Here is a 55,458-nt window from a genome sequence, read left to right on the forward strand (position 1 = left end):
GGCCAGAACCGCTACCAGCGCACCGATCCCGCCCAGCACGACCCAGACCAGATCGGCCAGTTTCCACGCCCGGTGACCCGCCGGTTTGCGAAACAGAAATGCAGTGCCAAACGCCCCGATCAGAAAGAACAGGATCAGCAGCGGTAGTTGGTTTTCGGTCACAAACGTCATGACACCAAAGTGACCCTACGCCTGGGCGCTGGCAACACTCCTCACGGGCAGTTGTAGGTTTTGAAAGGAAAAAGCCGTTAAGAGCCCGAGCTTTGGCCGAATTTCCGAAACAGTTTGGTGCGATCGAAGGCCTGTTCCAGTTCATCGGTGCGCTCTTTGACCGAATCCCAAAGCCGTTCCTGAACTTCGGCGATGATGCATTCCATCAGTGTCAAAAGGGCCGCCATCGAATCCCAGGCGGATGGAACCGCGATGCGCGCGGCAAAGGTGTGTTTGGCCAGCCGGTGGATGGGCGAGCGCCACTGATCGGTGAACAACACGATCTCGGCCTCGCGTTCATGGCAGAGCTGGCCGATCAGCAGGGTCGAGTTTTCATAGCGCCGCACATCCAGTGCGATCAGCACGTCATCCTTGCGCACATCCAGCAGGTCATGGGTCCAGGACGCCGCAAAGGGCAGCAGCCGAACATCCGGGCGGATCATTTGCAGGTGCAGGTAAAGATATTGGGCCAGTGTGCCGGTGATCCGGCCTCCGGTAATGAAAATACGCCGGTTGGGGTCACATAACAGGTTGCAAAGGCTGTCAAATTCCGTCGGATCAACCTCATCAATTGTGCGTTTCTGATTGGCCAGTGTCTGCTGGGAATACCGGTTCAGGATGTGTTCTTCGGGAAGGTCGTTCTGCCACAGGTCACGCTTGGCCTCGGGACCCGAGATCATCTCTTTGACCTCGCCCCGCAGGGCAGCCTGAAACTGCGGATAGCCGTCGAAGCCGGTTTTTTGCAACATCCGGGCCACAGTTGTTGTCGAAACTGATGCTGTACCGGCAAGCTCGGTAATGCTGCCAAGGCCCGCCATGGGGTAATCATCCAGCAGAACACCCAGCAGTTGCCGTTCAGATGGGGTCATTTTGTCGCGATGAGCCGTCAGCCTGTCCGTTACCCGCACCGAAGAGTCCTCCTGCACTTGTTTTTGGCGCTTTGTGAATAACTTTCCAGCGCGATTGGGTCTGTTAAAAATTATACAGGAAAATTATTGACAGGTGAATGCAGTGTGTGGAATTTTTTCCACAAACCTCTTTCTAGGAATTGCAGGGCATCACTTTGGACTTTGGAACGGTTGTTCATACGGATACGGCGAGTGGCGCGCCTTTGGCGTTGCTGGTCTGCGAACATGCGTCCAAACGCGTGCCCGCGTCTCTCGGGGACATGGGATTGTCGGCCGAGGCATTGGACAGCCACATCGCCTGGGACCCGGGCGCGTTGGCGGTAGCACAGCAAATGACTGCACAGATGTCGGCGTCCCTGGTTTATGGTGGTGTGTCGCGTCTGGTTTATGACTGCAATCGCCCGCCCGAGGCCGCAGGCGCGATGCCGATCAAAAGCGAAGATTTCGACATCCCGGCCAACGTGGCGATGTCGCCGGAAGAGCGCCAGAGTCGGATCGACAATATCTACACAGTCTTCAGCCGCGAATTGTCCGATCAGATCAAGCAGAGCCGCAGCTCGCTTGATCTGATGGTGACGATCCACAGTTTTACGCCGGTCTATCATGGCAAACCGCGATCGGTTGAGTTGGGCCTTTTACATGGCCGCGATGACCGGTTTGCGCAGGCAATGATGACCACTTTGCCGTCTGATCCACCGTTTGTGACCCGGCTGAACCAGCCGTATTCAGCCGCCGACGGCGTGGCCCATACGCTGGACGCACAGGCGCTGCCGAATGGGTTGTTGAACGTCATGATCGAAATTCGCAACGATCTGATCCAAACATCGGATCAACAAGCCGCGATGGCCGCCTATCTGGTGCCCTGGATCACCGAAACGCTGGCCGGGTTTCAGGAAAGGAAAACACTGTGATCAGGGCGATGGCATCATATGTGCGGATCGTCGACGCGATCAATTACCGGATCGGGCGCGTGATGATGTGGGGGCTGTTCGTGATGATGGCAATCCTACTGTGGTCCTCGATCTCGAAGACGTTTTTCCTGCCGTCACTCTGGACGCTGGAAATGGCGCAGTTTGCGATGGTCACCTATTACATTATCGGCGGGCCGTACTCGATCCAGCTGGGCTCGAACGTGCGGATGGACTTGTTCTATCACAACTGGAGTCCGCAGAGGAAAGCCTGGTTCGATGCGTTCACCGTTCTTCTGCTGATCCTCTATCTGGGTGTGCTGTTCTATGGCGGGTTGGGATCAACCGCTTATAGCTTGGGTTATTGGGGCGATGCGCCGGTGTCTTACTTTACCGGCCTGCTGACAGGCAGTGAGGAAATCGGACGCCTCGAACGCTCATCCACTGCGTGGCGTCCTTACATCTGGCCGGTAAAAGCCATCATGGTGTTCGGCTTTTTCCTGATGCTGTTGCAGGCCATATCAGAGTTTTTCAAAGACATAGCCCGGATCAACGGGCAGGAAATTGGGGCACAGCGGGCATGAGCCAGGAATATATTGCCATCTTCATGTTCGCGCTGATGATGCTGATGCTGTTCACCGGACAGCGTGTCTTTGGTGCGATTGGGGCTGTGGCAACCATCGCTGCGTTAGCACTGTGGGGTACCGGTGGGCAGGACATCACGTTTTCAGCCGCAATGAAACTGATGAAATGGTATCCGCTTCTGACGCTGCCGATGTTCATCTTCATGGGCTATGTCCTCAGCGAAAGCCGCCTGGCCGATGACCTTTACCGGATGTTCCATGTCTGGATGGGGCCGGTGAACGGAGGCCTGGCCATAGGCACCATCGGCCTGATGGTACTGGTGTCGGCCATGAACGGACTTAGCGTGGCTGGCATGGCGATCGGGGCCACCATTGCGCTGCCGGAACTGCTGCGACGGGGCTATGACAAAACGATGGTGACCGGGGTCATTCAGGCGGGGTCCAGTCTGGGGATTCTTGTGCCGCCTTCGGTGGTTCTGGTGCTGTATGCGATGATCGCACGGCAACCCGTCGGACAGCTGTGGTTGGCAGGGATCCTGCCGGGATTGCTGATGGCTGGCCTGTTCGTCCTGTACATCTGGATTCGCTGTCGCATTCAGCCCGAGCTTGGCCCGGCAATGGAAGACGCACATGAGGTGCCCTGGTCCGAGAAGCTCCGGCTGTTGGGTGCAGGGGCGCTGCCGCTGATTATCTTTGCGGCCATGATGGTGCCTTTTGTAAATGGCTGGACCTCGCTGGTGGAAAGCTCGGCCATCGGGGCGCTGACGGCGCTGCTGGTTTCTGTGATCAAGCGCCGAATGTCTTGGAAAATATTCGAAGACTGTACCAAACAGACGCTGGCAATTTCCTGCATGTTCATGTGGATCATTCTGGCCGCGCTGGGTTTTGGTGCCGTGTTCGACGGGTTGGGCGCCGTGAAGGCCATCGACAATCTGTTTACCGATCAGTTGGGCCTGTCGCCCTGGATGATCCTGATCCTGATGCAGCTCAGCTTTATCGTCATGGGGACTTTCCTGGACGACACGGCCATGCTGGTCATTGTAGCCCCGCTTTATGTGCCCTTGGTCGGAGCGTTGGGGTTCGACCTGATTTGGTACGGGGTGCTGTATACGATCACCACGCAGATCGCGTACATGACACCGCCCTTCGGCTATAACCTGTTCCTGATGCGCGCGATGGCCCCGCCAGAGATCACCTTGAAAGACATCTATGGCTCGATTGGTCCGTTTGTCTGTGTGATGGTTCTGGCCCTTATAATCATCATGGTTTTCCCAGAGATCGCCCTTTGGCTGCCCGGTTATGTTTATGGAAACTAAAGAGAATGTCCAAAGTGAGGGCACGCAAACTTCAACGGAGAGGAAATTGACATGACGACAAGACGTAAGTTTTTGAAAACAGCCGGGGTAGGCGTAGCCGCTGCACCTCTGGCCACGCCCGCATTGGCGCAAAGCACGATCACATGGCGGATGCAGACCTATGCCGGCTCGGCACTGGCGGCCCATGTGATCGATCCCGCGATTGAGATGTTCAACAAGATCGCCGGTGACCGAATGCAGATCGAGCTGTTCTATGCCGATCAGCTGGTCCCGACCGGAGAGCTGTTCCGCGCCATGCAGAAGGGCACAATCGACGCGGTCCAATCCGATGACGATTCGATGGCGTCACCCACCGAAGTGACCGTGTTTGGCGGCTATTTCCCGTTTGCGTCCCGCTATTCACTGGACGTGCCGGTGCTGTTCAACCAGTGGGGCCTGAACGAGATTTGGGATGAGGAATATTCCAAGGTCGGCGTCAAACATATCAGCGCCGGGGCCTGGGATCCGTGTCACTTTGCCACCAAGGACCCGATCAACTCGCTTGCGGATATGAAGGGCAAGCGCATCTTCACTTTCCCAACCGCGGGCCGGTTCCTCAGCCAGTTTGGCGTGGTTCCGGTGACCCTGCCATGGGAAGATATCGAGGTCGCAGTACAAACCGGCGAGCTGGACGGTATCGCATGGTCAGGCATCACCGAGGACTATACGGTGGGCTGGGCGGACGTGACCAACTATTTCCTGACCAACAATGTGTCAGGCGCATGGGCGGGTCACTTCTTTGCCAATATGGACCGCTGGAACGAGTTACCGGAAGATCTGCAAACCCTGTTCCGCGCCTGCTGTGACCAGTCACATTACTATCGTCAATGGTGGTACTGGGGCGGCGAAGCCAATCTGCGTGTGCAGGGCACCAAGATGGAGTTGACCACCATTCCCGACGAAGAATGGGCGCAGGTTGAAAACGCTGCGGTGAAGTTCTGGGATGAAATCGCGGCCGAGTCCGAGACCAAGGCGAAGGTTGTCGATATCTTCAAACGCTACAACGCTGAAATGCAAAAGGCCGGACGGCCGTATCGCTACGGTTAAGGTAAAACGGGGCAGGCGGTTGCGCCTGCCCTGATGAATTGGGAATGAGGCTGATATGACTCTCGACGATCTGAAGGCGCAGGTTTCTGCCGGCGATATCGATACCGTGCTGGTATGCATGGTCGACATGCAGGGGCGTTTGATGGGCAAGCGCTTTCACGCCGGTCATTTCGTGGCGGGCGCCTGGGAAGAAACCCATTGCTGTAACTACCTTCTGGCCACCGACCTAGAGATGGCCACGCCGGACGGCTACGCCTCGACCAGCTGGGAGAGGGGCTATGGCGATTATGTCATGAAGCCGGATTTGAGCACGCTGCGCCCGGTGCCCTGGTTGGACGGCACGGCGATGGTGATGTGCGATGTACTGGACCACCACACACATGAGGAAGTGCCGCATGCGCCGCGTTCGATCCTGAAGAAACAGGTCAACCGGTTGAAGGCCATGGGTTATGACGCCATGTGCGCGACGGAATTAGAGTTCTTTCTGTTCGAGAAGAGCTTTGACCAGATTCGCAAAGAAGGGTTTCGCAATCTGGAACCGATCTCGGGCTATAACGAGGACTACCACATCCTGCAGACCACCAAGGAAGAGCATGTGATGCGTCCGATCCGCAATCATCTGTGGAATGCGGGCCTGCCAGTCGAAAACTCCAAGGGTGAGGCCGAAGCCGGGCAGGAAGAGCTGAATATCAAATACGCGCCGGCGATGGACACGGCGGAGTACCACTCGATTGCCAAGAACGCAGTGAAAGAGATCGCCTGGCAGCATGGTCATGCGGCCACGTTCCTGCCGAAATGGCATCATGACAAGGTGGGAAGTTCGTCCCATGTGCATCAGTCGTTGTGGGCTGATGGGCGGCCTGCGTTCTTTGACGCGGCGGATGCGCTGGGCATGTCGGCGCTGATGAAAAGTTATATGGCGGGTTTGTTGAAATACGCTGCTGATTACACCTTTTTCATGGCGCCCTACATCAACAGCTACAAACGCTTTATGAAGGGCACCTTTGCGCCGACGCGGATCATCTGGTCGGTGGATAACCGGACAGCGGGATTCCGTTTATGTGGGGACGGGACCAAGTCGGTTCGCGCGGAATGCCGCATACCCGGGTCTGACATGAACCCCTATCTGGCGATGGCCGGCATGCTGGCCGCGGGGATTGCGGGTATCGAAGAAGGGTTAGAGCTGCAGCCGCCCACCACAGGCGATGTCTATCAGGGCGAGACCGGGATGATTCCGGGCAACCTGCGCGCGGCCCGCGATGCGCTGTATGGCTCGGCAATGCTGCGCGCGGCCATGGGCGATGAGGTGGTCGATCACTATGCCAGGGCAGCCGAGGTTGAGATCGAAGAGTTCGAGCGTGTGGTGACCGATTGGGAAATTGCTCGTGGGTTTGAACGGGCGTGAGTGGCGGAAGCGAGAGGCCAGCCCCTCGCGCTCCCCGGGATATTTTTAGCCAGATGAAGCAGGGATCCTGCTTTGAACAGATGGGGTGATTATGGGGCAGATGTTGCAATGTGTCTCGCCGATTGATGGATCGGTATTTGCAGAACGGGACGTGATGTCCAAGGACGCAGCGTTCGAAAGCGTTGGGCGGGCGCGAGCGGCGCAAGTGGAATGGGCCGCGCGACCTTTGCTGGAACGGATTGATCTGGTCATGGCGGGCGTAACCGCCGTGGGCGCGATGAACGATGAGATCGTGCCCGAACTGGCCCATATGATGGGACGCCCGGTGCGCTACGGCGGTGAGTTTGGCGGGTTCAATGAACGTGCGAGCCATATGGCCGAGATCGCAGAGGCATCTTTGGCGGAAATTGCAGTGGGCGAAGATGAGACGTTCAAGCGATACATTAAGCGTATTCCGCATGGGGTCGTGTTTGTGGTGGCACCCTGGAATTACCCCTATATGACGGCAATCAATACCGTTGCACCCGCACTGATTGCGGGCAATTCGGTCGTGTTGAAACATGCGACCCAGACGTTGTTGGTCGGCGAGCGGATAGCGCAGGCATTTCACGCGGCGGGTGTGCCCGAGGAGGTGTTCCAAAACATGTTCCTGAGCCATGAGGTGACCAACGATCTGATCGCAGGCAATGCGTTTGATTTTGTGAACTTTACCGGCTCGGTCAGCGGTGGTCAGGCGATGGAGCGGGCAGCAGCGGGCACCTTTACAGGCGTAGGAACCGAGCTGGGCGGCAAAGACCCTGGCTATGTCCTGGAAGACGCTGATCTGGATGCTGCTGTCGATACTTTGATTGACGGCGCGATGTTCAATTCTGGGCAGTGTTGTTGTGGAATCGAACGGATTTATGTGCATGAAAGCCTGTACGATGATTTCGTCGACAAGGCAGTTGAGATCGTGAACGGTTATAAGCTGGGTAATCCACTGGACAGCGAGACGACCATCGGACCGATGGCCAACGTACGCTTTGCCGATGAAGTGCGTGCACAGATTTCCGAAGCTGTCGCCGCTGGCGCGGTGACGCATATCGAGACCTTTGCCGAGGATGACGGCGGTGCCTATCTGACACCCCAAATTCTGACCAATGTGACCCACAACATGCGAGTGATGCGGGATGAGAGTTTCGGCCCCGTTGTCGGCATCATGAAAGTGTCCTCGGACGCAGAGGCAATCGCGCTTATGAATGACAGCGAGTTTGGCCTGACTGCCAGCCTCTGGACCCAAGACGTGGACCGTGCGGCACAAATAGGTGACGCGATCGAGACCGGCACTGTTTTCATGAACCGCGCCGATTATCTGGATCCGGGCCTGTGCTGGACCGGCTGCAAGAATACCGGACGCGGTGGTGGTTTGTCCGTCATCGGCTATCACAACCTGACCCGTCCTAAATCCTATCACCTGAAAAAGGTTACCGGCTAAGGGCGATCTGCCTGCCACGGACAGGCCCCCTCGCCGGGGCAGGCTTTAAAACAAAGGAAATCTGACATGGCACTTGTTGGAAACTGGTCCTATCCGACCACAATCAAATTCGGCCCCGGTCGCATCAGCGAATTGCCCGAGGCCTGCGCGGCGGCCGGGATGAAGAAACCTCTGTTGGTGACCGACAAGGGGCTGGCAGATCTGCCGATCACCACCGCGACGCTGGACATCATGGAGGCTGCTGGTCTGGGCCGCGGACTGTTCAGCGAAGTAGATCCGAACCCCAACGAAAAGAACCTTGAGGCTGGTGTTGCCGCGTATAACGCTGGCGGCCACGACGGGGTGATTGCGTTTGGTGGTGGCTCGGGGCTGGATCTGGGCAAGATGGTCGCCTTCATGGCTGGTCAGACGCGCCCGGTCTGGGATTTTGAGGATATCGGAGATTGGTGGACCCGCGCAGATGCTGATGTCATCGCACCGATCATTGCCGTGCCCACCACCGCCGGCACCGGGTCCGAGGTCGGTCGGGCCAGTGTAATCACTAATTCTCAGACGCATGCCAAGAAGATCATCTTTCATCCCAAAGTTCTGCCTGCCGTGGTAATCTGCGATCCGGAACTGACCGTTGGTATGCCGAAATTCATCACCGCAGGAACCGGACTGGATGCCTTTGCCCATTGTGTTGAGGCGTATTCCAGCCCGCATTACCATCCGATGAGCCAGGGTATCGCACTCGAGGGGATGCGGCTGGTCAAGGACTACCTGCCGCGCGCTTATGCCGATGGCACTGATATCGAAGCTCGTGCCCAGATGATGAGCGCGGCAGCGATGGGGGCCACGGCCTTTCAAAAGGGCCTCGGCGCGATTCATGCGATGAGCCACCCGATCGGCGCGGTGTTCAACACCCATCACGGCACCACCAACGCGGTCTGCATGCCCACTGTGCTGGAGTTCAACGCCCCTGTTATTGCCGACCGGTTTCAGCAAGCCTCGGCCTATCTGGGCATCGGCGGAGGGTTCGACGGCTTCCGCGCCTTTGTGCAGGAGCTCAATGACTCGTTGGGCATCTCCCGTAAGCTCTCGGATATGAACGTGACCGAGGCGGCAATCCCCGAACTGGTCAAGGGCGCGATCATCGACCCCTCTTGCGGCGGCAACCCGATTGAGTTGACCGCGGACAACCTGACGGAGCTGTTCAAAGCGGCGCTGTAAGTCTCTTGCCGATCCGCTCCCTGATCTCTCATAGTGATGAGAGGTGAGGGGGCGTTATCATGACCAAAGAGATTGTTCTGATCCATGGAGCTTTTGCCGGACCGTGGTGTATGGCCGATTACGCGGGGTTCTTCCGCGACCGGGGCTGGACCGTGCACACGCCTGCTCTGCGGTACCATGGCGGCGACCCCAAGGCCGAACCCGATCCGGGCCTGACCGACGTCAGCGTCACCGACTATGCCAACGACATTGCAGAGTTCGTGCAGGGGCTGGACAGCAAGCCGGTGCTTCTGGGTCACGCCATCGCAGGCGTTGTGGCGCAGCAGGTGGCGGCGCGTGGGTTGGCCAGCGCCATTGTTCTGATCAACCCGAACGCACCGTGGGGCACGCTGCCCGAAACCGACGACGAGCGCGCCGTGCCGCGCGCGCTGATGGAGGGCGGGGCGTTCTGGAAACAGCCCATGCGGGTTGAGTTCGATCTGATGGCCCCCTTTGCATTGAACAAGATGCCCGAGGCGCAGCAGCATGAGGTGTTCGACCAGTTGGGCGCGGAAAGCGGCAGGGTGATGTTCGAGATGTTCTTTTGGATGTTCGACGACCACCACGCGATGAAGGTCGAGATCGACAAGGTCGACTGCCCGGTTCTGATCGTCTCAGGGTCGGAAGATCGGGCCGTGAACCCCAACACCTGCCGCGCGCTGGCGAAGCTCTACGGAGGCCGCGCGACGTTTCTGGCGGTCGAAAACCACGCGCATTTTCTGTTCATGGAGCCGGGGTGGGAGGGGCCAGCTGGGCAGATTGAAGGCTGGATGGATCGGACGCTGGAATAGCCCGAGGGCTTAGCGGCTGATCTGAAAGCCGCATTGGGGTTTCCAGCTCATGGTGCCGTCGTCGCTTTTCACGCAGCGCAGCAGGTGCTCTTCGTGCGTGCTGGTCGTCGAAGTCACGGGGTTTTCGCCGAAGATCACCACAAATGCTTCCAGCGAATAAGCGATGCCTCTGTAATAGCAAAACAGCGTCTCGGCATCTTCCAGAATTGGCGACGTGGTGCTGAGCTTCTGCCGCGCGGGCGCTTGCGTGGCAAAATAGGTAAATGCCAATCCCAGGATTGGGGTTTTCATGTCGTCCTCACGTTCAGAAAATGTGTTCGTTCACAAGGGTCTTGGACGCTCGACGCCTCAAATATCGGTCTTGAATGTCGGATGAAGTAAGTTTGAATAGGATCAAAAACTGGGGAAGGGGGCATTTTGAGGAGTGTGAGAGACGGGAGGCCGGAAACCCCGGGACATCTTTATCACCACCCAGCGGTTCAGGTCTTCAGACTGTTTAACCTGAGCAGTTGTTGATGAAGGTAATTGAAGGCGCTGGGCCGATCTGCAGGTGAGGCGTTAAAAAGCATGACGATCGCCTCTCCGTCAGCAAAACGTACAACGACCGTAAAGATACCTTCCACCCCCCCCCAATGTGTCAAATGATAGCCTTCAGGATGGGTCCAGACGTGCCAGCCCAAAGCATAAAAATCCGTTTCGCCCGCAAGTGGTGCTTCAATCCCACGGTCAGGTTCATGGGCCGACACAAATGACCAAACTGCTTCGGCGTTGGCAATCGCACCACCAGCTATACCCAGACCCGAGAACCAGCCCTCAGCTTCAGCGTCATTTTGAACACGAATCCAACTGGTCCCGTTGTGTTTCCAGTTTGGCGTGACGGGACCTTCGATACGAACGTCAGCTACATCTTGAAGAATTGGGGTTAAGTCCGCGCGATGGTCGGTGATCAAAAAACCGCTCAGAAGGCAAAACCCAACATTCGAATAGGCCGTATTTGTGCCGGGCGCATGATCAAGCATCATTTTCTCCCAGGCCGTACGCGCAATTTCTGCGCAACTTGCCGACCGATCCAAACCCAGTCGGTCGGGCGCGAACAGGGGGTCATAACTGAGTTTGCTATCCATCCCCCCTCGATGTGCAAGCAAGTGTCGCGGGGTGATGGATAGGGATCGAGGGTCGCGTGGAGATGGTAAGTCTATTTGTTCTGCAATCGGCGTGTCGAGATCAATTTCGTTATGACCTTCGGCATTAAGAATGGCCTTTGCTGCAATCACCTTGGTCACCGAAGCTAACCGAAAAGGCTGATCGGGCGACATCGGTGTGTTTCTTAAGGGGTCTGAGACACCAAAAGCAGCAATCGTAGGCTCCGACCCCGAAACGCCATACGCAACGACCGCGCCTGGGATCATGTGGGCCTGGCGGAACACCTCAACAACGTCTTCAATTGTGCGCGGTTCGCGTTGCTGATCAGACAAAACTAAGAAAAGCGTCAAGGATACAAGAAGAAGTGCAGAAAACCTGAGTGTCGTTTTACGCATCATTCTCGCCATTTGAGCAGGGATGAAGCTGCAAAGCAAATAAAGTGCGCGCGCCAGTTGGTGTTAGACATCCAACTCTTCCACAAACCGCGCGTTCTCCTGAATGTACTGGAACCGCAGTTCGGGCTTTTTCCCCATCAGACGCTCGACCAAGTCGCCGGTTTCGCCGGGTTCATCCTCGTCGATGGTGACGCGGATCAGTTTGCGCGAGGCCGGGTCCATTGTGGTCTCTTTCAGGTCCTTGGCGTCCATCTCACCCAGACCCTTGAAGCGCGAGACATCGATCTTGCCTTTGCCGCCAAGACCTTTTTCCATCCATTCGTCGCGTTCAGTCTCGTCCAGACAATAGACACGTTTGGCGCCCTGCGTCAGGCGATAGAGCGGCGGGCAGGCCAGGTACAGGTGGCCCGCGTCGATCATCGGGCGCATCTGAGTGAAGAAGAACGTCATCAGGAGTGCCGCGATATGCGCCCCGTCCACATCCGCATCGGTCATGATGATGATCTTGTCATAACGCAGATCATCGACGTTGAATTTGGTGCCAAGGCCCACACCCAGCGCCTGTGTCAGGTCGCTGATCTCGGCGTTGGTGCCCAGTTTGGAACTGGCTGCACCCAGCACGTTGAGGATCTTTCCGCGCAGGGGCAGCAGCGCCTGTGTTTTGCGGTTGCGGCCCATTTTGGCGGAGCCACCGGCAGAATCGCCCTCGACGATGAATAATTCGGTGCCATCGCGTGTTGAACTACTACAGTCCACCAACTTGCCGGGGAGACGAAGTTTCTTAGTGGCGGACTTGCGTTGTGTCTCCTTCTCGGCCCGTCGGCGCAGACGTTCTTCGGACCTCAGTATGAGGAAATCGAGAATAGAGCCGGCGGATTTCGTGTCCGCGGCCAGCCAGTTGTCGAAATGGTCGCGGACCGAATTTTCCACAAGCCGTTGCGCCTCGACCGTGGCCAGACGGTCTTTGGTCTGGCCGACAAACTCGGGCTCGCTGATGAAGCAGGACACCAGCGCACAGCCGCCGGTGATCAGATCATCGCGGGTGATTTGCGCGGCCTTCTTGTTGTTGATCAGCTCGCCATAGGCCTTGATCCCCTTGAGGATCGCGGACCAGAAGCCTGCCACATGGGTGCCGCCTTCGGGTGTTGGGACAGTGTTACAGTAGGATTGGATGAACCCGTCGCGCGAGGGCGTCCAGTTGATCGCCCATTCGACCTTGCCGGGCGCGCCGAATTTCTCTTGAAAGTCCACGGTGCCGGCAAAGGGTTGATCGGCATAGGTGGAGGAGCCGTTCATCGTTTCCTTCAGATAGTCCGATAGTCCGCCGGGAAAGTGGAAGCTGGCCTCGGTTGGCGTTTCGCCGTCGTCGATATGGGATTTCCAGCGAATTTCGACGCCCGAGAACAGATAGGCCTTGGAGCGGATGGATTTGAACAACCGCGCCGGTTTGAATTTGTGATGGCCAAAGATGTCAGGGTCGGCATGGAAGGTCACAGTGGTGCCACGCCGGTTGGGGGCGGCACCGACCTTTTCCACTGGGCCCATAGGGATACCGCGAGAGAACCGCTGTTCGAACAGCGTCTTGTCGCGCGCCACCTGAACGACCATCGAATCCGACAGGGCGTTGACAACGGATGCGCCAACCCCATGCAAACCGCCCGACGTTTGATAGGCTTTACCCGAGAACTTGCCGCCCGCGTGCAGGGTGCACAAGATCACCTCAAGCGCTGATTTGTCGGGAAACTTTGGATGCGGATCAATCGGGATGCCGCGTCCGTTGTCGCGCACGGTCAGGGCATAATCCGCGTGCAACTCAACCTCGATCCGGTTGGCATGGCCCGCGACCGCCTCATCCATCGAGTTGTCGAGAATCTCGGCGACCATATGGTGCAGCGCGCGTTCATCGGTGCCGCCGATATACATGCCGGGGCGTTTTCGAACCGGTTCCAGCCCTTCTAACACCTCGATCGAGGAGGCGTCGTAGGTGGAGGTTGCGCTGGGCGTCAACAGATCGTCGGGCATCGGTGCTGCTCTTGTTTTTGGGTTTGATCCCATTATGGCAGGTGATGTGGTCCGGGGGAAGAGGGGCGCGAAGTGTTGTGGGCGATTGACGAGCCTGAGCGCCGGAAAGAAGCGGTCTCAGCCTGTTGGCTAGCAAGTGAAGCTGCCTGGATTTGGTCGTTTAGTCAGGTTTCTCAGCGGTCAAGCGAACACCGCCAACCCGCCGTTTCTGAACATCGCTGACAAACTTTGCATACATCTTGAGAAAGTCATCCCCTTTGGAGGGGTTACCTGCACGCTCTGCCTCGGCGTCCAGCGCCTGGTACATTTGCAGCCGCTTGGCCAGAATATCACCCCAGACATGTGTCACGTCCTGTGCGTTAATCATCGCAAAGCCGGTTTCCTTCAGGTGGGATTCGTATTCCGGAATGCTGAACAAAGACTGGCAAGCGATCTGGGATCGGTACTGCGCTAGCTCATCGTCGGACAGGGGGGTGTGCATGACCCAATCCGTAAAGGAAAACCGGGCACCGGGGCGCAGAACGCGAAATACCTCGGCCAGTGCTTTGGATTTGTCGGGGATGTGCAGAAATGACTCCTGACTGACGGCGCCGTCAAACTGAGCATTATCGAAAGGCAGGGCCATTGCGCTGGCCAGGATCGGATGGATACGGTCTTGCAACCCGACCAGAGCGTTCAGCTCTTTTGCCCCGTCAACCCGATTGGTGCTGATATCGACACCTGTCACATCAACGCCGCGTTCGACCGCATACCATCGGGCTGGGCCGCACAAGCCTGAGCACACGTCAAGTATACCGTCGCCTGGCTTCATCCGCACGTTGTTGGCCAGTCGGGCGTTCGCCTCTAGCCCGTCATAATGGTCCTGGTCGTAAGGATAGAGATCCACCGGGGCGACATCATCCAGCGACCCGCGATTGGCTTTCAGCTTGGTCAGAATATGGGGCGCCGAAATCGGGTGGTTGGCATACCATTCCGCGACAGTTTGTTCTGTCTTTTCCATCTGGTTTGTACCTCCCTTGGGTACACACAGCCTATCGTGATGCGCCGGGTTGATCTAGTTTCATCTCGTAGACTGACGGGATCGAAACTAGGGTACGAGCGACTCGAGAAGATCAATCAGGGGTATCACGTGAGCTGGATCAAAACCGTGCCGTTTCAAGAAGCCACCGGCAGGCTGAAAAAACTCTATGAACGGGTCACCGGCCCGGACAACAATGTGGACAACATCATGATGGCGCATTCTTTGCGCCCGCATTCGATGGAAGGCCACATGGCGCTGTATAAGAATGTGCTGCACCATTCGGCCAATTCTGTCCCGAAGTGGTTTCTTGAGGTGCTGGGCGTTTGGGTCAGTTCCCTGAACCGCTGCGACTATTGTGTTGAGCATCATTTCAGCGGGCTGCAAAGGCTGCTGGGGGATGCGGGACGGGGTAACGCGATCCGCTCAGCGATTAAAGCTGAAACGCCCGAAACCGCACCGCTGGACACCGCCCAGATTGCAGCGATGCATTATGCCCGCAAGCTGACAGAGGCCCCGGCTGATATGGCCGAGGCCGATATTCAGGCCCTACGCACGTCCGGCTGGGATGATGGTGAAATACTCGAGATCAATCAGGTCTGCGCCTATTTTGCCTATGCAAACCGGACCGTTCTAGGATTGGGATGTTCGACGGACGGAGATCTTCTGGGCCTGTCGCCGAACAATTCAGACGATCCGGCAGATTGGGGGCACAAGTAGGACTTCTAGGCCGCCAACCAATCCAGAATTGCCTGTGCAACTGCTTCGGGCTTTTGGTGGTGCAGCCAGTGATCGGTGCCCGGGATTTCAAAACGTGTCAGGTCTGGCGCAAACGTCTCTAGCCCGGCGGTGGATTCAGGCAGCAGTGCCTTGTCTTCCGAACCCCACAACAGCAGGTGCGGGCAACGAACCATTAATCGGTCCAACGGCAATTCGGGCAGGTCGGTGCGCGGCACGCCCGGCTCTGCCACCACCAGCGGTGAGGCGCAATACCAGTTCAGCATCGCTTGCAGCCGACCGGGCCGGGCCCATTCGGTACGATAGGCCTGCATGCGGTCTTCGGGTAACCAATCAACGCCCATGCCATGCCGAAAGAACTGCTCTAGAAGGGCGAAGTTGTCGGCTGAAAACCGAGCGACCGCATCCGAGGCGCGCAAGGCGTTGATGTATTGCGACGCTGCGGATTGCGCCCCTCCGGCGGCCATGGCCCGTTGAAAGGGCACCGGGTGAACACCGTTTGCAATGATCAACCGGCTGACCAGATCGGGACGGAACATGGCCAGCCCGTACGCAACCGACGCGCCCCAGTCGTGACCCAGAACGCAGAGCGGCGCGTCAAACTGCTCGGCCAGCGCGGCCATGTCGGACACCAGATGTGAAAGAGCATAGTTCCCGACGCCGTCAGGGGTCCAACTTTGCCCATACCCGCGCTGATCAGGTGCCAAGCAGTGGAACCGCGCCGCCAGGTGCGGTGCAAGATCGCCCCAGGCACCGCCGTATTCCGGAAACCCGTGCAACATCAGCAACGGCGGCAGGTCGGGCCGCCCCCAACTGCGCAGCATAAAGGGTTGGCCGTTCAGTTCGATTGTTTTCGTGTCCATGGCCTGGCCTTTGCGTTGCTTTGTTTCTCGCAGCATTTTCCGTGTTGGTTCGGATGTCAATTTGACCCCAATCAAAGCGCGAGTTCCACTGATCTGCTAGGCGGTCTTAAGGACAGTAGAATGAGGAGTATCTGAATGGAAGCTGTGGCGCAGAACGAACAAATTCAATCCGCAGTCGAGGTCGTCCCCGCACCAAAGCCCGAAACCCTTCAACCCAGCCCGGAAAAAATTCGTCAGGCTTTTGAAAGCGGCAAGTATCCCTATGCTCGCAAAATGGCGCGCAGCAAGTACGAGGCCGAAAAGGCTCAGCTGCAGGCTGAATTGCTCAAGGTTCAACTCTGGGCGCAGGAAACCGGGCAACGGTTTGTGTTGTTGTTCGAAGGGCGCGACGCAGCGGGCAAGGGTGGCACGATCAAACGGTTCATGGAGCACCTGAACCCCCGTCAGGCGCGGGTTGTGGCGCTGAACAAACCCACCTGGGAGGAGAAAGGACAATGGTATTACCAGCGCTATGTTCAGGAACTTCCTACGGTTGGAGAAATGGTGTTCTACGACCGGTCCTGGTACAATCGTGCGGGCGTTGAACGGGTGATGGGTTTTTGCTCTCCGAATGAGTATCTGGAGTTCATGCGCCAGACACCTGAACTGGAACGCATGCTGGTGCGATCGGGCATTCAGCTTTACAAATATTGGTTCTCGGTCACACAAACCGAACAGCAGCGCCGGTTCAAAAGCCGGGAAACCGATCCGCTGAAGCAGTGGAAACTGTCGCCCATCGACAAGGCCAGTCTGAACAAGTGGGAGGATTATACCGAGGCGAAGGAGGCGATGTTCTTTTACACGGACACTGCCGATGCGCCCTGGACCATCATCAAATCCAACGACAAAAAGCGCGCGCGCCTGAATACCATGCGTCACTTCCTGTCGACGCTGGATTATCCGGACAAGGATCATTCCATTGTCTCGGACCCCGATCCTTTGATCGTCGGGCAGGCCCATCATGTGATCCATCGATCTGAACATATTCTGGGGACCACACTCAGTCCTGAGGCGCGTTGATCGAGATATCCGCTGGATCGCGGCTTTATTGTAACCTCGATCCGGCAGTCTCACATTGAAATTTCACAGATCTGCTCTTGTCCCGGTCTTTGGCCGGGCATAAGGCTGATGTGATGAACAAGGTGATGACATATCGCGCCCACTATCGGGCGATTGCCGTACTGGGCTTGCCGCTGATCGGCGGGCATCTGGCGCAATTTGCAATCGGTCTTACCGACACGATTATGCTAGGCTGGTACGGGGTCGAGGCATTGGCCGCCGTGACTCTGGCCAGCAGCTATTATTTTGTGCTGTTCCTGTTTGGGGGTGGTTTTGGTCTGGCGGTTATGCCGATGGTGGCAACCGCCGCGGCCGAAAACGATGAAACCAGCATCCGACGCTCAACCCGCATGGGTCTGTGGCTGTCGCTGCTTTATGCAACGCTGATTATTCCATTGCTGTGGTGGTCATACCCGATTTTGATTGCGACTGATCAAGATCCGCAGATTGCTGAGACTGCCTCGGAATACCTGCGCGTTGCAGGGTGGGGGCTGTTTCCGGCGCTGATTGTCATGGTGCTGAAATCTTACCTTGCGGCGCTGGAGCGGACGCAGATCGTCCTGTGGATCACCGTCGCGGCAGCCGTGGTCAACGGGCTGACCAACTATGCGCTGATCTTTGGCAATTGGGGTGCACCAGAGATGGGTGTGATGGGGGCGGCCATAGCTTCGGTCGTGACGCAGACTGTCTCGTTGATTGCGGTGATCATTTATGCGGTGCGTGTCCTGCCCGAACACAACCTGTTCCAAAGGTTCTGGCGCCCGGATTGGGAGATGCTGTTCAGCGTCGTGCGATTGGGTGTTCCCATAGGGTTGACCTTGCTGGCCGAAGTATCGCTGTTCGCCATGTCGGCCTTTATGATGGGCTGGATCGGGAAGGTTCCGCTGGCCGCTCACGGTATTGCGCTGAACCTGGCTTCGGCGACCTTCATGGTTCACCTGGGTCTGTCGAACGCGGCCACGATCCGGGCGGGGAACGCCTTGGGGCGCAAGGATCGGGCACATCTTGAGAAAGGCGCCATTGCGGTGACAGGGATGTCTCTGATCGTGTCCGTGCTGACGATCATCTTGTTCCTGACCTGCGCCGAGCCGCTGATCTCGATATTCGTGGAACCTGATGACCCGCAGCGCCCACAGATTCTGGCCATCGGCACCGGGTTGCTGGCCATGGCCGCGCTGTTCCAGCTGGTGGACGGGGCGCAGGTGATTGCGCTTGGGCTGTTGCGCGGTCTGCAAGACGCGAAAGTGCCAATGGTAATGGCCGCGCTAAGCTATTGGGCGATCGGGATTCCCGCCTCGTATTACTTTGGGTTTGTCCAGGGCATGGGCGGGATCGGGATCTGGCTGGGCCTTGTGCTTGGCCTTGCCTGTGCGGCTGTTCTTTTGATGGCGCGGTTCTGGCTGCGCTCGGTGCGTGTTATCCAGGCACCGGCCGCTTAGCGGATCAGCCCTTGTTCAACCGATCCGCTTTTTTGCGCACCAGCACTGTGCGCAGGTCGTGCATCGCCAGCAAAAGGCGGTCGGTGACATCCTCAAGCTGCTCTTCGGACGCCTTGGACTGCGCCCAATGTGTCGTCAGGTTCAGATAGTCGACCGCGCGGTGAATGTCGTCGATATCGCGCTGCGCCAGCAGGGATTTGCGGTCAGCCATCCAACGGGTGATTTCGGCCTGATCCGCATCACTCAGCGTGCGCTGACCTTGCGGCTTGACCTCGCCATTGCGGATGTTGATGACCGCGATCTGATCCATTTCGATCCGACGTTGGCGGTTTTCGGTGTCGATTTTGAACACCGCCGCACCGTTCTCGCGCACACGGAAATAGTATTTGGGTAGCTCGGTCGTCATATTGGGGCTCCGGTCAGGTCAACTCTGCGCAGAACTTCTGGATGCGGCCACAGGCTTGGGTAAGCGCCTCGTCCGAAGTAGCATAGCTGACCCGGAAATTCGGTGACAGACCAAAGGCCGCGCCAAAAACAACGGCCACGTCTGCTTCTTCCAGCAGGGCTGTTGCAAAGGTTTCGTCGCTGTCGATCACGGTTCCCGCTGCGGTGGTTTTGCCGATCAGTCCGGCGATAGAAGGATAGACATAAAACGCGCCTTCAGGCGTCGGACAGGTGATCCCGTCAATGGCGTTCAGCATCCGCACAACCAGATCACGGCGGCGTTTGAAGGTTACGCAATTCGGGGCCAGGAAGTCCTGCGTGCCATTCAACGCCTCGACCGCGGCCCATTGGCTGATCGAACAGGGATTCGAGGTCGACTGCGACTGGATCTTGCGCATCGCGGCGATGACCTCGACCGGACCGGCGGCATAGCCGATGCGCCAGCCGGTCATGGCATAAGCCTTGGATACTCCGTTGCAGGTCAATGTGCGGTCATAAAGGGCGGGCTCGACCTCGGCAGGGGTGCAGAATTCGAACCCGTCATAGGCCAGATGCTCATACATGTCGTCGGACATGACCCAGACATGCGGGTGGCGCATCAATACGTCGGTCAATTCCTTCAATTCCTCGCGGCTGTAGCCCGCGCCGGTGGGGTTTGACGGCGAGTTGAAGATAAGCCATTTGGTTTTTGGGGTGATCGCGGCCTCAAGCTGATCGGCAGTCAGTTTGAAATTGGTTTGCAGAGAGGTCTCGGCGATCACCGGGGTCCCACCGGCCAGCAGAACCATGTCGGGGTAACTGACCCAATAGGGCGCAGGGATCACGACCTCATCCCCATCATTCATCGTGGCCATCAGCGCATTGTACAGCGTCTGTTTGCCTCCGGTCCCAACCGATATCTGGGCCGGAGTGTAATCCAGCCCATGGTCACGTTTCATCTTGGCGCAGGCGGCTTGCTTTAGCTCGGGGATGCCGTCCGGTGCAGTGTATTTGGTCTTGCCCGCGGCAATGGCCGCAACTGCTGCGTCCTTGATGTTTTGCGGTGTGTCAAAGTCCGGCTCACCTGCGCTGAGACCGATCACGTCGCGCCCGGCGGCCCTCAGTTCGGCCGCCTTGGCCGTCATTGCGATCGTAGGCGATGGTTTTACGCGTGACAGTGTCGCAGACAGGAAACTCATGGTCGGCCTCGGTTTGTATGTTCAACCTGTCTGTCATAGGGTGCGCTCGAATGACGATCAAGCGATATGAATAAAGAGAATTGGAGACCCGGATGAACGACGAAAACGACTGGTACGGACCGGACTCGGCGACATTCGGGGACAGGCTGGCGGGTGCGCGTGAGGCGGCGGGGATGACCCAGTCGCAGATGGCGCGGCGGCTTGGCGTTAAAAAGACCACAATCGTGTCCTGGGAAAACGACCTGTCCGAGCCGCGCGCGAACCGCTTGTCGATGATGGCGGGCATGATCAACGTGTCAATCATGTGGTTGCTGACCGGCGAAGGCGAGGGGATGGATGCCCCGCTTGAGGCAGACGAAGCCGTGCCTGAACTGGCAGATGTAGCGGCTGAACTGCGCGCGATCCGAGGTGAGATGCGCGCCAACGCGGAACGCGCCGCGCGCCTGGAAAAGAAGCTGCGCCTGATGCTGGAACAAGCGCCGTGAGTGAACTCCGCGAGGTCAGGATCAAGCGCCTAAAGATGCGCTCGATGCGGCGTGGGATCAAGGAAATGGACTTGATCCTGTCGGCATATGCGGACCGGAACCTGAACGATATGGATGCGCCGGCTCTGGATAGCTATGACGCGTTGTTGCAAGAAAACGATCAGGACCTGTATCAGTGGGTCACCGGGCAGGTTCAGCCCCCCGACAGCTTTACGGGACTGATCGCCGATATCGCGCAGACCTTTCAGAAATAAAAGAAAACCCTGCTTAACCGATTTTTCGGGATTTCGATTCATGCTGCGTGAAACGGCGCGAGTGAATTGGAGGTTCGGATGAGTTTGGAAATGCAGGTCTCCGCGACGGGACCCAGAGGGTTCATGAACAGCTACCTAGAGGCGCTTGCCTTGGTAGAGCGGCTGCACCGCCTGTTGCTGGACGTCATCAAGGATGAGTTCGAGCGGGTCGGCGTGCTGGAAATCAACGCGGTCCAGGCCCTGTTGTTGTTCAATATCGGTGATCACGAAGTCACCGCGGGTGAGTTGAAGAGCCGGGGGTACTATCAGGGCAGCAACGTCAGCTACAACCTCAAGAAACTGGTTGAAATGGGCTATATGCACCACCAGCGATGTGAGATCGACCGGCGCTCGGTCCGGGTGAGGTTGACGCCGCGCGGGCGGGAAATCCGCGATATCGTGACGGAACTGTTTTCTCGCCATGCCGACGGACTGCAGAGCCGCGGTGTATTGGGGCAGGAAGGGATTGAGGATATCACTACTTCGCTTCGCCGGGTCGAGCGTTATTGGACCGATCAGATACGTTACATTTACTGATCAGGGCCGCGCGGTTTTTCCTGCCTCTGACAGAATCAATCCGCCCAACTCTCGGATCAACTTGCGGATCATGGCATCCTCATAGGCTTCGAACCCAAGGGCCACTTCAACAAAGGCGTTTGGGCCAAGAATAACCCAAGCCTTATAATAAGCTGACAGCTCACCGGCCTGAACATAGCGTTTGTCGCCATGCTTGGGATCATCCGCCCCAACCACCAGCCCATTGATGGTGATACCAGCAAATTGAAGGGCGCGTTTGGCATCACGCGGATGGGGGCCCAGATTGTGTTTGCCATCCCCCGAAAGGTCCAGCGTGCGTTTCCAGCAATCGGGTTGCCGGGACAGCAGCTGTGCTCCGAACAACATCGCAGAGCCAACGGCGGTGCCTTGTGGTGCCGCGCTGCGCCTTGTGTTGTTCAACAATGCGCTGATCCGGTCCAGATCACGCGAGGAACGCACCTCAGCCCAGTCCAGGATCACACGCTGATGGCCGGTCTCGCTCCATTCGAACACCGCCAAACGGACCGAGGCTGCGGAGTTCGACAGGATCATCTGTGCCACTTCGGCTTGTTGCAAGGCAGCGGCCAGACCATCCAGTTGCAGCCGGTATTCCTGGCTGTCCACAGATCCCGAAACGTCCAACCCTAATGCCAAAGCTTGTCGGCACTCTGACGCGGCCGGGGCTGCGATCAAGCAAAGCAGGGCAGCCAGCAGGCGCTTCATGGTTTGGCCGTTTCCTGCAAGGCTCCGATTTCCAAACCTTGTAATTCGCGTTCCAGTTTGCGGCGCATGGCGCGTTCGAAATCCTCGAACCCTTGAGCGATTTCCAGAAACGCGCCGGGGCCGTAGAGGACGTTGTTTTCAAAAAACGGGATCAGAAACAGCTCGCCCTCGAAGTCGGCGGCGTTGATGACCAGGCCGTTTACCACGGTGTTTTCAAAGGGAAAGTGCCGATATGCCGAATCCGGACCATACCCATCGTTGTTGGAGCCATCACCTGACAGATCGATGGTCTGAAACAAACAGGGCGGTGCCTCTTGCATCAATGTGGCGCCAAAGGCCAGCGCATAGCCCATCGCCGTGGCAGACCCGCTGTCAGACCGGACCGAGGTTTGGATGGTCGATGCTGCGGCCAGCAAATCGGCCTGGGTTCGGATCATCGTCCAGTTCAGGATGACGCGCTGCGTGCTGCGACCGCTCCATTCATACACGGCCAGCGCAACGGGCATTGGAGAGGAAAAGAATGCCTGGGTCACTTCGGGCGCAACGAGGGCTGCGGCCACACCCTGTCGCTGCAGGGCGTCCTCGGTCGCGTCAACCGAAGTGGAAATATCCATCGCCAAAGCAAGCGCGAGGCGACAGGTTTCGGCCCTGAGCGGGTTGGCCAGGCAGGCCAACCCCAATGCTGTCCACCAACGGATCACCAGTGGCCGGTGCTTTCCATGCTGGCCCAGGGTTCAGCCGGGTCCAGTGCGTCTCCGTTTTGCAGCAGCTCGACCGAGATATTGTCGGGCGAGCGCACAAACGCCATCCGCCCATCGCGCGGCGGGCGGTTGATCACGACGCCATTGTCCTGGAGGTGCTGGCACATCTGGTAGATATCTTCGACACCGTAAGCGAGATGCCCGAAATGGCGGCTGTCGCTGGGCAGTTCGTTGTCACCATCCCAGTTGTATGTCAGTTCGATCGGCCGATCTTCTTGTCCGGGCGGGGCCATGAAAATCAGCGAAAACCGTCCGGCCTCGCTGTCGTAGCGACGGGTTTCCTTCAACCCCAGCAGCGCATAAAACGCCATGGATTTCTCCAGATCCTTCACGCGGACCATGGTGTGAAGATATGTCAGCCCCATTGCGGCGTCCTTTCTGTTCAGGTGATGGCCTGCAGCTTAGCGCGCAGATAAAGCGTGTCGAGGGGCAGGGCGGACACAATTTGGATTTTGCAACAATGGGTGCACATGTCGCGGTTCCGGTCTGGGAGTTGCCGATATATAGTGGTGGGCGACTCATTGCTGGAAAGGAAATTTTATGCCGCTGTCCACTGACCAACTGGCCGAGATCGAAGCGCAACGGGCGCAATCGCATCCAACACGCCGCGTTGTGGCCGCAGGTATGGAAGATCACCTTTACACTGCGCATCAGGTGCTGGATCACGGCTTTGTCCGAGTGATCGACTATATGGGCGATGATGCAGCGATCTGTCAGGCGGCACGGGTGTCTTACGGCAAAGGCACCAAGTCGGTTCAGAACGACGAAGGTTTGATCCGTTATCTGATGCGCCACTGGCATTCGACCCCGTTTGAGATGTGTGAAATCAAACTACACGTCAAACTGCCGGTATTTGTGGCGCGGCAATGGATCCGCCACCGCACGGCAAACGTGAACGAATATTCTGCGCGTTATTCGATTCTGGATCGTGAGTTCTATATCCCCGCGCCGGACCATGTCGCGGCCCAATCCGAGGTGAATAATCAAGGCCGGGGCGACGCTCTGCAGGGGGAAGAGGCCGCGCGTGTTCTGGACCTTCTGAAAGCCGACAGTGCGCGGTGCTATGACAATTACGAGGCGATGATCAACCAGGATGGTCAGCAGGGGCTGGCCCGGGAATTGGCGCGGATGAATCTGCCCGCAAACATCTATACGCAATGGTACTGGAAGGTTGATCTGCACAACCTGTTCCACTTTCTGCGTCTGCGCGCGGATCCGCATGCGCAATACGAGATCCGCGTATATGCCGACATGATGTGCAAGATCGTCGCCGACTGGGTACCCTTTGCCTACAAGGCGTTCGAGGATTACCGTCTGGGTGCCGTCAACCTCTCGGCCCAGATGGTCGATAGCCTGCGCAGGATGCTAGCCGGGGAAACAGTTACGCAGGAAAATTCGGGAATGACCGCGCGGGAATGGCGTGAGTTCGAAGACGTCATCCGCAAAAGCTGAACCAATCGACGCATAGCGTTTGTCTATACAAATCGTCATGAAGCTGTTACATTCACTTCATGACGATTTCTGTTTTGACCCGCACAACTTGCCTGTGCCTCGCGCTGTCTACAGCCGCCTACGCGAAATCACCGATCGCAGAGGTGATTTGCGAGCCGACATCCAGATTGCATGAAAAACTAGAACGGCAGTTCGGGTCGGAACGCGCCGCCACCGGCATGCGTGGGCCTGAGCAATTGATGGAGGTCTGGACCAGAAAATCGGGCGACTGGACGATGGTCGTCACCTATGCCTCTGGCACGTCCTGCATCGTTGCCATGGGTGAAGACTGGAACGTTCATGCCCGGACAAACCCGGCACGAGGATAAGGTTTCCAACCTTCAGGGTGCGGTCAACGGCCGGAAATTGGCCGTTGGCCTGTTTTGGAATCCCTGCGAAAAGCGAGGCGATTATAACGGCTTCAAATCAGATGCCATCTGACGGCCGTCACGTCCGTCTTCCAGCTCATACGAGACTTTCTGATTGTCAGCGAGCCCGGTCAAACCAGAGCGTTCTACGGCCGAGATATGAACAAATACGTCCTTGCCGCCCTCATCAGGCGCAATAAACCCATAGCCTTTAGTGGTGTTAAACCACTTCACGGTGCCAGTTGGCATTTCCCGTGTCTCCTTCTACTTACACGTTGTCCCACAAATTGGTGGGGGTAGCGATTGACGCAGCCGCAACACATCACAGTATCGCCCACACGATACGGCCCGAATTGCGTGTTTCGTCTTTTTCAACATTGCACGGTGAAGTAAAAAATCAAGAATTACCGAAACACACAGGCGAAATTGCCGAAAACTCACTCAAAAACAGGAGCCTACCGAAAATGCACCTATATGGTCTGAGAAATTGCGATACCTGTCGTAAGGCTTTGAAATCAATTGAAAATACCGAGTTTGTGGACGTTCGATCCCAAGGTGTGCCCGATTCCGTGCTTGAGCAAGCATTGGAAAATTTCGGCGAGGCTTTGCTCAACACCCGTTCAACGACTTGGCGGGGTTTGGCTGAGGACCAGCGTGCCAAGCCGCCGCTGGAATTGCTGAAAGAGCATCCGACCCTGATGAAGCGTCCTCTGATCGACAAGGATGGCACGCTGTTTCTGGGCTGGACGCCTGAAACACGATCAGGGCTTGGCGTGGCGTGACTGGGTGCTTATCTGATGTCACGCAAGTTAAGAGGTTTGTGAATGCGTAACGCAGCTATGATTCTGGGTGTCATTGCCGGTCTGATCGGAATGATCGTTGGCTTTTTCGGTTATGGCTATGTCGCCCTGGTCGACCATTATGGTGAGATTGAGGGCCTGGCCGAGCAGGTCGATAACGCACAGCTCATACAGATAATGTCGATCATAGCGCCCTTGCTGGCCATTGCCGGTGGTGCAATGGCGCAGGCGCGCGCTTTGGTCGGAGGGGCGTTGTTGCTGATCTCAGCAGCCGGTATGTATTATGCCTTTGGCTTCAACGCCTTCACCATGTTCCCGGTGGCGTTTGCCGTTGTGGCTGGGCTCCTTGGGCTGGCCGCGGGAAAACCGGACGAGCCCAAGGCGCATTTCTAGGTTACTTGACACGCAGTACCCGGTCGACAGACAGGGGGCCTGCGCCGTTGATTACGATGACCAGCAAAAGGAAGGTCCAAAGCGTCCGTGTGTCCAACACACTCGGCGCGGCGGTAAAATAGCTTCCCAGCGCGGCGCCATGTCCGGTAACATCCACGATTGTCTGAACCCAGACAAACCCGATCATGCCCAACGCGGCAAGCCGCGACAGAAGGCCGATCAGGATCATGGCCGGCAGCAGAAACTCGGCCCAGGTGCCCGCCACAGCGACCGCCCAATGCAAGATACCAAGCTGCGAGCTGTCATAGCTGACCGCTTCCATCGCTTTGGGAAATATCTGCACATAGGCCCCGTCTGACGGGAACAGAAAGCCGAAAAAACCGCTGCCAAGCTTGGTCATAGCCGAGTTCCAGTAATAGATCAGCAGGGTAGCGGCGAAAACCACCCGGGCCAGCGTCGGGGTCAACCAGCCAGAGGTCATTTCCAGCCTTCCCAAAGTGTTGTTGTGCAGAGAGATCAGGGCAGTCATGTTGCCAGCCTTTCGATAGTCACAGAAGTAATTGCGCCGCCTTGCAAAAGAAGCGCCAGAGTGGCCCCAAGGTCAAACTCGGGGAAATGGGTCGCGGTTTCTTCAAACGCACCACCAATGGTTTGTCCGGCTTGCAGGCCCGCAATCCAATGCGCGCCGCCCTTGGGCAGCACATGCGGGGCCGGGTCAAATTCCGGCCTGGTTATCAGAACGTCCTGGGCTTCGGCTTCGGGTTTGGGCGCGTTGTCTTCGGTATTGAAGCGCCAGATCGAAACCACCGGCCAATCCGATTGCTGTACTTGCATGGACGGGGCAAACCGCAATTGCGCTTGCATGATGTCCTCTGGCGGTACGGCCAGCGCATCGGCAGGGGCAGCCTGGCTGTCGGCCGCGTGGTAGGCGCGGCGCAGCGCCAGTTCCAGCCGCGCAACGTCTGGGAGGTATCCCAAGTGTGACAGCTGCTCCATTCCGGCCAGGAAATCCGGAAACGCGTCACCATAGAACATGATCAAAGGGGACGATGGCGGGTGCTTGCGTAGAAACAACCCTGACAAGCCATCCATGTTTGTGGGTCCCAGCAGTTTGGTAATCACCGGAAAAGCCTGATGCATCGCTTCGGTCAGCGACACCGCCACATTGTTGCGATAGACGCTGAACCGGCGTCCGGCGGGTTGCGCATCTGCGTCCTGCAGGCCAGCGGGTGTGGCCACAGCCGGATCAAGCAACGCGGTGTGAAAGGATTTTTGCGATACGCTCATGCCGGGACGCGGTCCAATGCCGCCTGGGCGCGATCTGCTTCGGCCCGCAGGATTGGCCAGTCGGGGACATCCGTATCCCATTCGACCAGCAGCGGTCTGGGGCCTGATCGCTCCAGAACATAGTCCAGCAGCGCCCAGACCGGGTCGACGACCTCGCGGCCGTGGCTGTCGATCAACAGGGGGTGGCCATGGTCATCCTCATCCTCGTCATGTCCGCCAAGGTGAATTTCGCCCACCGCGTCCAAGGGATATGCATCGATATAGCCCTGCGGTGAGAAATCCAGATTGGTGGCGGACACAAACACGTTGTTCACATCCAGCAACAGGCCACAGCCTGTGCGGCGGGCTATCTCGCGCAGAAAGTCGGGCTCGGACCAGGTGCTTTCTTCGAATGCCAGATAGCTGGAGGGGTTTTCAAGCAGCATCTGCCGCCCGACAACGTCCTGTACTTGGTCAATATGTTCACAGACGCGGGCAAGGGTGGCATCGGTGTAGGGCAAGGGCAAAAGGTCGTTCAGGAAATGGCTGTCATGGGTCGACCAGGCCAGATGCTCTGAAAAGCTGGCCGGGTTCAGCCAGCCGACAAGATGTTTCAGACGGGCAAGGTGATCGGGGTCCAACGGGCCTTCGCTGCCAATAGAAAGGCCAACGCCGTGAACCGAGATCGGGAATTTTTCGGACAAGTGCCGTAGTTGGGCAAGCGGGCGACCACCGTCACCCATATAGTTTTCGGCGTGGATCTCAAGCCATGCGACCGGTTGTGAATGGTCCAGAATCTGCGCGAAGTGCTGAGGTTTATAGCCGACACCCGGCGCGGCAGGCAGCTTGTTCGGTCTGGTTGTATTGTCCAACATGTGCTTGCTCCCCATTCACGACAAAGAGGCGGGCGATTGGGCCCGCCCCTCTGTGTTGTGCATTCTCAGGCTTATGCCGGCAGGTCGCGATCCAGCGGCTCGAGCGAGCCAGTGCGTGCGGCGCCATCGGCCGACCTGGGCAGATCGATATCGGCGCAGGTGCCTGCATCGACCAAGGTCCATGCGTTGCCTTGATAATCTACGGTAGAGGTGCCCGCGCAAGTGGTGCCGGGGCCGGCGGCACAGTCATTCTGACCGGCCAGCGAAACGCCATAGCATTTCTCTTTTGCTTGTGCGGTGGCAGTTGTGGCTGCACCGGAAACGGCTGCTGCGACTGCGCTTGCGATAACCAGGGTTTTTGCGGTGTTCGACATCTCGGTAATCCTTTTAGTGACTGCGTATGTCTGCTTGTGACAATGACAAAGGTAGTGGTTGCAGGGCCTCAGTTAAATTCACGAGCCCGTGTCTCACAACCCCGTCAGGACATGCTATGTCCCCTTGCAGGTTAACAAATTGTTTTTGAAAAGAAAAAGGGTATTTGTTTCAATCCGGCCCCAAATTTGAGGCCGGATATGGGGCAATTTTTTGCCGAATGTTACAGCAGGTCCGGGGGAGTTGCGGCCTGTGACAGTTCATTTGTTACAACCTCAAGCGGTTGAACCTGCGTTTGTTTTTCACCCAAACGGCGGACGCTGACAGTGCGCTCATCAACTTCGCGGTGACCGACGGCCAGAATGACTGGCACTTTGCCGACCGAATGCTCGCGGACTTTGTAGTTGATCTTTTCGTTGCGAATATCGGCCTCGACCCGGACACCTGCCGCCCTCAGCGTTTCAACAACTTCCATGACATAATCATCCGCCTCGGATGTGATCGAGGCGACAACAACCTGACGCGGAGCCAGCCAGAACGGCAGCTTGCCTGCATGTTCTTCGATCAGGATACCGATGAAGCGTTCGAACGAGCCAAGGGTGGCGCGATGCAGCATGACAGGGCGGTGCTTGTTGCCATCCGCGCCAATATAGGTGGCATCCAGCCGCTCGGGTAGGACGAAATCCACTTGGAACGTGCCGCACTGCCAGTCTCGGCCGATCGCATCGGTAAGCACAAATTCCAGCTTCGGCCCATAAAATGCGCCTTCACCGGGATTCATTTCCGGCTCGACACCCGCCGCGCGGGTCGCCTGCAGCAACGCGTCTTCTGCCTTGTCCCAAACCTCGTCCGATCCAGCGCGAGTTTCAGGGCGATCCGAGAACTTGACCGAGAAGCTGTCGAATCCAAGATCCGCATAGATGTCGGTCAGGAAGGTGATGAAACGGGCACATTCGCTGCCGATCTGGCTCTCTTCTGCAAAGATATGTCCGTCATCCTGGGCGAAGCCGCGTACGCGCATGATTCCGTGCAGTGCCCCCGAGGGTTCATAACGTGCGCATGAACCGAACTCGGCCATACGAAGCGGCAGGTCGCGATAAGACTTCAGACCGTGCTTGAAGATTTCCACGTGGCAGGGGCAGTTCATGGGTTTCAGCGCATTCACGGCTTTTTCGCGGGCATTGTCTTCGTCGACTTCGACGATGAACATGTTTTCCTGATACTTCTCCCAGTGGCCCGACTTTTCCCACAGATTTCGGTTCACGACCTGCGGAGTGTTTACCTCGACATAGCCGCCGACCTTCTGCTTGCGGCGCATGTAGTCCTGAAGCTCGGTGTAGATAGTCCAGCCGTTGGGGTGCCAGAAAATCTGACCAGGGGCCTCTTCCTGCATGTGGAACAGGTTCATCTCGCGACCCAGTTTGCGGTGGTCGCGCTTTGCGGCCTCTTCCAACATGTGCAGGTGCGCTTTGAGCTTTTCCTTGCCGGTGAAGGCCACGCCGTAGATGCGCTGCAGCATTGCGCGGTCGCTGTCGCCACGCCAATAGGCACCGGCGATGGACATCAGTTTGAACGCATCGCCCGGCACCTGGCCGGTATGTTGCAGGTGCGGGCCTCGGCATAGGTCCTGCCAGTCACCGTGCCAGTACATGCGCAGCGGCTCATCGCCCGGAATGGCGTCGATCAACTCTACCTTATAGGGCTCGTTGTTTTCGGTGTAGAAATCAATCGCGCGCTGACGGTCCCAAACCTCGGTGGTTACAGTGTCGCGCTTGTTGATGATTTCCTTCATCTTTTTTTCGATGGCGCCGAGGTCTTCGGGGGTGAAGGGCTCTGCCCGGTCAAAGTCATAATACCAGCCGTTTTCGATGACCGGGCCGATGGTCACCTTGGTGTCAGGCCAGATCTCTTGCACGGCACGGGCCATGATATGCGCCAGGTCGTGGCGGATCAGCTCATTGGCCTGAACCTCATCTTTCATGGTGTGGATCGCGATCTGGGCGTCAGCCTCAATCGGCCATTGCAGGTCCCAGTGTTGGCCGTTCACTGTGGCCGAGATAGCCTTTTTGGCCAGCGAGGTTGAGATATCGGCAGCAACCTGCGCGGGTGTTACGCCTGCGTCAAAGGACCGTGCATTGCCATCGGGAAAGGTGAGTGAGACGGATTTTGAATCCAAGGCCATATCGGCTCTCCTCGTCGGTTTGGCGCCCACTGAACGCCCGGTTGCGGGTTATGTTTGTCTGGCTCGTTTGGCAGGTGGTGCTGCCTGTGTCAAGTGCGGGGGCGAGGGGCTAGCCCCTCGCGCTCCCCGGGATATTTTTAGCCAGATGAAGGAGATCGAGGAATTGAAGTGCACGACCCGGCATGCAAGATGTTGAGAAACAAGACAGAGGGTTTCATGGCGGCGACGGAGTTTCTGGAAACGGCGCAAGGGCGGCGGTTGGCCTATCACAAAAACGAAGGCACGGGCCCGACCATTGTATTTCTGGGCGGTTTGAAATCGGATATGGAAGGCACCAAAGCCGTACATCTTGAGGCCTGGGCTCAGGCGCGTGGACAGGCATATCTGCGGTTTGACTATTCCGGGCACGGGGAGAGTTCTGGTGCTTTCACCGATGGCTGCATTGGTGACTGGCATGAGGACACGATGGCAGCTGTGACTGCCCTGACCGAGGGTTCGTTGATCATAGTCGGCTCATCCATGGGAGGGTGGCAGGCATTGTTGCTGGCCCGTGCGATGCCGGAGCGGATTGCCGGGATGGTCACCATCGCGGCGGCACCGGATTTCACCGAGGACGGCTATTGGGCGTCGTTCAGTGACGAGCAGAAAGCGGCGCTGAAGGCTGTTGGCCAGGTGGAGCTGCCCTCGGACTATATGGAACCCTATATTATCACCAACCGAATGATCGAGGATGGTCGGCGGCGGCTGGTATTGCGGAACGCTCTGGACCTGCCGTTTCCGGTGCGGTTCCTGCAAGGTGCGGCGGACACGGCGGTTTCCACGGAAACTGCCGTGCGATTGCTGGAGCATGCCACCGGGCCGGACATGCATCTTTTGCTGGTAAAGGACGCAGATCACCGATTTTCGGACGGACCTTGTCTGGGGTTGATCGAAGAGGCCATTCTGGACGTGGTAGGGGGCGAGAGATGCGACGCTTAGGCTGGGTGCTTGGACGACTTCTATTGGCGTTGATCGTTATCGGTGGCGCGATTTATTGGTTTGGACCGCGGGAAGAGGTGCCCCTGCATCCGCGCTTTGACTCACGTAAATTCGGTGAGGGCGTTCAGGTCTATTTCGAAAGTACTGAGTCCGCGTTTGCTGATATCGTGCCAGGTGTGGAAAAACGGGTGGTCTGGCAGGACGGTTTCAAGGAACAAAGGACACCGGTTTCTGTTCTGTATCTCCATGGCTTTTCCGCCTCGTCCGAGGAAATCCGCCCGGTTCCCGATCAGGTTGCTGACGCGCTGGGGGCCAATCTGGTTTACACCCGGCTACAGGGCCATGGCCGCGGCGGACCTGCGATGGCCGAAGGCACGGCAGCGGGCTGGATGCTGGATATGGCCGAAGGGCTGGCGGCGGCGCGGGCTGTGGGTGACAAGGTTGTGGTGATTTCGACCTCGACCGGGGGGACATTGGCCGCAGCGGCGGCGTTGGATGAAGAGCTTAGTCAGGATGTTGTTGGAATAGTCTTTGTCTCGCCTAACTTTGGTGTGAATACCGCCGGCGCGTGGATTCCGGGCCTGCCTTGGGCACGCTACTGGTTGCCTGTGTTGATGGGTGAAGAACGAGACGTATCCAGCCCGGACCCTGAAAAGAACAAATACTGGTCGTCGGTCTATCCTTGGGAGGCGGTGGTGCCGATGACTGTGCTGGTCGAGTCTGTGAATGCGCTGGATTTCTCGGGCGCGCAGGTACCCGCCCTGTACTGGTTTTCGGATGATGATCAGGTGGTGCGTCCGGACCTGACACATAAGGTGGCTGAAACCTGGGGTGGGCCAATAACGGTAGAGCTGGTTACCATGGGCCCCAGCGATGATCCGGCCTCGCATGTGATTGCCGGTCGTTTGATGTCGCCTGGTCAGACGGATGCGGCAGTGGCAGGTATTCTGGCCTGGCTGACCGAATTGGGGGTGCAATGATGGAACAGCGAGTCAGCCTGATTACAGTTGGTGTAGATGATCCGGCCGCCGCAGCGGCATTCTATGAGGCCATGGGTTGGAAACGGGTCGACAGCCCGGATGGTGTCATCGCCTTTGATCTGATTGGTCAAACTCTTGGTCTCTACCCCTTGTCGGCTCTGGCTGATGAGATCGGCGTTGATCCCGGGGCTCTGGGCCAAGGGGCTTTGACGCTCAGCTACAATTGCCGGTCAAAGGATGAGGTTCCACAGGTTTTGAGCAAGGCAGATAAGGCTGGGGCAAAGGTTCTGAAAACCGCTTCTGATGTATTCTGGGGTGGGCATCACGGCTATTTTCGCGCCCCCGATGGCACGATTTGGGAGGTTGCGTTCAACCCCTTCTCAGCTCTTGCGCCCGATGGCGCGTTTCGCTGGAACGGGTACGAGTGATGCGCAAACCGGGCAGCATGTGGAGCCTTGAAACGCTTGGCCGTGTGCGCCTGTCCCGGCATTTTTTCATGCGCGAGTTTCTGTATTCCGAAATCGGGAATTTCCATGAAAAACAGAACCTTCCGGACAATCCTGACCTGGTAATCGAGACCGGTCGGGCGTTTTGCCAAACGCTTCTGGATCCGTTGGAGGAAACTTTTGGCAGGGTCGCTGTGCGCTCGGGCTATCGCTCACCTTCCCTGAACCGGTTCGGGAACGAAAACCGCCTGAACTGTGCACGCAATGACAATCCGCTGGAGTGTCACATCTGGGACCGGGGTGAAGGGGACGACCGGATCGCCGGGGCGTCGATTGTCATCCCGTGGTTTGCCGATCAGTATGACAACGGGCGGGATTGGCGCGATCTGGCCTGGTGGATGCATGATCACCTGGATTATTCCGAGATCTGGTTCTTTCCCAAGCTCTGCGCATTTAACCTAGTGTGGCGACCTACACCGCATCGCCGGATCGACAGCTATATCGCGCCGCGTGGCTGTTTGCTGCGTGCAGGGGCCGAGCCGGATGAAGACCTGTCCACCCGCCGGACGCGATACGCAGACTTCCCCGTGTTTCGGGGCGTTACCCATCCCTGAAGTTTAACTTGCCCGTTTCGGAAAAACCTCTCATCCTGAGGGAAAAGAACATCGCTTTAGAGGTCGAATATTAGGAGGCCCCGCGTGATCGAGCCGCTGGTTTTACTGCCTGGACTGATGTGTGATGCACGGCTTTTCGAACCCCAAATCGTTAGCCTGTCGAGGAGCCGTGCGGTGACTGTGGCTCCGGTTTCAATCGGAGAACGGATCGAAGAGATCGCATCGCGGCTGCTGGATCAGTTGCCGCACCGGTTTGCGCTGGGCGGGCTGAGCATGGGCGGTGTGGTCGCGCTTGAGATTATTCGCCGCGCGCCTGACCGGGTGTCGCGCTTGTGCCTGATGGCCACGGATGCCCAAGCTGAAACCCCGCAGATGGCCGCCGCCCGTGAAGAGCTGTTGATTGGCGCCAAAGCGGGGCGGCTTGAGGATGTGATCCGCAAAATCATCGGGTCTGACACATTGGCGCCGGGTCCGCAGCGCATCCCGATTTTGAACAATGTGATTTCGATGGCTGTGGACATGGGGGCGGACGTTTTTGAGCGCCAGATCCGCGCATTGCAACGGAGACCCGATCAGCAGGGCGAATTGCGACATATCCGGGTGCGGACACTGATCCTGTGTGGGGCACATGACAGGATCACCCCGGTTCGAAAACACGCCTTTATGGCAGACCTGATCCCGGCAGCAGAGCTGAAAGTTCTCGAAGACGCGGGACACTTGCCTAGCCTTGAAGCACCTCAGGTCGTCAACAACGCTTTGCACGAATGGCTGAGTGAACCTGCCCGGGTGGCCTACGGGTAAAGGGCGGCGCGTTCGGTTTTGCTGAGGATGGTTGGTGTCGCCACCGGATCGCCGGTTTCGGCATCGAAGAACGGCGTCTCTTTCCAGCTGCCGGACAGCCGGGACTTTGCCACCCTTGTTAGCATCCCGTAGATCGCCGGCCCCAGCTTTTCATGCGATTGTTTTCCATTGGGCTGCGGAACAAAGCCCCGTGTTGTGATCGGTCCAAGTCCGCTGGTGTCGAGCATCCGCTGTACAATGAACCCGGCAAACGGAAATTTTGGGGTGCGAGAGGTGGTCGCAATCGGTGCGTTGCAGCATCTGGCATACCACCGCAGCATGCCGCGCGGGCTGAGCTGCATAAGCGCAAGATGTTCCGCACCGCCGTCTATTTTGATCTCTTCCGGTGCCATTTGAAGAATTTCAACCGGGTCGGGAGCGGGATCGGGCTGCCCGAAGTACAGCAGACCCGCACGGCAGTCGCGGCAATAGCAAACGACACGAGTGCCTGTGTTCGCGCCGCGCGCGGTGACGCGACCGTGCAATGATCCGCAGTCGCAGGAAAAAGCAGTGTCTTTTGCTGCGTTCCTGCGCATGACGGTTAGGCGACTTTGTTCTTGTTCGCTGCACGCCGCCGTGGTTTGCGCGCGTTGGCGTTCATAAAGTCGATGACCAGCGGGCGAATATTGTCGCGCCAGCTGCGCCCTGCGAAGATGCCATAGTGACCAGCGCCGGGTTCGACATGGCTGGCTTTTTTCGACGCCGGCAAGCCGGTGCACAGATCCAGCGCCGCAATACACTGTCCCGGGGCAGAGATATCGTCATTGGCGCCTTCGACCGATTTCACAGCGACATCGGTGATCTTGCCAATATCCACCTTATGTCCGGCTACAACAAATTCGTTGCGGGCAATCTCGCGGTTTTTAAAGACACGCTCGACCGTGGACAGATAGAACTCGGCGGTCATATCCATGACGGCCAGGTATTCATCATAGAAACGGTTGTGCGCATCATGGTCCGACGCCTCGCCCCGCATCACGCGCTGAACCTGATCCGTGAAGGCCTGAGAATGCCGGTCCGCATTCATCGACATGAACGAGGCCAGCTGCAGCAGGCCGGGATAGACCATGCGACCCACGCCTTTGTACTTGAAGCCAACGCGCTGAATCATGGTTTCTTCCAGCTGTCCCATGGTGACGCGACGGCCGAAATCGGTCACGTCTGTCGGTGTGGCATCCGGATCGACTGGTCCGCCGATAAGGGTCAGGGTGCTGGGCTGAGCCTTGGGCTCGACCTCGGCCAGATAGGCTGTGGCGGCCAGTGTAAGAGGCGCAGGCTGGCACACGGCCACAACATGCGTTTCAGGGCCCAGCTCTTTCATAAAATCGACAAGGTAGAGCGTGTAATCCTCGACATCGAACTTGCCTTCGGAAACAGGGATATCACGCGCGTTATGCCAATCGGTGATGTAAACTTCGCAGTTGACCAGCAGGCTTTTGACCGTGGACCGCAACAATGTCGCGTAGTGGCCGGACATTGGCGCAACCAGCAGAACTTTGCGGGGTTGCTCTTCGCGGCCATTCACGCGAACGTGGATCAAGTCGCCGAACGGGCGCTCCATGACAGGGACGATTTCGACCAGATGATCTTTGCCGTCTTCACAGGTATAGGTGCGAATGCCCCAGTCGGGTTTGACCACCATGCGCTGAAAGGTACGTTCTGTCACTTCGCCCCAGGCCGCCATCATGCCAAAAGCAGGGTTAGGCACCATCGAAAACAAGGGGTAGGATGCCATGGCGCTGGCAGTTGCACCCATCCATTGATTGGTGTTCCGCATGGTTTCCATAAGGTCGTAAGTCATCATGTAGCGCATGAAAGGGGCCTCCTGAGTGTCAGCCTGATATTTCGGACCATTCGTCGCTTTGCCCCCCGACACCCACGACGTTATTCTGCATAGCAGCGAGATTAGGGGGGAATTGTTAAAATGACAACAAGTGACGGTCGGAACGAAAAATTGCCCGACGAACATATTGAACGCCTTAAAGAAAATGTGAACAAGGTCGAAGAATTGTCAAAGCGACTGGTTGAGGTAATGGCCGGGAAAAAGTCGCATACGCCCGCTTTGGACGGTCCGAATCAAGAGCTTTTCGCAAAAGCAGCAACGGCGTATCTTAGCGAGGCTTTGCAAAATCCAGCCAAGCTGCTGGAACATCAGATACAGTTCTGGGGCAAATCCGTTCTGAACTTTGCCGAAGCGCAGCAGGCGTTGACCAAAGGCGAGGTAGATGATGACGATTCAATGCGCCCGGACAAACGGTTTTCCAACCCGATGTGGGAAACCAACCCGTATTTCCGCCTCATTCGCCAGCAATATGAAACCAACGCTGCTGCCATTGCAGGGGCTGTAGCCTCGGTTGACGATATTGACGTCAAGGACAAACAGCGCCTGCAGTTCTTCTCTCAGCAGATAATCGATATGATGTCGCCGACAAATTTTCTGGCGACCAACCCTGACGCGCTGGAAAAAGCTGTTGAGACTGAGGGGCAGTCGTTGATTCAGGGGTTAGAGAACCTGGTGGCAGATCTCGAAGCCAACGACGGCGAGATGGTCGTTAGACTGGCAGATGAAAGTGCCTTTGAAGTCGGCCAAAACATCGCAACGACGCCGGGTGACGTAGTGTACCGAAACCGGTTGATGGAGTTGATACAGTACAAACCAACCACCGAAACGGTCCATGAAACGCCGCTTCTTCTGTTCCCACCCTGGATCAACAAGTTCTACATTCTGGACCTCAAGGCGCAGAACAGCATGATCAAATGGGTGACCGAGCAGGGCTATACCCTGTTTGTTGTCAGCTGGGCCAATGCCAGCGAGGCCCATGCTGACGTTGGCATAGACGATTATATAGAAGAGGGGTTCCTAACTGCGATCGAACAGGTCAAGTCGATCTGCAACGTCAAACAAGTCAACGCGGTCGGCTATTGCATCGCAGGCACCACGCTGAGCCTGACGCTTGCACTGTTAAAGCAACGCGGGGACACGTCCGTCAAATCGGCAACCTTCTTTACGGCGCTGACGGATTTCGGCGATCAGGGCGAATTTACACCGTTCCTGCAAAACGATTTTGTCGACGGGATCGAGGATCAGATATCCAAGGATGGCGTGCTCAAGGCCTGGGTGATCGGTCGAACAATGTCGTTTCTGCGCTCAAACGATCTGATCTACGGGCCTGCGATACGCAGCTATATGATGGGTGAAACGCCTCCGGCCTTTGATCTGCTGTATTGGAACGGAGATGGCGCGAACTTGCCCGGACGCATGGCAGTTCAGTATTTGCGCGGGTTGTGTCAAAGCAATGATTTCGTCAATGACGGGTTTGATCTGTTGGGACACAAGTTGCATGTCCGCGACGTCGACGTTCCCCTTATGGCGATCACTTGCGAAACCGACCATATTGCGGCCTGGAAGGACTGCTATCGTGGCGTCCAGCAGATGGGGTCGCGGTCCAAGACCTTCATCGTATCCGAGTCAGGACATATTGCGGGCATCGTGAATCCACCCAGTAAGAAGAAGTACGGGCATTACACCAATCCCGACCTCAAGGGCGATTCCAACACTTGGTTGAACGAGGCTGAATTCCATCAAGGGTCCTGGTGGCCCCTGTGGGAGAAATGGCTGCATAAGCGTTCTGGCAAGCAGATTCCGGCGCGATCCACTGGCGATTCGAGCCATCCATCGCTTGCCCCTGCGCCCGGGTCCTATGTTTTGGTCAAGGCAACTAATTGATATTACGTATCTTTTATAATTTTTCTGCACTGCAGCAAAAAATACTTGCAATGCTGCGATGCAGCAATCATATTGTCCTCAAGCTGATGAAGACTGGGGTGGGCCCGGTTCAGCAAAAAGGATTAAAGCAATGGCTAAGACACAAGATTACACCGCGACTCTGAAAGAATTCATGGGCGCGTTCCCCGTAGACACAACCGCTCTGGAAGGTGTTTACAAATCGACCGCAACTCTGAACGAGAAGCTGTCGGGCGTTGCTCTGGAAGCAGCTACCAAATCGGCTGAAATCTCGAACAAATGGACCAAAGACACCTTGGCCAAACTGTCCGAGATGTCGAAAGCAAAAGCTGAACCTGCTGATTACGCAAAAGCTGCTACCGATTTCGCAAGCGCGTCGGCTGAAGTTGCTGCTGAAAACATGGCTGCTTTCGCAGAAATCGCGAAAAAACTGCAGTCCGAAACCGTTGAGCTGCTGATGGCTGCCGGCAAAGATGTTGCAGAAGACGCAACAGCCGCTGTCAAAAAAGCGACTAACGACGTGACAACTGCCGCCAAGAAAGCTGCAGCTGCCAAGTAATTTAAGGCCGCGAGGCGCACCCACTCCTCCCAACTGGTGCAATCGCGTAGGGCAGGTCGTTTGACCTGCCCTTTCTTTTTGTTCTGCACTCGCATAATCTCTGCTGCAACGCATCATCCTTGGGGAGGGCAACAGGTGTCGGAACAAGAAAAACCGCTGTTGATAAAACGATATGCAAGCCGTCGGCTGTACAATACGGAGACCAGTGACTACGTCACACTGGAGGACATCGCGACCTTTATCCGCGGTGGGCGAGAGGTTCAGATCATCGACCTGAAAACCGGGGATGACCTGACCCGACAGTATCTGCTGCAGATCATTGCCGAACATGAGAGCCGGGGCGAAAACGTGCTACCGGTCAATGTGCTGAATGACCTTGTGCGCAGCTACATGATCCCGGGCGGTGGGATGATGCCGCAATTCCTGCAGAGCTCGTTCGACATGCTGCGAGAAAGCCAAAGCAAGATGGTCGAGAATATGAGCGCGATGAACCCGATGTCAAAGATTCCGGGGTTCGAAGCGATGAAGGCGCAGCAGCAGGCCTTTCTTAAGGCGATGACGGGAGGGCTGTCCGGAGGATGGTCCGGGCCCGGATCGGACGGCGAAGACAAAGTTGAAGGCAAAGAAGATCTGGACGACATCAAAAAGCAGCTCGCTGAGTTGCAACAGAAACTGTCCAAGTTGAACTGAATTCGTTGATTTAAACAAAAGAAGGCCCGCCTGGCGCGGGCCTTTTGTCGTTTCACGGGCCTTTTCAGGTACCGAACGCCATAGCTGGCGCAGTGACCTCGCCGACTGAGGCCAGTAGAATATCGGCGATTACATCCAGTTCCTTGCGCGTCAGGCGAACGGGCAGGCGCACGTCGCAGGCCTTCAACAGCATGGCGCGGGTTTGCGGAAGCTCGATCTGTTCCGGCAGAAACTGCCAGTTCCAGAAGGCGCGCGCGTTATCCTCGCTCAGGCCAAACACTTGCACTTTGACCCCGCGGGCCTCTGCCGCGGTTGCGAAGGCCAATGTGTCTTCGTCGCTGAGGTCGACCAGGTTGAACTGGATCGAATCCGGTGCACGGCGTTCTGGCGCAAGGGGGGCAGGCACGTGGATATGGGGCGACGTGTTCAGACGATCCGCAACATAGTCGTGATTGGCCAGACCATCGCGGACACGGCGTGCCAGTTCCGGAATTTGTGGACGGATCACAGCGGCGCTGAGGTTGCTCATGCGCAGGTTATACAGTGGCAGCTGGTTCTGCCAGCGGGCAAACGCCTGCTCCAACTCGGGCGAGTTGTCGCCGTGCGGGGTTTTGTGTTTCTTCCAGTTATGTTCATAGGCGCCCGACATGATCACGGCGCGGGCGACCAGATCGGCGTCATCCGTGACCAGAATGCCACCTTCGCCCGCGTTGATCATTTTGTAGGACTGGAATGAGAAACAGCCGACCTTGCCAATGGTGCCGATATTGCGACCATGCCAGGTGGTGCCCAACGAATGGGCGGCGTCTTCGATAACAGGGATGTCGCGCGCGTCACACAGCGCCATGATCGCGTCCATATCGGATGTATGGCCACGCATATGGCTGATAATCACGGCCTGCACATTTTCCAGTTTGGCTGCAAAATCATCCATGTCGATGCGATAGTTTTGACCGACCTCACACAGCACCGGAATGCAATCCGCATGCACGACCGAGGACGGTACCGCAGCAAAAGTAAAGCCCGGGACCAGCACCCGCGCGTCGCGCGGCAGGTACAGTGCCTTGAGCGACAGGAACAGAGCCGCTGAGCAGGACGAGACAGCCAGCGCGTATTTCGTGCCGAGCAGCTCTGCGAATTCCGACTCGAGCAGGGCAACCGGTGCGTCCTGCGGCGCGGTATAGCGGAACAGGTCGCCAGACTGCATCAAAGCGTCAATGGCGTCGCGGGCAGCGGCTGGAATTGGTTCGGCGTCATGAACGTTAGGAGGAAGCGTCATATTTGATTTTCCCTAATTTAGTCTTTGGAAAAGGTAAAGCTAAACGATGGGCAATCCAACCCCTCAATCTTCGGGTTGGCAGAATTTCACCATTCTGTCGTAAACACGATGGCAACGGTTGGGCTTCTCGCACGCCCCAAGAGTTGTTTTGATCTTGCACCTTTGAGGAAAGTAAGGCGGCAATGGCCCAACTTTTACGGATCTCTTGTTTGATGGGTGGAATACTGCTGTGACAATCGGACGTTTGGCCATCCTTTCGGTGCTTTCAACCATCGCATCGGCAGCGCATGCCGATTATGTTCTGTCAGACAGCACTGAAATCGAACCGCTTGAGATGTTTCAGGAATGTGACGTTTGCCCTGAGATGATTGCCTTGCCTTTGGGGGATTTCATGATGGGCGGGCCGCCGGGAGAATCAAAGCAAAACGTAAAGTTTGATGAGGCTGGAAACTGGATACGTGTCACCCCGGAAAATCCGTATATAGCCTTTCAGGAAGGGCCGGTTCACAAGGTCACGATAGATATGCCCGTTGCCATGGGCAGAAACGAAATCACTTACGATCAGTGGATGACGTGCGTCAACGATGGCGGATGCGGAGGGCATAAGCCGCAGGATTTCATCCGGCTGCCCAAATCGCAGCGCGCGAAAATCATCGGCAAGCACCCGGTCATCACTGTGTCTTATCTGGATGCGGTTTCCTATACCGATTGGCTCAACAGCAAAGTTGGCGCTCAGGTCTATCGACTGCCAACCGAGGCGGAATGGGAATACGCCGCGCGCGCCGGGACGCAGACACCGTTTGCACAAGGCGAAGAAGTCACCACGGATCAGGTAAATTTTTTGGGCAGAGGAACAGAGATCATGTTGTGTGAAGACCGCCCTGATCTTGTCTCACGTGGCACACCTGTACCGGTGGACGCTCTTGATGCTGCAAATACCTGGGGGCTGCGCCATATGTCGGGAAATGTTGCAGAAAGAACGATGTCCTGCTGGACGGATCGGTATGAAGGCTGGGAGACATCCAGCATTTACCTGAAAAAAGCACGAGAACCCAATTGTGAAAGACGCGTTACACGAGGCGGCGCTTATCCATCAGCGATGGACCGCTCACGTGTAGCTGGACGCGGCAGCGGTTTGGAGGACATCCGGTCACGCGTGTCGGGGTTCCGTGTTTTGAGGGAGTTGAAGTAAACGCCGCTGAAAAGCTTGAAATTAGAACCCAAGCCGATCCCTCAGCGCAAACCAAGTCATCGCCAGCACCAGCAGCGGGCTGCGCAGGGCAGGGCCGCCGGGAAAGGGCAGGGCGGGGACGCGGGCCATGGTGTCGAACCCTTCGGCCTGGCCCTGAATGGCCAGTGCCATCAATTGCCCGGCATGGGTGGCGGTGCCCACACCGTGACCGGAATAGCCCGAGGCTGACAGGATATTGGGCGCAACCCGCGCCAGATAGGGCATCCGCCGCATGGTGATGGCCAGCGTTCCGCCCCAGGCGTAGTCGATCTTAACGTCCTGCAGATGCGGGAAAATCTCGGCCATCGGTTTGCGTACAGTGGTCGCAATGTCAGCCGGAAAGCGGTAGCCATAGCTTTCCCCGCCGCCAAAAAGCAGGCGGTTATCGGCGCTGAGGCGGAAATAGTTCACGACGAATTTGGTATCCGCAACCGCGACGTCTCGGGTCAGGACGCGGGCGGCATCCGTGCCCAAAGGCTCAGTCGCGGCGATGAAATTGTTGATCGGCATGACCCTTGAGGCCACTTTGCCGTTCAGATCACCCAGATATCCGTTGCAGGCCAAAACAACGTGGTTCGCCGTCACCTTGCCCTGCGGTGTTGCCACGATGGCCGGATCGGTTTCCTGCACGCCTGTGACCTCAGTGCTTTCATAGATGCGCACGCCGGCTTTTGCGGCGGCCTGCGCCAGACCCAGAGCAAAGTTCAACGGATGCAGGTGCGCCGCGCCCATGTCTAGATAACCGCCGCGATATGTGGGCGACGGGCAGAGACCATGCGCGGCACTTTCGTCCAGTAGCTCGATCTGGTCGTACCCGTACCGCGTCGACAAATGCGCTGCGTGGTCGTGCAGGTCCCGTTGGTCGCCGGTACTGAGGCCCAGAACCGCAACGCCGGGCTTCAGGTCGCAGTCGATCTGATGCTTGGCGATAAGCAATTTGACCAGATCCTTGGCGTCCTCGGCCAGATCCCACAACTTGGCGGCATCATCGCCGCCGACCAGCCGCTCAAGGTCTTCCTGATCCATCCGTTGGGCACTGCCCAATTGGCCGCCATTGCGACCCGATGCGCCAAAGCCGACCCGGTGCGCCTCAAGCAGCACCACGTCAAACCCGGCCTCGGCCAGATGCAATGCCGCGGACAGGCCGGTATAGCCACCGCCGACGATGCAGACATCGGCTGTGACGTCTTCTGTCAGGGCCGGATAACGTTCTGTCGCATTGGCCGTCGCAGCGTACCAGCTGGCCGGATACTCGGCCCTGCGGTCGTTGGAATAAAGCAGGTTCATCGCGCGCCTCAGACGTTCATCAGCAGGTGTTCACGCTCCCACGGAGAGATGACCTGAAGGAATTCCTCATACTCGGCGCGTTTGACGATGCCGTAGACACGGGCGAAATCGGGGCCCAGAACTTTGTGCAGGGCGGTGGCCTCGTCGAACAGGTCCAGCGCGTTGCCCATCACCTGCGGGATATCGCCTTCGCCCTCGTAAGCGTCGCCATAAAACTGACGGCGGGGGCGTTCCTGCTGGGTCAGGCCAAGGTAGCCGCAGGCCAGCGACAAGGCGATGCCTAAATAAGGGTTGCAGTCCATGCCCGCGATGCGGTTTTCGACCCGGCGCGCTTCGGGGCCTGACAAAGGAACACGAATGCCCGTGGTGCGGTTGTCACGTGCCCATTCCAGATTGATCGGCGCGGCGTGGTCTTTCACGTAGCGACGGTAGGAATTCACATAAGGCGCCATCACCGCCAGACCGGCGGGCAGGTGATTCTGGAGACCGGCGATAAAGTTATAGAAGGCGTCCGTCTCTCCGCCTTGAGGGCCGGAAAAAATATTCTGACCGGTTTCTGTTTCGATGATCGAATGGTGGATATGCATGGCCGAGCCCGGCTCATCCTCGATCGGTTTTGCCATGAAGGTGGCAAAGCAATTGTGGCGCAGGGCGGCTTCGCGGATCAGCCGTTTGAAATAGAACACCTCATCGGCCAGCTTGACGGGATCGCCGTGGCGCAGGTTGATTTCCAGCTGACCAGCACCGCCTTCTTGCGTGATGCCGTCGATCTCGAACCCCTGATGTTCTGCGAAATCATAGATGTCGTCGATGACCGGGCCAAACTCGTCTACGGCGGTCATGGAATAGGCCTGCCGTGCGGCCGCCGGGCGACCAGAACGGCCCATCATCGGTTTGATGCTTTGCGCCGGGTCGACATTGGGGGCGACCAGAAAGAACTCCATCTCGGGCGCGACGATCGGTTTCCAACCCTTGTCGTGATACAGTTGCACTACACGTTTCAGCACGTTGCGGGGGCTGAAGGGGATCGGCTCTCCGTCCCGATCATAAGCGTCGTGGATCACCTGCAAGGTCCAGTCGCCTGTCCAGGGTGCCGCAGACGCGGTTGAGAAATCTGGCTTCAGAATCATGTCGCGTTCTATGAACCCGTCATCGCCTGCGGCCTCGCCCCAATCACCGGTGATGGTCTGGTAGAAGATGCTGTCGGGTAGATGAAAATAGTCTTGCCGCGCAAATTTGGAAGCGGGCACAGCCTTGCCGCGGGCGATACCCGGCAGGTCTGAGATGATGCATTCAACCTCGTCCAGTCGCTGGCCGTCGATATAGGTTCGTGCTGCCTCGGGCAGCTGGTCTTTCCAGTCGGCCATCAGGCCCTCTCTTTCTTCAGAAACTCTGCCATCTGCCGTGCGATATTCGGGTTGTCGTCCCGGGTCGGCAGTCGATCAGCGGCTGCGTCCATCAGGGTATCGGGCACCACGCCTTTGCCACGCGTATCCATAAGGCCCTGGATGAAGGCGTCGCAATATTCCGGGTGGGCTTGAACGGTCCAGATGCTGTCTCCATACGCCACCATGGCGTTGCGGCAAAACGCGTTTGCCCCCAGCACCTGCGCCTCGTCGGGTAGCGCGACAACTTGATCCTGATGCCATGCGTTTAACGTCACGGTCCGTCCGCCATAGCTGTAGTCTGTCCGCCCAATGGCCCAGCCGCCGTCGAACTTTTCAACTTTTCCGCCAAGCGCTTGCGCTATGATCTGGTGGCCGAAACACACACCAATCATAGGTTTACGACTGGCTTGAATGTCCCGGATCAGATCCTCCAGCACTGGGATCCATGGGTGGTCCTCATACGCGCCGTGGCGCGAGCCGGTGATGATCCAGCCATCCGCCTGATCCACATCTTGCGGGAATTGATTGTCAACGACCGAGAAGGTCACATAGTCGAACCCGTTGCCATCCAGAAGGGTGCGAAACATACCGTCATATTCGCCGAACTGGTCTTGCAATTCGTCAGGCGGGTGGCCGGTCAGAAGGATGCCGATTTTCATAGGTCACCAAATTTGATCAAATTTATTCTAACCCAGTCAAAGTGGCCGGGCAAGGGGGCTCAAACAGCTTCGAGATAGCTGAGCCAGTGTTCTTCGGGGGGACGCGCTGCAAAGCGCCTGATTTCCTGCCGCTTGGTCATGGCGAAAAAGCGGATCAGGTCGGCAGGGAAAATGCGTGCGACCTGAGGGTCGGATTCGAACGCGGCGATGGCCGAGGGCCAATCCTGTTTCAACTGCGGCAACCCTTCCAACTCATAAGCGTTCCCGGTGATTGGGTTAGGGGGCTCAGTTTCATCCTCAATCCCGTTCAGTGCCGCGCCCAGTACGGCGGTTAGCATCAAGTAGGGGTTGATGTCGCCGCCTGCGACGCGGTGCTCGATCCGCCGCGCGGCCGGAGCGCCGCCCGGAATGCGCAGGGCGGCTGTGCGGTTTTCATAAGCCCAGCTTGCCCCTGTCGGGGCATGTGCACCAGGAACAAGTCGGGTGTACGAGTTTCCATGCGGGGCAAAAACCAGTGTGCTGCCGGGCATTGCCGCAAGGCAGCCTGCCACGGCCCAGCGCAGCAGATCGGTGCCTTCGGGGCCACCGTCGTCAAACACATTCCGCCCATGTTGGTCCACGACCGAGAAATGAACGTGCATCCCATTGCCTGCATCGTCTGCATAGGGTTTTGCCATGAAAGTGGCGGAAAATCCGTGTTTTCGAGCAAGGCCGCGGGTCAACACCTTGAAAAGCCACGTGTCATCGGCACAGCGCATGGCGTCCTGATGGTTCAGGTTGATTTCGAACTGACCAATACCGCTTTCGGAAATTGCGGTCTGGGCCGGAATGCCCATCGCCGCGCAGCCGTCATAAAGGTCTGTAAAAAAGGCGTCGAAGGCGTCCATCTCGGCCATAGAGAGGACTGCCTCATCCATCAGGCGTCGTCCAGTGACCGGGTTGATAGGCGGTTGTGGGTGCGGGCCCGAGGCATCAAGCAGAGTGAACTCCAGCTCTGTGGCCGCAATGACGGACCAGCCGCGCTGGGCATATCGCTTTAATACCGCAGCCAGCGCGTGGCGAGGGTCACCGGCAAACGGTGTGCCGTGGTCGTCATATAGGGACATGGGGACCAGAGCCGTATCCGTCTCAAGCCACGGAACGGGGACGGGGCCGCGTTCGGTTGGCCGCAGGACGCCGTCCGCATCACCGGATTCGAACACCAGGGGGCTGCCGTCGATATCTGCACCCCAAAGGTCCACGTTCAGCGCCGAAAACGGCATCCGTACAGCGCCAGTGTCCAGTCTAGAGGCATAAGAGGGCGGCACGCGTTTGCCGCGCAGCTGACCGTTCAGGTCGCACGCAGCGACACGAAAACTGTGCAGGGCGCTCAGGTCCATCGGGGTCTCCATAACTCTGGTTTCCCGAGGTGTAGTCGACGCAGCGCGCCTTGTCACTAAATTTGATCAAATTCCCCCGCGCCGTCTTTTTCAACGGCGCGAGGGAGGGGCGTTAGACAAAGCTTACGCCGTTTTCTGCCATCGGCAACTCTGCCATGTGCAGTCCCGACATCGCGGTAATGGCATTTGCCAGCGCTGGCGCGGATGGCGGTGTGCCGGGCTCACCCACGCCGGTCGGTGCTTCGGCCGAGGGTACGATATGCACGTCGATCGCAGCAATATCGCCGATCCGCAAAGGCTCATAATCCGGAAAGTTGTATTGATCCACGGCGCCGCTGGTCAGGGTGATCTGGTCGCGCATCACATGACCAATCCCATAGCCGATGCCGCCTTCCATCTGGGCTTTCACAACGTCCGGATTTACAGCGATACCACAATCGACGGCGCAGGTGACCTTTTCGATCTTGATGCCGCTTTCCGGATCGCCCGAAATCTCTACAACTTCTGCAACATAAGAACCAAAGGACTTGTGCACCGCGATCCCTTGCGACCGACCCTCGGGTGCGGTCCCCCAGCCCGCTTTTTCTGTGGCCAATTTCAGAACCGCGGCCTTCCGCTTCTGATCTGGTTCGCTGGCGTCAGACAGATGCGCCAGACGGAACTCGACCGGGTCGCGGCCAGCGGCCTGGGCAACCAGATCCATCATGGTTTCCATGGTGTAAGCCGTGTGCGTGTGCCCAACCGAGCGCCACCACAGGACAGATGTGGCTTTGGGTGTGTCGGTCAGACCAAGTGCCATGCCCGGAATTTCATAAGGGCTGTCTGCAATCCCCTCGACCGAGCTGTGATCGACACCGTCATGTACAACGACAGCTTCGAACGGCGTACCCTTCATGATCGATTGACCTGCCACCTGATGCTGCCAACCGACGATCTCGCCCTCGGCATTCAGGCCAACGCGGACTTTGTGACCGAACGCAGGGCGGTAATAGCCGCTGCGGATGTCATCTTCGCGGGTCCAGACCAGTTTTACAGGGCGCGAACGGTCAGTAACCGCAAAGGCCAGCGCTGCCTCGACCTGATAATCGGCATCCGGCGTTGCGCGACGCCCAAACGATCCACCAGCCAGCATCGTGTTGATCTGGATCTTCTCGGGTGGCAGTTGGAAAATCTGCTGATAGGCCATATGCGGGCCTGTCGGCATCTGGCTGCCGTCATGCAGGACGATATTGCCCTCGGCAGTCTGTTCGATGGTGCAGTTCAGAGGCTCCATCGGTGCATGCGCCAGCAGCGGGAAGTAAAAGGTCTTTTCAACAACCTGATCCGCCCCTTCAATCGCTGCCGACACTGCTGCCACGTCTGCCTTGTTCACATTATAGGTCGCTTCAGCCTCCAACGCGTCCATGATTTCGGCTTTGATCTGGTCTGAATCGCGGGTTTCCGCGCCGGACATGTCCCATTTGACCTCAAGCGCATCTCGCGCCTGAATCGCAGCCCAGGTGTTTTCGGCATAGACCGCAACGCCCGCCTGGTTGGGCAGGACAGCCGCGTTGATATAGCCTTTGAACTCTTTCGACGCGCTGTCGTCAAAGCCCGTAGCGATTCCCCCGCGCGACTCCGGGCGTTTGATCATAGCGATCATCTGGTTCGGCAGGTGGACGTCCATCGCGTACATCGCCTGACCGTTACCTTTTATGGCGGAATCCTTGCGGCGCACTGCCTCGTTGCCAATCAGGCGAAAATCCGCAGGGTCCTTCAGGCGCGGCTCGACAGGTGCTTCCAGTTGAGATGCGGCAGCCACGAAGTCCGCGATTGGTGCGGATTTGTCACCCGTATTGACGATGCCCTCTTCGATGGTGATGTCAGATGCGGCCACACCCCAGCTTTGGGCAGCGGCTTTGATCAGCATCTCACGCGCAGCGGCACCGGCCTGACGATACTGCATCCACGAGTTGGCCATCGCGGTTGACCCGCCGGTGCCCTGGAACGGACCGAACAGCAGATTGTTATAGACCTGCGGGTCGGACGGGGCGAATTCGTATTCGATCTGATCCATACGCAGGCCGATCTCCTCGGCGATCAACGTCGGCAGACCGGTTGCAGGGCCCTGACCTTTTTCAAAGTGTTTGACGATGGCTGTCACGGTGCCGTCGGCGTCAATCTTAACAAACGGGTTGAACTGAGCGGTCTCAGAGGATGCAACCGCCAGCGCGCCATCGGGACGTGCGCCAACCAGCAGAACGGCACCGGCAGCGGCGGCGCTCTTCAGGAAACCACGGCGAGTTGTGTTGATGGTCATGGATCAGGCCTCCAGAATATCGGATGCGCGCTGAATACCGGCGCGGATGCGTTGATAGGTGGCACAGCGACAGGCGTTGCCCGCCATGTACGTGTCAATATCTTCGACAGAAGGTTTGGCGTTTTCGGACAGCAGGCCCACGGCGGACATCACCTGACCCGATTGGCAATAGCCGCACTGAACCACGTCCAGCTCGACCCAGGCCTGCTGCACGGCGGCGCCGATCTTGTCATCGCCAACGGCCTCAATTGTGGTGATCTCGGCGTCTTCGACGTCTTCGATATAGGTCTGACACGAGCGTACCGGTTCGCCATTCAGGTGCACGGTACACGCACCGCATGAGGCGACACCGCAGCCAAATTTTGTTCCGGTCAGTTTAAGCTCATCCCGAATTACCCACAGCAGGGGCGTGCCAGGTTCGGCGTCAACCGTGTGGGTGGCGCCGTTCAATTTTAGTGTTAAGGCCATAGTGGGGCTCTCCTGTTGGGCTGGCTACCTGAATCGGTAAACTTGCGAGTTTACATTATGCCAAGGTGCTGCCTTTGTAAACCTGGGAGTTTACGTAGTGTTTGACCTTAATCGGTCAATAGGTCTATAGCTTTGAAATATGACGGATTGCACCGGGCCCAACGCTTCCAAACATGCTCAGATCATCGAAGCGGCCGTAGCCGAATTCCAGGAAAAGGGATTCGCCGCAGCAAGCATGGACCGCGTGTCCGCCCGTGCCGAGGTTTCCAAACGCACGCTATATAAGTATTTCGAAAGCAAGGAAAACCTGTTTCGTTCGATTGTGATCGAACTGTCCAACCGGTTCGCGGGTTTGCGCGATTTTCGATACACGCCGGGGCGCGATATCCGCGCGCAACTGACCGAACTGGCATGGGCCGAGGGTCGAATTCTGATGATGCCCGAAGTGATCGCAATGTCCCGCATGGTGATCAGCGAAACTTTGCGCAATCCGGTTTTGGCGGCTGCGGCCCAGGGCAAATTGGACAAGACACCAATCTTTGTCGCCGTCCTGAGGGAGGCCTCGGAAGAAGGCCATTTGCAGATCGATGATCCAGACAGAGCGGGACAGGAGTTCATTGGCCTGATCAAATCCAGAGCCTTTTGGCCGATGGTTTTCACCGGAGGCGTTCTGAGCAAAGATGAAATGACAGCTACAATAGACAGCAGCGTTGAGTTGATCCTAAGCCGCTACGGCGTGACGCATTCATCTTCTGGGTAACGCCGGAACAGCTTGGATTGTTGCGCCAACCACTCCGTTCCCAGGTTGGTTTTTCAGCGATGTCTGAGACCGCCATCAGGTGGTGGCGTTCGGAATTGAAACGGTGCTAAAAGGCGCTTTTGGTGCTGCCTGTCGTGGCACCGTGTGCGTAAATGGTTGAAAACGCGGCCAGGACGGGAATCTGTGGCAGATGGAACATTCGAGAATTCCAGAAAAACAAGGCTCGTCGGCAATTCACCGCGCGGCCTGTCTGTCGGTTGCACCCATGATGGATTGGACTGACCGCCATTGTCGCTATGTACACCGCTTGCTCAGCGGTCAGGTGTTGCTGTACACCGAAATGGTGACGGCCCCGGCTTTGGTGCGGGGTGGGGCGCTGCATCTGCTGAGCTACAGCCCCGAAGAACACCCGGTGGCACTTCAACTGGGCGGCTCGGACCCGGAAGAGCTTGCTCTCGCCGCGCGATTTGGCGCCGAAGCAGGCTATGATGAGATCAATCTGAACTGTGGATGTCCCTCGGATCGGGTGCAATCCGGGACATTTGGGGCGGTGCTGATGAAGGATCCCATCCGCGTCGCCGAATGTGTCACTGCCATGGCCGAGGCGGTTGATGTTGAGGTGACCGTAAAGTGCCGGATCGGTGTTGACGAACAGCACCCGGAAGAAATCTTGCCCGGGTTTCTGGATCATATCCGTACGGCGGGGTGTCATCGCGTGACGATCCATGCGCGCAAGGCGTGGCTTCAGGGCCTCAGCCCTAAGGAAAACAGGGATATCCCGCCTTTGGACTATGATCTGGTTCACGGGATGAAGGCTGCGTTTCCCGACCTTCATATCTCACTCAACGGCGGCATAACATCGCTGGACCAGGCGCGTGCACATCTGGATGCGGGGCTTGATGGTGTCATGATCGGTCGGGCGGCCTACCACCAGCCCACCGATATTCTGGCCGAAGCTGATTCGTTGATTTTCGGAACCGGGAAGGTGGCTGATCCCATTGAAGTGGTTCAAAAAATGGTGCCCTATGTCGAACGCCACCTTGTCGAAGGGGGACGTTTGCACCAGATCACCCGTCATATGCTGGGCCTTTTCGCTGGTCGTCCGGGTGCGCGGGCATGGCGGCGGGCTTTGTCCGAAGGGGCGGTGCATGACGGGGCGGGGCCCGAGGTCATGCTGCAGGCGCTGGAGCGTGTTGCGCCTCTGGCTGAGGTCTGAGCGGAATAAACAGCGGCCACAGGCCGATATGGGGGAATGATGCCCGAAACGTTGTTGCTGGCCCAGATGCTGGGCCTTTTGCTTGTGATCGGCGCGCTGGCCGGCGTGCTGGCTGGCCTCTTGGGGGTCGGCGGCGGTATCGTTCTGGTCCCTGCGTTTTTCTATGCGTTTCAGACGCTTGGGTATGGCGGCCCGCAGCTGATGCAGCTGTGCCTGGCCACTTCTCTGGCAACCATCATCGTGACGTCTCTGCGATCGGTATTGGCCCATAACAAAAAAGGCGCGGTGGATTGGGACATCTTGCGCGGTTGGGGGCCGGGGATCGCCATCGGGGCGATCATTGGCGTTCTGGCCGCCTCGGCCTTGCGGACCGAAGCATTGCAGGCACTGTTCGGCGTGCTGGGCATGGTCATCGGTGCCTATCTTGGGTTGGGAAAATCCGAGTGGCGGCTGGGCGATACCATGCCCAAGGGCTTGCGCCGTGCGGCGCTGTCACCCTCTGTGGGATTCCTGTCCGTACTGATGGGGATCGGTGGCGGCAGCTTTGGCGTGCCGTTGATGAGCCTGTTTAACACCCCCATTCACCGGGCCGTTGCAACCGCTGCGGGCTTTGGGGTGATCATTGCTGTGCCCTCGGTTCTGGGTTTTCTGTTTTTGGATATCGCACCTGAGCATCGCCCGCCGCTGACCATCGGAGCGGTCAATTTGGTTGCATTTTGCATCGTCGTGGCCATGACCATGATCACCGCCCCTTGGGGGGTAAAACTGGCCCATTCCATGGACCCCAAACCGCTCAAACGGGTCTTCGCTGTGTTTCTGACGCTGGTTGCCCTGAACATGCTGCGCAAGGCGCTGGGCTTTTGACCGCGTTTTGGCAGAAAGGCTGGATCAAATTTCCCTACGACCCGACCCTCGCGGTTTGGGTTGAACATGCGCTGCCTGCAGCCCGTGCCGCGGTCACGAATCCGGCCTTTGCCCAATGGCTGGATTGCGAGGGTACGTGGTTCATTGGTGTGGACGCGCTGGATAACGACCCGCAGGGCAGGGTCGGGCATTCTGACGCTCTGACCGGGCAGGCCATGGCGTTCATTGACCAGCACTACGGAGCGTTGCCGCTGCACCAGGGTCAGGTCTCGGTTATTTACCCCGGCTATCCCCGCCCGCGGCAGGGTGAAAACGAAAGCGCGGCGCAATATCGGCGAAACCGGGATGCGGCCCATGTGGACGGGTTGCGACCAACGGGACCGGATCGCAGGCGCAGAGTGGACGAGCCGCACGCCTGGATTCTGGGCATTCCCCTCACCGATGCCAGCACCGAAGCCGCACCCATGGTTCTGTGGGAGGGCAGCCACCAGATCCTGCGCGCGGCCTTTGCGCGCGCGCTGGACGGGCAGCCTCGGGACAGCCTGCATCAGGTTGACGTCACCGAAATCTACCAATCCGCGCGCCGCGAGGTGTTCGAGAGCTGCAAGCGGATCGAGTTGCCCGCAAAACCGGGCGAGGCCTATCTGTTGCACCGACACTGTTTGCACGGGGTCGCCCCATGGGGTGACACGGCCACGGCCGGGCCTGACGGACGTATGATTGCCTATTTTCGCCCGGAATGCGCGGGGGGAGTGGCCGAATGGATCGAATCCCCGTAACTTCCTGCCATTGTTAAGGTTTGGAGGATTTGCCCAATGATAACGATCCACACAAATTCCGATGGTGCCCTGATCGAGGTCGAGCTATCCGGTGAGGTCACCAGCACTGATTACAGCCAAACTCTGGTCCCCGCGATTGAGGCCGCATTGGCCGAACATGACACCGTGCGCCTGTTGGCCGTCGTTCAGCCAGAATTCAAAGGATACGATCTGGGGGCGGCTTGGGCGGATACGAAACTGGGTCTCAGCCATTGGCGCGGGTTCGACCGAATTGCTGTGGCGGCGGATCAGGGTTGGGTGCAGACCAGTATCCGTTTGGCGGCTCCGATCCTGCCTTGCCCCGTTCAGGTTTTCGAACTGACCGATCTGGAGGCTGCGCGTCGTTGGATGAGCGAATCCCTTGGGGCCATTCATGTGACTGATTTGGGTGGTCCGTGCATTCAAATCAGCCTGATGGGAAAGCTGGACCCCGAAGAATACAAGCAGGCAGCCCTTGATCTGGATGCAGTGCTGGCGGGCAAGGACGGGTTCCGTTTGTTGATCGATCTGCGTGAATTTGACGGCTGGCAGGGCCTGACGGCGCTGGCCGCGCATTTCCGGCTGGCGCGTGGGCATATCGGATTGTTGGATCGTGCGGCAATCGTTGGGGACAAGGCATGGCAACACATGGCTCAGAAGGTCGCCAGCCACGTTCTGGGCACCCGGACTGAGTTTTTTCCATCCGAGGAAATTGAGAACGCAAAAACGTGGTTGGCAGCAGGGTAGCTGGTGGATCAGCGACGTGAAAACCGTGTGTGCCGTCGCTGACGTCGGGTCACAAAAATTGATGTAGTTTTTTCTTGATTGACTGGTCAAAAAAATATTAAGAAAAAGCCTGTTCTTCTGCTCAACCACATCAGAAGAACGAAGTAACTTAAACGCGCCGCTGTGGGTCGCCACTCACTCACCCATGTCTTCGAACTTGATCCCCCCTCGGAGTTCAGACCGACCCACAGCGGCGCTGGTTCAGCCAAAACCCTTGTCAGAGCAGATGTTTACGAATTCTTGACACGCGCGGCTCGACCGCCTCGCCTTTTTGCTAGCCGAGGCTTACGGGATGGCAGGTCTTCCATGATCTCAGCGCGTTCTGTCGCGTCCATCTTGGACCAGCGCGAAATCTCATCCAACGACCGATAGCATCCGGTGCAAATGCGTTCGGTGGGGTGAACGACACAGATCTGGACGCAAGGGCTTTCGACCTCGTTCCGTTTCCAAACCATATTCGTCATCGGTTTACCCCGTTTCATTACAGAAAGCGCAACCTGTCCAGCGCCCCTTGTAGAATATAGCCTGCAGCGACATGGTCTATAACCTGTCCGCGACGTTTTCGTGTCGTATCCGCCTCGAGAAGCGCCTTTTCTGCCGCGACCGTGCTAAGGCGTTCGTCCCAGAAGCCGATTGGAACCTCGGTAAGACGCGACAAATTGCGAGCAAAGGCGCGGGTTGACTGGCAGCGGGGACCTTCAGAGCCGTCCATGTTTTTGGGCAGGCCCAGAACGACGCCACCGATTTCGCGACCGGCTATGATCTTTAGCAATTGAGCAGCGTCCAGGGTGAACTTCTTGCGTCGTACGGTTTCCAGCGGGCTTGCCACACCGCGCATCCGGTCCGAGACGGCCACGCCGATGGTCTTTTCTCCTAGGTCCAACCCCATCAATGCGGTCGTCGTTGGCAGCGCGGCGGCGAAGTCTTCGAATGCGTCGTAGATCATTGCGCGATCCCGGCCTGGAGGGCGGCGGCGTCAATCATCTCTAGCGCGGCATCATTGCCCGCGAACACTTCCATGGCTTCTTTTTTTATTTCGATGGCGCGTTGCCCTTCGCCCAATACGCCCAAGGCGGAAATCAGACGGGCCCAATCCTCGGGCGGGCCGCCTTCGGCGGCTAAGCGGTCTGACAGTTGGTTGACCATGCCCAGTATCATATCCTGGCGCTCTTCCGGTGTTAGGGCGGCTGCTGCTTCCATATCGGACTGGCTGGGTCCGGCAGGTGCCATGGCCGCCGCGCTCGGTGCATTGAAGACACCGGCGCGAAAGGCCAGATCGTCCAGTTGCGCGCGGATGGCCTGCGCCCAAGGTGCGCCAGCGGGTGCGTTGCGTAGGGCATCGACCCAGATGCGATAGCCGATGTCGGGGCGCCCAA

The 55,458-nt window shown here is 57.7% G+C and carries 61 protein-coding genes (1 of these 61 cut by a window edge); 32 read left to right on the forward strand and 29 right to left on the reverse strand.

The features are described 5' to 3' along the window. Positions 1–248: 248 nt before the first annotated feature. Positions 249–1,136: a MurR/RpiR family transcriptional regulator gene (locus SJY13_RS01110; protein ID WP_377186634.1), complete on the reverse strand. Its 888-nt coding sequence runs from the start codon at positions 1,134–1,136 to the stop codon at positions 249–251. A 137-nt stretch (positions 1,137–1,273) separates the two neighbouring features. Between SJY13_RS01110 and SJY13_RS01115 the strand changes: the two genes are divergently transcribed. From SJY13_RS01115 to SJY13_RS01150, 8 genes are all read left to right on the forward strand, one after another. Next, a complete protein-coding gene (locus SJY13_RS01115) occupies positions 1,274–2,029 on the forward strand; it encodes an N-formylglutamate amidohydrolase (protein WP_377186637.1) in 756 nt (251 codons plus the stop codon). A gap of 8 nt (positions 2,030–2,037) precedes the next feature. Next, entirely contained in the window at positions 2,038–2,610 is a 573-nt protein-coding gene (locus SJY13_RS01120; RefSeq protein WP_200818523.1) for a TRAP transporter small permease subunit, read from the forward strand. After that, positions 2,607–3,926, forward strand: coding sequence for a TRAP transporter large permease (locus SJY13_RS01125; protein ID WP_085820983.1), 1,320 nt, complete (start codon positions 2,607–2,609; stop codon positions 3,924–3,926). Before SJY13_RS01120 ends, SJY13_RS01125 begins: the two co-directional genes overlap by 4 nt. A gap of 51 nt (positions 3,927–3,977) precedes the next feature. Beyond that, positions 3,978–5,012 (forward strand): TRAP transporter substrate-binding protein, encoded by a 1,035-nt coding sequence (locus SJY13_RS01130; protein WP_377186641.1) that lies wholly within the window; start codon positions 3,978–3,980, stop codon positions 5,010–5,012. A 55-nt stretch (positions 5,013–5,067) separates the two neighbouring features. Continuing rightward, entirely contained in the window at positions 5,068–6,417 is a 1,350-nt protein-coding gene (locus SJY13_RS01135) for a glutamine synthetase family protein (RefSeq protein ID WP_377186644.1), read from the forward strand. Between the two features lie 91 nt (positions 6,418–6,508). Beyond that, positions 6,509–7,891 carry an aldehyde dehydrogenase family protein gene (locus tag SJY13_RS01140; RefSeq protein WP_377186647.1) on the forward strand — a complete coding sequence of 461 codons (1,383 nt, stop codon included), beginning with the start codon at positions 6,509–6,511 and terminating at the stop codon, positions 7,889–7,891. 66 nt (positions 7,892–7,957) lie between these two features. After that, complete coding sequence (locus SJY13_RS01145; RefSeq protein ID WP_377186650.1) at positions 7,958–9,103, forward strand: iron-containing alcohol dehydrogenase; 1,146 nt, start codon at positions 7,958–7,960, stop codon at positions 9,101–9,103. A 59-nt stretch (positions 9,104–9,162) separates the two neighbouring features. Then, positions 9,163–9,933 (forward strand): alpha/beta hydrolase, encoded by a 771-nt coding sequence (locus SJY13_RS01150; protein ID WP_377186653.1) that lies wholly within the window; start codon positions 9,163–9,165, stop codon positions 9,931–9,933. Positions 9,934–9,942: 9 nt separating this feature from the next. Here the strand turns inward: SJY13_RS01150 and SJY13_RS01155 are convergent, their stop codons facing one another. The 4 genes from SJY13_RS01155 to SJY13_RS01170 all read right to left on the reverse strand — a co-directional run bounded on the left by SJY13_RS01155 (position 9,943) and on the right by SJY13_RS01170 (position 14,493). Then, the gene (locus SJY13_RS01155; RefSeq protein ID WP_377186656.1) at positions 9,943–10,224 is read right to left on the reverse strand and encodes a hypothetical protein; all 282 of its coding nucleotides are present in this window, start codon (positions 10,222–10,224) and stop codon (positions 9,943–9,945) included. 188 nt (positions 10,225–10,412) lie between these two features. Continuing rightward, positions 10,413–11,474, reverse strand: coding sequence for a serine hydrolase domain-containing protein (locus SJY13_RS01160; protein WP_377186659.1), 1,062 nt, complete (start codon positions 11,472–11,474; stop codon positions 10,413–10,415). 60 nt (positions 11,475–11,534) lie between these two features. Then, positions 11,535–13,493 (reverse strand): DNA topoisomerase IV subunit B, encoded by a 1,959-nt coding sequence (parE, locus tag SJY13_RS01165; protein ID WP_377186662.1) that lies wholly within the window; start codon positions 13,491–13,493, stop codon positions 11,535–11,537. A gap of 160 nt (positions 13,494–13,653) precedes the next feature. Further along, entirely contained in the window at positions 13,654–14,493 is an 840-nt protein-coding gene (locus SJY13_RS01170; RefSeq protein WP_377186665.1) for a class I SAM-dependent methyltransferase, read from the reverse strand. A 129-nt stretch (positions 14,494–14,622) separates the two neighbouring features. Between SJY13_RS01170 and SJY13_RS01175 the strand changes: the two genes are divergently transcribed. Continuing rightward, positions 14,623–15,231, forward strand: coding sequence for a carboxymuconolactone decarboxylase family protein (locus SJY13_RS01175; RefSeq protein WP_377186668.1), 609 nt, complete (start codon positions 14,623–14,625; stop codon positions 15,229–15,231). Between the two features lie 5 nt (positions 15,232–15,236). Here the strand turns inward: SJY13_RS01175 and SJY13_RS01180 are convergent, their stop codons facing one another. Beyond that, positions 15,237–16,112, reverse strand: a complete 876-nt coding sequence (locus tag SJY13_RS01180) for an alpha/beta fold hydrolase (protein ID WP_377186671.1) — start codon at positions 16,110–16,112, stop codon at positions 15,237–15,239. Between the two features lie 135 nt (positions 16,113–16,247). On the opposite strand from SJY13_RS01180, the gene ppk2 reads away from it, so the two are divergent. Then, complete coding sequence (gene ppk2, locus SJY13_RS01185; protein ID WP_085820971.1) at positions 16,248–17,171, forward strand: polyphosphate kinase 2; 924 nt, start codon at positions 16,248–16,250, stop codon at positions 17,169–17,171. A gap of 113 nt (positions 17,172–17,284) precedes the next feature. Further along, a complete protein-coding gene (locus SJY13_RS01190; protein WP_377193519.1) occupies positions 17,285–18,649 on the forward strand; it encodes an MATE family efflux transporter in 1,365 nt (454 codons plus the stop codon). Positions 18,650–18,653: 4 nt separating this feature from the next. On the opposite strand, the gene SJY13_RS01195 is transcribed toward SJY13_RS01190, so the two are convergent. Continuing rightward, positions 18,654–19,055: a hypothetical protein gene (locus SJY13_RS01195; RefSeq protein WP_085820970.1), complete on the reverse strand. Its 402-nt coding sequence runs from the start codon at positions 19,053–19,055 to the stop codon at positions 18,654–18,656. A 13-nt stretch (positions 19,056–19,068) separates the two neighbouring features. After that, entirely contained in the window at positions 19,069–20,271 is a 1,203-nt protein-coding gene (locus SJY13_RS01200) for a pyridoxal phosphate-dependent aminotransferase (protein ID WP_377186674.1), read from the reverse strand. Between the two features lie 92 nt (positions 20,272–20,363). On the opposite strand from SJY13_RS01200, the gene SJY13_RS01205 reads away from it, so the two are divergent. From SJY13_RS01205 to SJY13_RS01215, 3 genes are all read left to right on the forward strand, one after another. Continuing rightward, complete coding sequence (locus tag SJY13_RS01205) at positions 20,364–20,756, forward strand: helix-turn-helix domain-containing protein (RefSeq protein WP_085820968.1); 393 nt, start codon at positions 20,364–20,366, stop codon at positions 20,754–20,756. After that, a complete protein-coding gene (locus SJY13_RS01210; protein WP_377186678.1) occupies positions 20,753–21,010 on the forward strand; it encodes a succinate dehydrogenase assembly factor 2 in 258 nt (85 codons plus the stop codon). The genes SJY13_RS01205 and SJY13_RS01210 overlap by 4 nt, the downstream gene beginning before the upstream one ends. 78 nt (positions 21,011–21,088) lie before the next feature. After that, the gene (locus tag SJY13_RS01215; RefSeq protein ID WP_377186681.1) at positions 21,089–21,586 is read left to right on the forward strand and encodes a MarR family winged helix-turn-helix transcriptional regulator; all 498 of its coding nucleotides are present in this window, start codon (positions 21,089–21,091) and stop codon (positions 21,584–21,586) included. On the opposite strand, the gene SJY13_RS01220 is transcribed toward SJY13_RS01215, so the two are convergent. The 3 genes from SJY13_RS01220 to SJY13_RS01230 are packed head-to-tail and all read right to left on the reverse strand — an operon-like array spanning position 21,587 to position 23,435. Next, positions 21,587–22,309, reverse strand: a complete 723-nt coding sequence (locus SJY13_RS01220; RefSeq protein WP_377186684.1) for a DUF1194 domain-containing protein — start codon at positions 22,307–22,309, stop codon at positions 21,587–21,589. Then, positions 22,306–23,010, reverse strand: coding sequence for a DUF1194 domain-containing protein (locus SJY13_RS01225; protein WP_377186687.1), 705 nt, complete (start codon positions 23,008–23,010; stop codon positions 22,306–22,308). Before SJY13_RS01225 ends, SJY13_RS01220 begins: the two co-directional genes overlap by 4 nt. Next, complete coding sequence (locus SJY13_RS01230; RefSeq protein ID WP_085820963.1) at positions 23,007–23,435, reverse strand: VOC family protein; 429 nt, start codon at positions 23,433–23,435, stop codon at positions 23,007–23,009. The genes SJY13_RS01225 and SJY13_RS01230 overlap by 4 nt, the downstream gene beginning before the upstream one ends. Before the next feature lie 175 nt (positions 23,436–23,610). Between SJY13_RS01230 and thyX the strand changes: the two genes are divergently transcribed. Further along, complete coding sequence (gene thyX / locus SJY13_RS01235) at positions 23,611–24,522, forward strand: FAD-dependent thymidylate synthase (protein WP_085820962.1); 912 nt, start codon at positions 23,611–23,613, stop codon at positions 24,520–24,522. A 59-nt stretch (positions 24,523–24,581) separates the two neighbouring features. Next, a complete protein-coding gene (locus SJY13_RS01240) occupies positions 24,582–24,890 on the forward strand; it encodes a hypothetical protein (RefSeq protein ID WP_377186691.1) in 309 nt (102 codons plus the stop codon). Positions 24,891–24,971: 81 nt separating this feature from the next. Here the strand turns inward: SJY13_RS01240 and SJY13_RS01245 are convergent, their stop codons facing one another. Continuing rightward, the gene (locus SJY13_RS01245) at positions 24,972–25,178 is read right to left on the reverse strand and encodes a cold-shock protein (RefSeq protein WP_010439113.1); all 207 of its coding nucleotides are present in this window, start codon (positions 25,176–25,178) and stop codon (positions 24,972–24,974) included. A gap of 215 nt (positions 25,179–25,393) precedes the next feature. Here SJY13_RS01245 and SJY13_RS01250 point away from each other — a divergent pair, with 215 nt between their 5' ends. Continuing rightward, positions 25,394–25,711: an ArsC/Spx/MgsR family protein gene (locus SJY13_RS01250; RefSeq protein WP_377193521.1), complete on the forward strand. Its 318-nt coding sequence runs from the start codon at positions 25,394–25,396 to the stop codon at positions 25,709–25,711. Between the two features lie 42 nt (positions 25,712–25,753). Continuing rightward, positions 25,754–26,122, forward strand: a complete 369-nt coding sequence (locus tag SJY13_RS01255; RefSeq protein ID WP_377186695.1) for a hypothetical protein — start codon at positions 25,754–25,756, stop codon at positions 26,120–26,122. Between the two features lies 1 nt (position 26,123). Here SJY13_RS01255 and SJY13_RS01260 read toward each other — a convergent pair whose 3' ends face one another. The 5 genes from SJY13_RS01260 to thrS form a co-directional block, all read right to left on the reverse strand. After that, complete coding sequence (locus SJY13_RS01260) at positions 26,124–26,651, reverse strand: DoxX family protein (RefSeq protein WP_085820958.1); 528 nt, start codon at positions 26,649–26,651, stop codon at positions 26,124–26,126. Further along, positions 26,648–27,409, reverse strand: coding sequence for an HvfC/BufC family peptide modification chaperone (locus SJY13_RS01265; protein ID WP_377186699.1), 762 nt, complete (start codon positions 27,407–27,409; stop codon positions 26,648–26,650). The genes SJY13_RS01260 and SJY13_RS01265 overlap by 4 nt, the downstream gene beginning before the upstream one ends. Beyond that, positions 27,406–28,263: an MNIO family bufferin maturase gene (gene bufB / locus SJY13_RS01270; protein WP_377186702.1), complete on the reverse strand. Its 858-nt coding sequence runs from the start codon at positions 28,261–28,263 to the stop codon at positions 27,406–27,408. Before bufB ends, SJY13_RS01265 begins: the two co-directional genes overlap by 4 nt. A 71-nt stretch (positions 28,264–28,334) precedes the next feature. Continuing rightward, positions 28,335–28,637: a BufA1 family periplasmic bufferin-type metallophore gene (locus SJY13_RS01275; RefSeq protein WP_377186705.1), complete on the reverse strand. Its 303-nt coding sequence runs from the start codon at positions 28,635–28,637 to the stop codon at positions 28,335–28,337. Between the two features lie 221 nt (positions 28,638–28,858). Further along, positions 28,859–30,817 (reverse strand): threonine--tRNA ligase, encoded by a 1,959-nt coding sequence (thrS, locus tag SJY13_RS01280; RefSeq protein ID WP_377186708.1) that lies wholly within the window; start codon positions 30,815–30,817, stop codon positions 28,859–28,861. 216 nt (positions 30,818–31,033) lie between these two features. Here thrS and SJY13_RS01285 point away from each other — a divergent pair, with 216 nt between their 5' ends. The 5 genes from SJY13_RS01285 (at position 31,034) to SJY13_RS01305 (ending at position 34,636) form a co-directional block, all read left to right on the forward strand. Beyond that, the gene (locus tag SJY13_RS01285; protein WP_377186711.1) at positions 31,034–31,795 is read left to right on the forward strand and encodes an alpha/beta hydrolase; all 762 of its coding nucleotides are present in this window, start codon (positions 31,034–31,036) and stop codon (positions 31,793–31,795) included. Beyond that, positions 31,783–32,775, forward strand: a complete 993-nt coding sequence (locus tag SJY13_RS01290) for an alpha/beta hydrolase (RefSeq protein WP_377186714.1) — start codon at positions 31,783–31,785, stop codon at positions 32,773–32,775. The genes SJY13_RS01285 and SJY13_RS01290 overlap by 13 nt, the downstream gene beginning before the upstream one ends. After that, positions 32,775–33,203, forward strand: coding sequence for a VOC family protein (locus tag SJY13_RS01295; protein ID WP_377193523.1), 429 nt, complete (start codon positions 32,775–32,777; stop codon positions 33,201–33,203). The genes SJY13_RS01290 and SJY13_RS01295 overlap by 1 nt, the downstream gene beginning before the upstream one ends. A 17-nt stretch (positions 33,204–33,220) precedes the next feature. Next, entirely contained in the window at positions 33,221–33,835 is a 615-nt protein-coding gene (locus tag SJY13_RS01300) for a hypothetical protein (RefSeq protein WP_377193525.1), read from the forward strand. 84 nt (positions 33,836–33,919) lie between these two features. Then, positions 33,920–34,636 carry an alpha/beta fold hydrolase gene (locus tag SJY13_RS01305; RefSeq protein ID WP_377186717.1) on the forward strand — a complete coding sequence of 239 codons (717 nt, stop codon included), beginning with the start codon at positions 33,920–33,922 and terminating at the stop codon, positions 34,634–34,636. Here the strand turns inward: SJY13_RS01305 and SJY13_RS01310 are convergent. Both SJY13_RS01310 and phaZ read right to left on the reverse strand, forming a co-directional pair. Beyond that, on the reverse strand, positions 34,627–35,211 hold the full coding sequence (locus tag SJY13_RS01310) for a DUF6151 family protein (RefSeq protein ID WP_377186720.1): 585 nt from the start codon (positions 35,209–35,211) through the stop codon (positions 34,627–34,629). The two genes, SJY13_RS01305 and SJY13_RS01310, sit on opposite strands and share 10 nt — an antisense overlap. A gap of 5 nt (positions 35,212–35,216) precedes the next feature. Next, entirely contained in the window at positions 35,217–36,488 is a 1,272-nt protein-coding gene (phaZ, locus tag SJY13_RS01315) for a polyhydroxyalkanoate depolymerase (protein ID WP_085821097.1), read from the reverse strand. 111 nt (positions 36,489–36,599) lie between these two features. Here phaZ and SJY13_RS01320 point away from each other — a divergent pair, with 111 nt between their 5' ends. The 3 genes from SJY13_RS01320 (at position 36,600) to phaR (ending at position 39,669) form a co-directional block, all read left to right on the forward strand. Next, a complete protein-coding gene (locus tag SJY13_RS01320) occupies positions 36,600–38,402 on the forward strand; it encodes a PHA/PHB synthase family protein (RefSeq protein ID WP_377186723.1) in 1,803 nt (600 codons plus the stop codon). Between the two features lie 130 nt (positions 38,403–38,532). Further along, positions 38,533–38,979 (forward strand): phasin family protein, encoded by a 447-nt coding sequence (locus SJY13_RS01325; protein WP_085820947.1) that lies wholly within the window; start codon positions 38,533–38,535, stop codon positions 38,977–38,979. 135 nt (positions 38,980–39,114) lie between these two features. Next, the gene (gene phaR, locus SJY13_RS01330; protein ID WP_085820946.1) at positions 39,115–39,669 is read left to right on the forward strand and encodes a polyhydroxyalkanoate synthesis repressor PhaR; all 555 of its coding nucleotides are present in this window, start codon (positions 39,115–39,117) and stop codon (positions 39,667–39,669) included. A 64-nt stretch (positions 39,670–39,733) separates the two neighbouring features. Here phaR and SJY13_RS01335 read toward each other — a convergent pair whose 3' ends face one another. Beyond that, positions 39,734–40,948 carry a DegT/DnrJ/EryC1/StrS family aminotransferase gene (locus tag SJY13_RS01335; RefSeq protein ID WP_377186727.1) on the reverse strand — a complete coding sequence of 405 codons (1,215 nt, stop codon included), beginning with the start codon at positions 40,946–40,948 and terminating at the stop codon, positions 39,734–39,736. A gap of 229 nt (positions 40,949–41,177) precedes the next feature. Between SJY13_RS01335 and SJY13_RS01340 the strand changes: the two genes are divergently transcribed. After that, positions 41,178–42,140, forward strand: a complete 963-nt coding sequence (locus tag SJY13_RS01340; RefSeq protein WP_377186730.1) for a formylglycine-generating enzyme family protein — start codon at positions 41,178–41,180, stop codon at positions 42,138–42,140. Positions 42,141–42,161: 21 nt separating this feature from the next. Here SJY13_RS01340 and SJY13_RS01345 read toward each other — a convergent pair whose 3' ends face one another. The 6 genes from SJY13_RS01345 to SJY13_RS01370 form a co-directional block, all read right to left on the reverse strand. Then, complete coding sequence (locus tag SJY13_RS01345) at positions 42,162–43,466, reverse strand: NAD(P)/FAD-dependent oxidoreductase (RefSeq protein ID WP_377186733.1); 1,305 nt, start codon at positions 43,464–43,466, stop codon at positions 42,162–42,164. Between the two features lie 8 nt (positions 43,467–43,474). Next, positions 43,475–44,833 (reverse strand): glutamine synthetase family protein, encoded by a 1,359-nt coding sequence (locus tag SJY13_RS01350; RefSeq protein ID WP_085820942.1) that lies wholly within the window; start codon positions 44,831–44,833, stop codon positions 43,475–43,477. Beyond that, a complete protein-coding gene (locus tag SJY13_RS01355; protein WP_377186737.1) occupies positions 44,833–45,513 on the reverse strand; it encodes a type 1 glutamine amidotransferase in 681 nt (226 codons plus the stop codon). The genes SJY13_RS01350 and SJY13_RS01355 overlap by 1 nt, the downstream gene beginning before the upstream one ends. 59 nt (positions 45,514–45,572) lie before the next feature. Then, positions 45,573–46,892 (reverse strand): glutamine synthetase family protein, encoded by a 1,320-nt coding sequence (locus tag SJY13_RS01360; RefSeq protein ID WP_377186740.1) that lies wholly within the window; start codon positions 46,890–46,892, stop codon positions 45,573–45,575. A 112-nt stretch (positions 46,893–47,004) separates the two neighbouring features. After that, positions 47,005–49,191 carry a xanthine dehydrogenase family protein molybdopterin-binding subunit gene (locus SJY13_RS01365; protein WP_377186743.1) on the reverse strand — a complete coding sequence of 729 codons (2,187 nt, stop codon included), beginning with the start codon at positions 49,189–49,191 and terminating at the stop codon, positions 47,005–47,007. A 3-nt stretch (positions 49,192–49,194) separates the two neighbouring features. Next, positions 49,195–49,659 (reverse strand): (2Fe-2S)-binding protein, encoded by a 465-nt coding sequence (locus SJY13_RS01370; protein WP_377186746.1) that lies wholly within the window; start codon positions 49,657–49,659, stop codon positions 49,195–49,197. Positions 49,660–49,798: 139 nt separating this feature from the next. Here SJY13_RS01370 and SJY13_RS01375 point away from each other — a divergent pair, with 139 nt between their 5' ends. The 5 genes from SJY13_RS01375 to SJY13_RS01395 all read left to right on the forward strand — a co-directional run bounded on the left by SJY13_RS01375 (position 49,799) and on the right by SJY13_RS01395 (position 54,043). Beyond that, positions 49,799–50,419 (forward strand): TetR/AcrR family transcriptional regulator, encoded by a 621-nt coding sequence (locus SJY13_RS01375; RefSeq protein WP_377186749.1) that lies wholly within the window; start codon positions 49,799–49,801, stop codon positions 50,417–50,419. Positions 50,420–50,609: 190 nt separating this feature from the next. Then, positions 50,610–51,635: a tRNA dihydrouridine(20/20a) synthase DusA gene (gene dusA / locus SJY13_RS01380; protein WP_377186752.1), complete on the forward strand. Its 1,026-nt coding sequence runs from the start codon at positions 50,610–50,612 to the stop codon at positions 51,633–51,635. A 39-nt stretch (positions 51,636–51,674) separates the two neighbouring features. Then, positions 51,675–52,499, forward strand: a complete 825-nt coding sequence (locus SJY13_RS01385) for a sulfite exporter TauE/SafE family protein (protein WP_377186755.1) — start codon at positions 51,675–51,677, stop codon at positions 52,497–52,499. Then, positions 52,496–53,278, forward strand: coding sequence for a hypothetical protein (locus tag SJY13_RS01390; protein ID WP_377186758.1), 783 nt, complete (start codon positions 52,496–52,498; stop codon positions 53,276–53,278). Before SJY13_RS01385 ends, SJY13_RS01390 begins: the two co-directional genes overlap by 4 nt. A 36-nt stretch (positions 53,279–53,314) precedes the next feature. Next, entirely contained in the window at positions 53,315–54,043 is a 729-nt protein-coding gene (locus SJY13_RS01395; RefSeq protein ID WP_377186760.1) for a SpoIIAA family protein, read from the forward strand. A gap of 269 nt (positions 54,044–54,312) precedes the next feature. Here SJY13_RS01395 and SJY13_RS01400 read toward each other — a convergent pair whose 3' ends face one another. The 3 genes in view from SJY13_RS01400 to ccmI are tightly spaced (at most 17 nt apart) and all read right to left on the reverse strand, a layout consistent with a single transcriptional unit that may run on beyond the window. Next, the gene (locus SJY13_RS01400; protein ID WP_377186763.1) at positions 54,313–54,546 is read right to left on the reverse strand and encodes a DUF1289 domain-containing protein; all 234 of its coding nucleotides are present in this window, start codon (positions 54,544–54,546) and stop codon (positions 54,313–54,315) included. 17 nt (positions 54,547–54,563) lie between these two features. Next, complete coding sequence (gene ruvX / locus SJY13_RS01405) at positions 54,564–55,028, reverse strand: Holliday junction resolvase RuvX (protein WP_085820934.1); 465 nt, start codon at positions 55,026–55,028, stop codon at positions 54,564–54,566. Continuing rightward, positions 55,025–55,458, reverse strand: partial view of a c-type cytochrome biogenesis protein CcmI gene (ccmI, locus tag SJY13_RS01410; RefSeq protein WP_377186766.1) — the end only. 793 nt of this gene lie beyond the right edge of the window; only the last 434 of its 1,227 coding nucleotides appear in the window; its start codon lies beyond the right edge, outside the window; its stop codon occupies positions 55,025–55,027. The genes ruvX and ccmI overlap by 4 nt, the downstream gene beginning before the upstream one ends.

Origin of the sequence: Ruegeria meonggei, assembly GCF_042768335.1 — a bacterium.
Lineage (GTDB): Bacteria > Pseudomonadota > Alphaproteobacteria > Rhodobacterales > Rhodobacteraceae > Ruegeria > Ruegeria meonggei.

Coding starts and splice junctions, on each gene's coding strand:
- phaZ (WP_085821097.1), bottom strand. CDS start 36,488: ATGCGCTACATGATGACTTACGACCTTATGGAAACCATGCGGAACACC.
- SJY13_RS01350 (WP_085820942.1), bottom strand. CDS start 44,833: ATGGCCGACTGGAAAGACCAGCTGCCCGAGGCAGCACGAACCTATATC.
- SJY13_RS01195 (WP_085820970.1), bottom strand. CDS start 19,055: ATGACGACCGAGCTACCCAAATACTATTTCCGTGTGCGCGAGAACGGT.
- SJY13_RS01130 (WP_377186641.1), top strand. CDS start 3,978: ATGACGACAAGACGTAAGTTTTTGAAAACAGCCGGGGTAGGCGTAGCC.
- SJY13_RS01290 (WP_377186714.1), top strand. CDS start 31,783: ATGCGACGCTTAGGCTGGGTGCTTGGACGACTTCTATTGGCGTTGATC.
- SJY13_RS01295 (WP_377193523.1), top strand. CDS start 32,775: ATGGAACAGCGAGTCAGCCTGATTACAGTTGGTGTAGATGATCCGGCC.
- parE (WP_377186662.1), bottom strand. CDS start 13,493: ATGCCCGACGATCTGTTGACGCCCAGCGCAACCTCCACCTACGACGCC.
- SJY13_RS01250 (WP_377193521.1), top strand. CDS start 25,394: ATGCACCTATATGGTCTGAGAAATTGCGATACCTGTCGTAAGGCTTTG.
- SJY13_RS01230 (WP_085820963.1), bottom strand. CDS start 23,435: ATGGGGCTGACATATCTTCACACCATGGTCCGCGTGAAGGATCTGGAG.
- SJY13_RS01180 (WP_377186671.1), bottom strand. CDS start 16,112: ATGGACACGAAAACAATCGAACTGAACGGCCAACCCTTTATGCTGCGC.
- SJY13_RS01300 (WP_377193525.1), top strand. CDS start 33,221: ATGTGGAGCCTTGAAACGCTTGGCCGTGTGCGCCTGTCCCGGCATTTT.
- SJY13_RS01320 (WP_377186723.1), top strand. CDS start 36,600: ATGACAACAAGTGACGGTCGGAACGAAAAATTGCCCGACGAACATATT.
- SJY13_RS01240 (WP_377186691.1), top strand. CDS start 24,582: ATGACGATTTCTGTTTTGACCCGCACAACTTGCCTGTGCCTCGCGCTG.
- SJY13_RS01395 (WP_377186760.1), top strand. CDS start 53,315: ATGATAACGATCCACACAAATTCCGATGGTGCCCTGATCGAGGTCGAG.
- thrS (WP_377186708.1), bottom strand. CDS start 30,817: ATGGCCTTGGATTCAAAATCCGTCTCACTCACCTTTCCCGATGGCAAT.
- ruvX (WP_085820934.1), bottom strand. CDS start 55,028: ATGATCTACGACGCATTCGAAGACTTCGCCGCCGCGCTGCCAACGACG.
- SJY13_RS01355 (WP_377186737.1), bottom strand. CDS start 45,513: ATGAAAATCGGCATCCTTCTGACCGGCCACCCGCCTGACGAATTGCAA.
- SJY13_RS01385 (WP_377186755.1), top strand. CDS start 51,675: ATGCCCGAAACGTTGTTGCTGGCCCAGATGCTGGGCCTTTTGCTTGTG.
- SJY13_RS01375 (WP_377186749.1), top strand. CDS start 49,799: ATGACGGATTGCACCGGGCCCAACGCTTCCAAACATGCTCAGATCATC.
- SJY13_RS01255 (WP_377186695.1), top strand. CDS start 25,754: ATGCGTAACGCAGCTATGATTCTGGGTGTCATTGCCGGTCTGATCGGA.
- SJY13_RS01200 (WP_377186674.1), bottom strand. CDS start 20,271: ATGAGTTTCCTGTCTGCGACACTGTCACGCGTAAAACCATCGCCTACG.
- SJY13_RS01220 (WP_377186684.1), bottom strand. CDS start 22,309: ATGAAGCGCCTGCTGGCTGCCCTGCTTTGCTTGATCGCAGCCCCGGCC.
- SJY13_RS01120 (WP_200818523.1), top strand. CDS start 2,038: ATGGCATCATATGTGCGGATCGTCGACGCGATCAATTACCGGATCGGG.
- SJY13_RS01155 (WP_377186656.1), bottom strand. CDS start 10,224: ATGAAAACCCCAATCCTGGGATTGGCATTTACCTATTTTGCCACGCAA.
- SJY13_RS01310 (WP_377186720.1), bottom strand. CDS start 35,211: ATGCGCAGGAACGCAGCAAAAGACACTGCTTTTTCCTGCGACTGCGGA.
- SJY13_RS01370 (WP_377186746.1), bottom strand. CDS start 49,659: ATGGCCTTAACACTAAAATTGAACGGCGCCACCCACACGGTTGACGCC.
- SJY13_RS01285 (WP_377186711.1), top strand. CDS start 31,034: ATGGCGGCGACGGAGTTTCTGGAAACGGCGCAAGGGCGGCGGTTGGCC.
- bufB (WP_377186702.1), bottom strand. CDS start 28,263: ATGTTGGACAATACAACCAGACCGAACAAGCTGCCTGCCGCGCCGGGT.
- SJY13_RS01360 (WP_377186740.1), bottom strand. CDS start 46,892: ATGGACCTGAGCGCCCTGCACAGTTTTCGTGTCGCTGCGTGCGACCTG.
- SJY13_RS01245 (WP_010439113.1), bottom strand. CDS start 25,178: ATGCCAACTGGCACCGTGAAGTGGTTTAACACCACTAAAGGCTATGGG.
- SJY13_RS01345 (WP_377186733.1), bottom strand. CDS start 43,466: ATGAACCTGCTTTATTCCAACGACCGCAGGGCCGAGTATCCGGCCAGC.
- SJY13_RS01335 (WP_377186727.1), bottom strand. CDS start 40,948: ATGACGCTTCCTCCTAACGTTCATGACGCCGAACCAATTCCAGCCGCT.
- SJY13_RS01140 (WP_377186647.1), top strand. CDS start 6,509: ATGGGGCAGATGTTGCAATGTGTCTCGCCGATTGATGGATCGGTATTT.
- SJY13_RS01275 (WP_377186705.1), bottom strand. CDS start 28,637: ATGTCGAACACCGCAAAAACCCTGGTTATCGCAAGCGCAGTCGCAGCA.
- SJY13_RS01125 (WP_085820983.1), top strand. CDS start 2,607: ATGAGCCAGGAATATATTGCCATCTTCATGTTCGCGCTGATGATGCTG.
- SJY13_RS01170 (WP_377186665.1), bottom strand. CDS start 14,493: ATGGAAAAGACAGAACAAACTGTCGCGGAATGGTATGCCAACCACCCG.
- dusA (WP_377186752.1), top strand. CDS start 50,610: ATGGAACATTCGAGAATTCCAGAAAAACAAGGCTCGTCGGCAATTCAC.
- SJY13_RS01145 (WP_377186650.1), top strand. CDS start 7,958: ATGGCACTTGTTGGAAACTGGTCCTATCCGACCACAATCAAATTCGGC.
- SJY13_RS01365 (WP_377186743.1), bottom strand. CDS start 49,191: ATGACCATCAACACAACTCGCCGTGGTTTCCTGAAGAGCGCCGCCGCT.
- SJY13_RS01265 (WP_377186699.1), bottom strand. CDS start 27,409: ATGAGCGTATCGCAAAAATCCTTTCACACCGCGTTGCTTGATCCGGCT.
- SJY13_RS01325 (WP_085820947.1), top strand. CDS start 38,533: ATGGCTAAGACACAAGATTACACCGCGACTCTGAAAGAATTCATGGGC.
- SJY13_RS01205 (WP_085820968.1), top strand. CDS start 20,364: ATGAACGACGAAAACGACTGGTACGGACCGGACTCGGCGACATTCGGG.
- SJY13_RS01260 (WP_085820958.1), bottom strand. CDS start 26,651: ATGACTGCCCTGATCTCTCTGCACAACAACACTTTGGGAAGGCTGGAA.
- SJY13_RS01135 (WP_377186644.1), top strand. CDS start 5,068: ATGACTCTCGACGATCTGAAGGCGCAGGTTTCTGCCGGCGATATCGAT.
- thyX (WP_085820962.1), top strand. CDS start 23,611: ATGCCGCTGTCCACTGACCAACTGGCCGAGATCGAAGCGCAACGGGCG.
- SJY13_RS01190 (WP_377193519.1), top strand. CDS start 17,285: ATGAACAAGGTGATGACATATCGCGCCCACTATCGGGCGATTGCCGTA.
- SJY13_RS01400 (WP_377186763.1), bottom strand. CDS start 54,546: ATGACGAATATGGTTTGGAAACGGAACGAGGTCGAAAGCCCTTGCGTC.
- SJY13_RS01150 (WP_377186653.1), top strand. CDS start 9,163: ATGACCAAAGAGATTGTTCTGATCCATGGAGCTTTTGCCGGACCGTGG.
- SJY13_RS01215 (WP_377186681.1), top strand. CDS start 21,089: ATGAGTTTGGAAATGCAGGTCTCCGCGACGGGACCCAGAGGGTTCATG.
- ppk2 (WP_085820971.1), top strand. CDS start 16,248: ATGGAAGCTGTGGCGCAGAACGAACAAATTCAATCCGCAGTCGAGGTC.
- SJY13_RS01160 (WP_377186659.1), bottom strand. CDS start 11,474: ATGATGCGTAAAACGACACTCAGGTTTTCTGCACTTCTTCTTGTATCC.